Genomic DNA, 56,920 nt, shown 5'->3' with positions numbered 1-56,920 from the left:
CACCTCAAGTGGATCGCCAACGAGTTCCCGGTGACCCTGCTGATGGCCGGCGTTGGACTCGCCGACAAAGGTCTGTTCAGCGAGGGCGGCACCAAGGGCGACGCGGTCATGGCCCAGACAGGGCGCCGCACCACGCGGCTCGGTATGCGGCCGTTCACGATCGAGACCGAGAAGAACCGCCGGGAGTGGCGGCAGATGCTGCGAGCCCTCGAAAAGCGTGTGGTCCTGGCCGACAAGCATGACGGCATGCTCACGGACGACCTGTCCGACTATCTCTTCGCCCGCAGCACCGGACACATCGGCTCGCTGATGACGTTGATCAACCGCGGCTGCCAGCGGGCCGTCCGAAGCGGCGAGGAAACACTCAGCCAAGACTTGCTGGACGGCGTGAAGAACGACGAAGCGTCCGAGAAGGCCCGCCAGGAACTCGAAGCCGCCCTCGAGAAGAGGCGACTGACAAGCCGCCCGCAGACCACACGCAGGAAATCGGCATGACCGGTGCCCCAAGAACGCTGCCGATCCGGATCGACCCCCTGCCTGGCGAAGCCCTCGACTCCTGGCTCGAAGCCCTGGCCCATCGGCTGGACACCCCACTTGGCGACGTACGGTCGCATCTCGGCTTCCCGGTGAGAGACCGATCCGGGAACCACCTCAGGGACATCCCGCCGGACTGGACGATCGCGCTGCGTGAGCACGAGACATCGGCCGTCGCGCACGCGAGCGGACTCTCGCCGGCTCTGATCACGACCATGACGCTGGCCCACTACGACCAACGCGCCCTGCGTATCGACCTGGCCCGCCGGCACGTCGACCGCCGGGTGCTCTGGGGCCGCGGCCGGGGTTCGCGGTTCTGCCCGGACTGCCTGGCCGGCTCCGGCGGCCGCTGGCAGTTGGCCTGGCGCCTGGGATGGGCCTTCGCCTGCCCCCGCCACCGTCGCCTGCTCGCGGACTGCTGCCCGAACTGCGGGCGTGTCCAGCGGGAGCGACCCCGTTCCGGCCGGGTCGTTCCCCAGCTGGGCATCTGCGGCAATCCCCCCTCACAACCCGGCAGAGCGATATCCGGTGACTGCGGCTTCGACCTCACCAAGACCGGAACGCTTCGGCTGCCCGCAGGCCATCCAGCGCTGACCGCCCAGGACCGGCTGCTGGAGATCATCGAGTCCGGGGCAGCCGCCTTCGGTGCCTACACCGTCAGCCCGCAGCCAGCACTCGACGCCCTCGCGGACATCCGAGCCTTCGGCGGACGAGTGCTGGCGGACCTCCCCGCTGGTGTCATCAAGAAGCTGCTGCCCGCCGACCTCGCCGACGAGCACTTCACGCCTGACCCCAGCTCCCGACTCGCATCCCGGGCCGTGGAGCGGCCCGGCTTCATGGCCCCGCCACGGGCCGTGAGCGCTGGCGCCGCGATGACCATCGCACTGCGAGTCCTTGAACACCGGGATGTCCACCAGGCCGGGAAGGCGATGCGCGGACTGCTGGAGGCGATGCGCGAAGAGCTCTGGCAGATCAGTGCCACGAGCATCGACAGCTGGGGACGCGGCCTGAGCCCCGTGCTCAACGCGGTGCACTTGGTCGCGCTCGCCCCATCGTTCCGGCCCAGTGACCAGCTCCGCTTCCGTACGGTGACCAGCATGCCCAGCAGACCGAACCTCACGGACACTGAGCTGGCGCGCCGAGCCCGGAACATAGCCAGCACATTCTGGCCGGCCTGGGCAGTACGGCTCACCCCGTCGGAAGGGGTCTACCCTCGTGTTCTCGCGCCCGTCCTGGCCAGCGCTCTCCTGATAATCGGCAGTCGGACCAGCCTTGATGACGTGGCCCGGCACCTCGGCGCAGTCGCTGACGGCATCGACATCTCCCGGATCTTGCAACTGCTGAACGATCAGCCGAAATGGCCGGACATGATGACCGCCCTGGTCCGCCTGGCCGACTACCTCGACTCCAACGACATTCCCATCGACTACCAGCGGCGCCGCCGCCTCGACTACACCAACCTGCTGCCGCACGAGCGCTGGCTCGACATCTGCCGCAGCACCGGCACATCGCCCGGCCAACGCCGACGAGAGCAGATCATCCGCTGCCGGTTGTTCCAACGCATCAGTGGCCTGCCGACCGAAGCCGTCCCCGGCTACCGCCAGGTCGACGAAGCACCCTTCAGGGCCGAGGTCGCCCGAGCTGCAGCCCTCCAAACACCCGAGCTGGCCAAGGAACTGGACCGCGCAGCTATGGACTTCCTGGCAGCCCACGACATCCACGACGAGCCGGTGACCTGGCAGCCGCCCACCTCCCTGCTCGACGGACTGGACCTGCCCGGACCCGACCCCGCTCGCATCGAGGTCCCGCGCCTGCACCAGCTCATCCGCCAGCGCAAGAATCCGGTGCAGTACGCGGCCAGGGCACTCGACACCAGCGTCGAGGCGATCCGCTATGTACTGGACGAGCATCCCGCTCCCGCACCGCTGCCGACCAGGTCCGTTGCCAGAGCGACAGGCGCCACCCGTCACCGAGCCCGCCAAGAGGTGCCGAAGGAGACCTTCGTCCGCCTCTACCTGCACGAGCACCAATCCCTGAACCAGATCGCCGCCCTCACCGGCTTCTCTCGCAAGGTGCTCGCCCCGCTTGCGCACGAGTACGACATCCCGCTCCGCGACGGCCCACAGGACTACAAGCCCCGAGGAACCGTCGAACCGGACTGGCTGATTGAGCAGTACGTCAACCGCCGCCGGACCCTTGCAGACCTCGCCCACGAGAAGGGGATGAGCACCGCGAACATGGCGCGCTGGGCCAAGACCCACAACATCCCGCTGCGATCACGCGGAGGATCCAGCCACAGCCGGTCACTTCGCGCTGCCGACCAGGCCGATCGAGCGCCGACCATCCTGCGGCCGGCTCTCAGTGGCCAGGGGGCCAACGAACGCCTGAGCCGATTCGCGGCCGCATCCGCCTACCCCAGCCTCAGCGCGGCGGCGAGCGGCCTCGGTTTCAACACCTTCACCCTCGTCGCGCAGATCAACCGGATCGAACGAGAGCTTGGCGGACCGCTGCTGGTCAGAGCCGAACGCGGCCGACCCATGACGCTGACCCCCTTGGGGAAGAGGGTGCTCAGAGCTATTCGCACGTCTCAAGATGGTGCAGCGTCATGAATCCGAAGTTCACTCCAGGTCGGAAAGGCGATGGAAGGCTCCGTCGAAGTCTCCCGACGCAAGCAGTTTGGTGATCACGCCCACCATGCCCTGGATCCCAGGATCTTGAACGATCAGCCCGTCCAAGCACCAGAAGCACCGACCACCTGCCGCTTCTCCGGTCTCCTCCCGTTTCCTCATCAGCCGGTCCACCTCGGGGAGGGTGAAGATCGTCGCACTCCAGCGAGAGCCATCGGGGAGGTGAACCTCGACATCCACATTGCAGACCTCATCGAGCACCTCATCAGGGCTTGGGAGGAAGAGTGCCTCGAACCCGTCTCGGCGGGCACGGTAGTAGGGGCCATCCCATCCAGCGTCGGTCTGCGGCTTGCTCGTTGTAGTGGTCACAGCAGGAGCATCCCAGTAGTTCAGATGGCCATCCAACGGGAATTGGACACCGCGACGGCTGGAGAGCAGAGCACCGCCATCGTGGGCCCGTGAAGACTAGGAGCTGCAGGGTGCGATTAGATGTTGCTGGGGAAAAGACCGTGACGGTGTCGGCGTCTGCTCCTATCTTCAGACCATGACCGTCACCGCACGGCGGGAGCTGGTGAGCCCCGCAACCCGAAACGCTTTCCGCTCTCTGGCCACGGACCTGACCATCCGGATCGTGGCCGAGTTGTGGGAGGACCATGGCTTCGCGCCTATCCCGCCAGATGAGCTGAAGTACCAGGACTCAGGCCAGCGGCGCACCGAGTTCATGCTGTATGCGGAGGGCGTGGACTGGTCGGATCCGAACCACGTTCGGCGTGCCCTACTCGTCTTCGAGGACTTCATCCGCACCTATCGGAGCCCGGACGACCAAGGAACGCCAAAGTGGCTGGACGACATCAGAGTTCGCTTGGAGCGGGACGGCTTCGCCCTCGACAAGGAGGGGAAGATCTCCTGGTCAAGCCCGCCGGTGCTGGCCCGTGACCTCAGCACCCTGAGCGATGCATCAGGAATCACGATCGAGCTGGAGCGCATTCGACGGGACCTGACCACCGACCCCCATGGGGCCATTGGCGCGGCCAAGCAACTCATCGAAGCGACCGCGAAGACCGCTCTTCGGGAGCTGGGCATCGTGGTGGACAGGAACGCCGCGCTCCCTGCCCTGATCAGTACGGTCCAGAAGGCATTGAAGCTCGATGCTGCCTCGGCTCCGGATGGACCCGACGGCAGCAAGGCCGTGAAGAAGATTCTCTCGGGGTCGGTGAACATCGCGATCGGTGTCGCCGAACTGCGTAACCAGGGCTTCGGCAGCGGTCACGGTCAGGCGAGCGCACCGTCCGGGCTCGGAGTGCGTCATGCCCGCCTGACGGTCAACGCTGCTGTGACCTGGTGCGAGCTGATTCTCGACACGCTCTCGGACCCTGCCGCTCCGTGGCGCAACGCCAAGGTCTGATCCACTCGGGAAGAGCCGGGCCACCCCCGAGTTCTGTCGGACTGGGAAGGCACAATCGGCGCATGTCTGAGACCTTCGTCGACCTTGGATCCGTCAATGTGCCGTCTGGTGTGCTGGTGCTCGGCATGGCTGGGTGGATCGACTACTGGCGGGAAATGGGTCAGCTGCTGTCCGAGCGCGCCCGGACAGCAGCGTCGTCGGGAGGAAGCCATCTTCGTGAGTGGCTGTGCGAGGCGGTCGCGGTCCCGGCTGCCGATGACCGGCCCCTGAGGGTAAGGGCGACCGCCTCGCCGTCCCCCTTTGATGAGGAACCGACGATCGCGATCCTGGAGATCAGCCTCGGTGTCCAGTGGCCGGAGACCGCGGACCGGTCGGTGCCGATCCGGCTCGGGGACCTGCCCGTCGACCGTTGCGGCATGGTTATCGGCGACGCCGCAGGTCTGGACGCGTGGACGGGAATGGGCGGCGAGCCGGCCGATGGGCTCGCCGACGTCTTCTACTGGGGCCTGTACGCGGACGACGCGCACGCGGAGTTTGGCGGTGAGCGGATCGCGCAGCACGGCGTCGACGGACCGCACGGGTGGCTCGACCTCACGCTGGCCGAGGCGGCCGCCCGTGCAACCGAACTCACTGCCTGGTGCGACCGCCTCCACGGCAAGGGCCTTGTGGTCTCGGTCGACAAGCACACCGACGACCACCGTTTCCGTCGAGCCGGGTGGCACCATCCGCTCCGCGTCGGAGCGATCGAGGTCGGCGGCTGCCAGGTGCTCGGCATCGAATGGGACCAGGGCGACCATTCGATGAGGCACCGCGGTGAGCGGGACGCCGGCCAGGTCTATCCGGTCACGCTCGAAGCCGACGAGGCGGGCGAGATGGTGATGCGATGGACCATCCCGCCCTACGACTTCGACGACGAAGACGAGTAACGAGCTCAGCTCTGGGGATCCGCCACCGTGGTGAGACTGATCAACCTCGACACGCAGTGAGACAGATCGGGGAACCGCAGGTCACAGCAGTGGTCTCCGACACGAGCCGCGAGACCCTACACCGCTCCGGCCGTGCGAAGGGCCCGTACCCGGTGGGGTACGGGCCCTTCGCGTCGCCGGCTCGCGACGGCGCGCTGGGGTGGCGGGGCGTCAGAGCGTCACGGTGGCGCGGAAGACGGTGGCGTCGTCGCCGTCGAGGCGGGTGGCGGTGCCGGTCGCGGGGAGGAAGACCGACCCGCCGCGGGCGAGGTCCAGCACGCTGCCGTCGGCGGCGGTGAGCCGGGCCCGGCCGGCGGTGCAGAGCAGGATCTGCGGGGCGCGGCCGTCGAGTTCGCGCTCCCGGCCGGTCAGCACGAAGCGGGAGAGCCGGAACTCGTCGATCGGGACGGGGAAGAGCTCCTCCCCGGGGGTGGTGTCGACGGCGGTCGGCAGCAGCAGCTCCGGCGCTCCGGGGGTGAAGTCCACCACCTTCAGCAGCTCCGGCACATCGATGTGCTTGGGCGTCAGCCCGGCCCGCAGGACGTTGTCGGAGTTGGCCTGCAGCTCGACGCAGACGCCGTGCAGATAGGCGTGCGGCACGCCCGCGCCGAGGTAGAGCGCCTGGCCGGGCCGGAGCCGGACGGCGTTGAGCAGCAGGCCGCCGATCAGGCCGCGGTCGCCGGGGAACTCGCGGGTGATCCGGCCGTAGAGCGCGTAGGGGCCGTCGGGGTCGCCGGCGGCGGCCTTGTCCACCGCGTCGGCGGTCTCCCGGACGGTCGCGGCGGCCGTGGCCTCGTCCATGGTGAGGATGGCGGCCAGTGTGGCGCGCAGGGCCTCGGCCTCGTCCTCGGCGCCGAGCAGCGCGATCAGCGGGTCGAGTGCCGGCACCCGCAGCCCGGCCATCAGGGCGGCCGCCCCGGCCGGTGTCCGGAAGCCGCAGAGACCGTCGAACTCGTCGAGCGCGCAGATGAGTTCGGGCTTGTGGTTGGCGTCCCGGTAGCTGCGGTGCGGGGCGTCGAGCGGCACGCCCAGGGCGTTCTCGGCGGCGTACCCGGCGCGGGCCTGGTCCAGGGTGGGGTGCGCCTGGATGGAGAGCGGGATGCCGGCGGCCAGGACCTTGAACAGGAACGGCAGGGCGGGGCCGAACCGGGCCACGGTGGCGGCGCCCAGCTCGCCCTCGGGGTCGGCGGCGATGAGCTCGTCCAGCGGGCGGAGCCCGTCGCCCCGGTCGGCGCGGGAGGGCGCTCCGGGGTGAGCCCCCATCCACAGCTCGGCCTGCGGTTCCCCGGTCGGTTCCTGCCCGAGCAGCTCGGGGAGCGCGGTGTGCGACCCCCAGGCGTACGGGCGGACAGTGTTGACGAGCCTGTCCATGCGCGCGGTCCTGCTCCTCTGCTGCTGTGCCTGGTGTGCCGGATCGCCGGGAGACGGCCCGGCGGGCGTGTGGTCCGGGCAAAGGCTGGGCATCGACCCTAGCCGACCGGTGCCGTCGGAAGGGAAACGGCCGGGGTCGGCCGGGAGTGCCAGAGCCGTACCGGCTGTTCGAGGACGCGGTAGTAGGATGCCAGGACGCAGTAATTTCCACAGTGGTTTCCAGGTCGGCGGGATGCCGACGGGGACTGCGTCTCAGAGTGCGGGCAACGGTGACTGGCACTTCCCGCCACCGGCCGAGAGGTTTGTACGTGACCGTGAACCAGCAGAGTTTTGCTGATCTCGGCAGGGTGCTGGTGATCATCCCGACGTTCAACGAAGCGGAGAACGTCGAGCGGATCGTCGGACGGGTCCGTGCGGCCGTGCCCGAGGCCCATGTCCTGGTCGCCGATGACAACAGCCCTGACGGGACCGGCGAGCTGGCCGACAAGCTGGCCGCCGAGGACCCGAACGTGCAGGTCATGCACCGTCGGGGCAAGGAGGGGCTGGGCGCCGCCTACCTGGCGGGCTTCCGCTGGGGCATCGACAACGGCTACGACGTCCTGGTCGAGATGGACGCGGACGGCTCGCACCAGCCCGAGGAGCTGGACCGGCTGCTGGGCGCGCTGCGCGGCGCCGACCTGGTGCTCGGCTCGCGCTGGGTGCCGGGCGGCCGGGTGGTGAACTGGCCGAAGTCGCGCCTGCTGCTCTCGCGCGGCGGCTCGACGTACTCGCGGCTGATGCTGAACGTGCCGATCCGGGACGTCACCGGCGGCTACCGGGCCTTCCGCAAGGAGACCCTGCTCGGCCTGGGCATGGACGAGGTCGCCTCGGCCGGCTACTGCTTCCAGGTCGACCTGGCCTGGCGCACGGTGAAGGCGGGCTTCAAGGTGGCCGAGGTGCCGATCACCTTCGTGGAGCGCGAGCTGGGTGCCTCCAAGATGAGCCGCCACATCGTGCTGGAGGCGCTCTGGCGCGTCACCTCCTGGGGTGTCGCCGACCGGGTCGCCAAGCTGACCGCCCGCGCGAAGGGCTGACCGGCGGCCGAAGAGACCGACCGCGCCCGGGCCCGCCTGTGAGAACAGGCGGGCCCGGGCGCTTCGTGCTGTCCGGGGTGGGCCCGTCCGGCGGGGCGGGCGGGGTGCGGCGCGGGCGGGTCAGCAGGAGCCGGGCTGCTTGAGGGCGCTGTCCGGCAGGTAGCGGTCGGCCCAGACGGCCAGCTCGGTCAGGGCCGGGCGCAGCGCGGCGCCCGCCTCGGTGAGCCGGTAGCTGACGCGCAGCGGCGGGCCCTCGTCGACCTGGCGCAGTACGAGCCCGGCCTCGGCCAGTTCGGTGAGGCGGTCGGAGAGCATGCGTTCGCTGATGCCGGGGACGGCCCGGCGCAGTTCGGAGAAGTACCCGGGCCCGTTGTTGGTGAGCGTGGCCACGATCAGGCCGGTCCAGCGCTTACCGAGCAGGGTGAAGACCCGGGTCAGCGCGATCTCCGTGCCGGTGCAGGCGACCACCGCCGCCCCGTGTTCCCCGGGGGTGGCGTGGACCTGCTCGGTCACCTCTTGCTGGGCCATGGGTACAGCGTACCGGTCTGTCCACTAGTGACTGCAGAAAAGTAAGCTGCTACGGTACTGATAGCTGCGGCGGAAAGAGCAGCTGCTTACTTTGATGGAGGTTCGCCATGCCCACTCTGCTGCACATCGACTCGTCCGCGTTCACCGACGGCTCGGTCTCCCGCGAGGTCTCGGCCGCCTACCGGGCCGCCTGGCAGGCCCAGCACCCCGACGGCACGGTGATCCACCGCGACCTCGCCGCCCTGCCGGTGCCGCACCTGGACGCCCACGGCATCTCCGCGGCCTTCACCCCCGCGGAGGGACGCAGCGCCGAGCAGGCGGCGGCCTTCGCGCTGCGCGAGGAGCTGATGGCGGAGCTGGAGCGGGCCGACGCGATCGTGATCGGCACCCCGATGTACAACTTCACGATCCCGTCCAGCCTCAAGGCCTGGCTGGACCAGGTGATCCTGATGGGCCGCACGGCGGGGGACACCCCCTCGGCGGCCGGGACCCCGGTGACGGTGATCGCCGCCCGCGGCGGCTCCTACGCGCCCGGCGCCCCGCGCGAGCCCTACGAGTTCGTCACCACCTACCTGGAGAAGGTGCTGACCGGGATGCTCGGGCTGGAGGTCGAGTTCATCGTCCCCGAGTTCACCCTGGCGGCGACGGTGCCGGCGATGGCGGACTTCGTGCAGCACGCCGCCGACTCCAAGGCCCGGGCGCTGGAGGACGCGGCGCGCCTGGCGAAGGCCTCGGCCGCCTGACGGCGCCGTACCCCGCGCGGAAGGCGCGCCCCGCCGGGCGCGCCTTCCGCGCAATCGGCGGGCCGTGCTCCCATGCTGTAGGGCGCAGGGAGTCCGAGCGCCGACCGGAGGGAGCAGCCAGTGACGTCGTCCTCGCCCGAGGGGAGCGCCGCCGCGGAACGCGCGGGCGCCGCGGACGGCGACCGGGCCGGGGCGGACGGGGCGGACGCGGCCGGGACGGCCGGTGTCCGGCCGCTGGAGATCGCCGTGTTCACCGGTCCCGAGTCGGCCTTCTTCGCCACCTCGACCCTGATCCTCGGCGAACGGACCGCGATCCTGGTCGACGCCCAGCTCACCCGCAGCGCCGGCCGCGAGCTGGCCGAGTGGGTGGCCGGCAAGAACCGACGGCTGCTGGCCATCGTGATCACCCACCAGCACCCCGACCACTACTTCGGTGCCGAGGAGGTGCTGAAGCTCTTCCCGGAGGCGCAGCTGCTGGCCGCGCCGCCGGTGGTGGACGGCATCCTGCGCACCGCGGCCGCCAAGGTCGCCCAGTGGAAGCCGGTGTACGGCGACGACATCCCCGACCACCCGCTGGTGCCCGCGCCGCTGCTGCCCCAGCCGCTGATGGTCGACCGCCAGGTGATTCCGGTGCTGCTGTTCGGCCAGGGCGACTGCGAGGGGTCCACGGTGGTCCACGTGCCCAGCATCCGCACCGTGCTCGCCGGTGACTTCGTCTACAACGGCACCCACGTCTGGACGGCCGACACCACCCCGGAACAGCGCACCGCGTGGGTGCGCAACCTCGGCCGGATCGCCGAACTCGGCGCCGACCGCGTGATCGCCGGGCACCGGGCGCCCGAGCAGGACGACGACGCGGGCCGGGTGCTCGCCTTCACCGGTGAGTACCTCCAGGACTTCGACCGGCTGCTGGCCGCACACCCGGACGACGCGGAGGCGCTGGTCGCCGCGGTGGGCGAGCGGTACGGGGAGCTGACCCTGCCCGCCATCCTGGAACTGAGCGTCGCCGCCAACCTCGCCCGCCCCCGCCCCCGCCCCCGCCCCCTGCCGGACGAGGACGGGATCGTCGACGCCGAACTGGTCGACGAGGACCCCGAGGACTGAGCCGGGGCGGACCGGGCGCCGCGGCGCGGATACTGGCGGCATGACGCCGTACGACGTGATCGTGCCCGCCGGGGGCGCCGCCCGCCGGCTCGGGGGAGCGGACAAACCCGGGCTGACCGTCGGTGGGACGGCCCTGCTCGACCGGGTGCTCGCCGCCGCCGCCGGTGCCCGCACCACCGTGGTGGTCGGCCCCGCCCGGCCCACCGCCCGGACCGGGATCCGCTGGACCCGCGAGCGGCCGCCCGGCGGCGGACCGGTAGCGGCCGTCGCGGCCGGTCTGGCCGAGGTGACGGCCGAGGTGGTGCTGCTGCTCGCCGCCGACCTGCCGTTCCTGGACGCGCGGACCGTCGGGCGGCTGACCGGGGCCCTCGCCGGGGCGGGGCCGGAGACCGGGGCGGTCGTCCTGGTCGACGCCGCCGGCCGCGACCAGCCGCTCGCCGCCGCCTACCGCACCGCCGCCCTGCGCGCCGCGCTGGCCGCCGCCGGGGACCCGGCCGGGCTGCCGCTGCGCCGGCTGACCGGCGGCCTGCGCACCCTGCGGCTGGCCGACACCGACGACGTGAGCCACGACTGCGACACCTGGGAGGAGCTGGAGCTGGCCCGGGAACGGGACCGCTCCCGCTGACGCCCGCCGCCCCCTCTCGTGGGGCGCCGCCGGCCGGTTCACGGGGGCCGGCGGCCCCCGTGCGGGAGACGACGCGCGGCGCTCATCGGGGAAACATCCCGGGGAAACCGCCGATCAGGCAGCATGGGGCCCATGGAGCGCACGCTGGATGACTGGATGGCCGAGGTCCGGGCCGAGCTGGGGATCGACCTGGACGTCGACGTCCCCGGACTGCTCGACCTCGCCCGGGTGGTCGCGCACGGGGTGGCCCGGCCCGCCGCGCCGCTGACCGCCTTCCTGGTCGGCTACGCGGCCGCGCAGCGCGGCGGCGGCCCGGAGGCCGTCACCGAGGCGTCCCGGCGCATCGCCGAACTCGCCGAGCGCTGGACGGCGGCGGCCGGGCCGGAGCACCCGTGAGCACGGTCGAGGAGGCCGCGGTGCCCGGTGGACGCTCCGCCGCCGGCCCGCTGACCTGGCCGCAGGCCCGGGCGGCCGCCCGCCGGGCCGGTCTGCACCCGCTCCCGCCGCAGCGCCTGGACCTGGCCGAGGCGCTCGGCCGGACCCTGGCCGAGCCGCTCACCGCCCTCACCGACCTGCCGGCCTTCGACACCTCGGCGATGGACGGCTGGGCCGTCGCCGGGCCGGGCCCCTGGCGGGTCGCCGGGCGGATACTGGCCGGGCAGTCGGGCGTGCCGCCGCTGGAGGACGGCGCGGCCGCCGAGATCGCGACCGGCGCCCAGCTGCCGCCCGGTGCCACCGCGGTGCTCCGGCGCGAGCACGGCGAGCGGATCGGTGCCCTGCTGCACGACCGGAGCCCGGGCTCGCTGACCACCGGCCAGGACGTCCGCCCGCGCGGTCAGGAGTGCTGCCGGGGCGAGGCGCTGCTGGCCGCCGGCACCCCGGTCGGCCCGGCCGTGCTGGGCCTCGCGGCGGCCTGCGGCCACGACGGGCTGGCGGTCCGCCGCCGCCCGGTCGTCGAACTCCTCGTCCTCGGTGACGAACTGCTCTGCGCCGGGGTCCCGCGGCCCGGCCTGGTCCGGGACGCGCTCGGCCCGCTGCTGCCGCCCTGGCTCCGGGCGGCCGGTGCCGAGGTGGGTGAGCCGCGGGCCGTCCGCGACGACTTCGGCCTGCTCCGGGACGCCGTCCGGCACTCCACCGCCGACGTGGTGGTCACCACCGGCGGCACGGCCGCCGGTCCGGTCGACTTCCTGCACCGGGCCCTGACCGAGGCCAACGCCCGGCTGCTGGTGGACGGCGTCGCCGTCCGCCCCGGCCACCCCATGCTGCTCGCCGAACTCCCGGGCGGTCGCCACCTGGTGGGCCTGCCGGGCAACCCGCTGGCCGCGGTGGCCGGCGCCGTCACCCTCGCGCTGCCGCTGCTGCACGCCCGGGGCGGCCGGTCCGCCGGCGAGCCGGCGCTCGCGCTCGCCGCCGTGGACCTCGCCGGCCATCCCGCGGACACCCGGCTGCTGCCGGTGCGCCGCACCGCGCACGGCGTCGTCCCGCTGGCCTTCGACGGCCCGGCGATGCTGCGCGGCCTGGCCCGGGCCGAGGCGCTCGCCGTGGTGCCGCCCGGCGGCGCGGCGCAGGGCGCCACCGTCGAACTCCTGGAGGTCCCGTGAGTGCCCGCCGCCGTGAGTCGCCGCTGCGGCCGGTGACCCCCGGCACCGAGCCGTGGGCGGACGCCGGCATCGTGCTGCCCGCCCGGCGGACCGCGCCCGCCTTCCAGCAGGTCGGTTCACGGCTGCTGGTGGCCCTCGGCGTGCTGGTGGCCACCACCGTGATCGTCTGGCTGGACCGGGCAGGCTACAACGACAACGCCGGCGGCGGGGTGAGCTTCCTCGACGCGGCGTACTACGCCACCGTCACGCTCTCCACCACCGGGTACGGCGACATCACGCCGTTCAGCGACAGCGCCCGGCTCACCAACATCTTCGTGATCACCCCGCTGCGCGTGGTCTTCCTGATCATCCTGGTCGGCACCACGCTCGAAGTGCTCACCGAACGCACCCGTCAGCAGTGGCGGTTGAACCGCTGGAGGTCCACCGTGCGCGAGCACACCGTCGTGATCGGCTACGGCACCAAGGGGCGCAGCGCCGTCGACACCCTGCTCGGCCAGGGGGTGCGCAAGGAGGAGATCGTGGTGGTCGACCCGCAGCGCAAGGTGATCGACCAGGCCGCCCAGCACGGCCTGGTGGGAGTGGTCGGCGACGCCACCCGGACCGACACCCTGCTGCGCGCCGGACTGCCCGCGGCCGCGCGGGTGGTGGTGGCGCCGGAGCGGGACGACACCGCCGTCCTGATCACGCTGACCGCGCGTCAGCTGACCAAGGCGGCCACCGTGGTCGCGGCCGTGCGGGAGGACGAGAACGCCCCGCTGCTGCGGCAGAGCGGCGCCGACGTGGTGGTGACCAGCTCCAGTTCGGCGGGCCGGCTGCTCGGCATGTCGATGCTCAGTCCGCACGCCGGCGCGGTGATGGAGGACCTGCTCACCTACGGCAACGGCCTGGACGTGATCGAGCGCCCGGTGACCCGGGCCGAGGCCGGGCACGGCCCGCGCGAGTGCGAGGACCTCGTGGTGGCGGTGGTCCGCGGCCGCCGGGTGCTCAACTACACCGAGCCGGAGGCCCAGGTGCTCCAGCTCACCGACCGGGTGATCGTCATCAAGTGATCCGCCGGTGACTACAGTTCGTGTCATGAACGATCAACCGCAGCTCCCCTTCGGCACGTTCGAGACGGTCGCGCCGGCCCTCAACGTCCGCGACCTGCTGGCCGGGCCGGTGGCCGACGCCCTCGCGGCCTGGGCGGACCGGGAGGCCGCGCGGTCCGTGCTCTACGTGGACACCGACCCGGAGAAGGCGGACACCGCGGTGTTCTGCGAGACCTACGGGGTGCCGCTGGAGGCCTCGGCGAACTGCGTGGTGGTGGCCGCCAAGCGCGGCGGGGAGACCACGCGGGCCGCCTGCCTGGCGCTCGCCCACACCCGGGTGGACGTCAACCGGGCCGTCCGCAAGCGCCTGGAGGCGCGCAAGGCCTCGTTCGCGCCGATGGACGCGGCGGTCGAGCTGACCGGGATGGAGTACGGCGGCATCACGCCGGTCGGGCTGCCCGCCGACTGGCCGCTGCTGATCGACGAGGCGGTGGCCCGGGCGCCGTACGTCCTGGTGGGCAGCGGGCGGCGGCGGGGCAAGCTGATCCTGCCGGGCCGGGCGCTGGCGGCCCTGCCGGGCGCCGAGGTGCTGGCCGGGCTGGCCGGCTGAACAGGGGCGCTCCCGGCGGGCCGGCCGGGAGCGCGGACCGGGTTCGGTCGGCGCTCCCGCAGACTGCGCGGGGCGCCCCCGCCGCCCCGTCAGGACGCAGTAGCTTCGGGTCATGCATGCGATGACGATTCCCGAACCCGGCGGTCCCGACGCGCTGGTCTGGGCCGAGGTGCCGGACCCGGTGCCCGGTGACGGCGAGGTCCTGGTCGAGGTGGCGGCGACCGCCGTGAACCGGGCCGACCTGCTCCAGCGCCAGGGCTTCTACAACCCGCCGCCCGGCAGCCCGCCCTACCCCGGCCTGGAGTGCTCGGGCCGGATCGTCGCCCTGGGGGCCGGCGTGGCCGGCTGGGCGGTCGGCGACGAGGTCTGCGCGCTGCTGGCGGGCGGCGGCTACGCGCAGCGGGTCGCGGTGCCGGCGGGGCAGCTGCTGCCGGTGCCCAAGGGGCTCGACCTGGAGCAGGCCGCCGCGCTGCCGGAGGTCGCCTCGACGGTGTGGTCCAACGTCTTCCTGGTCGCGCACCTGCGCCCGGGGGAGACGGTGCTGCTGCACGGCGGGGCGAGCGGCATCGGCACGATGGCGATCCAGCTGGCCAAGGCGGTCGGCGCCCGGGTGGCGGTGACGGCGGGCAGCGCGGAGAAGCTGGCCCGGTGCGCCGAGCTCGGCGCCGACATCACGATCAACTACCGCGAGCAGGACTTCGTCGAGGTGCTCAGGGAGGCCACCGGCGGCGCCGGGGCGGACGTGATCCTGGACCTGATGGGCGCCGCGTACCTGCAGCGCAACGTCGACGCGCTGGCGGTCAACGGCCGACTGGTGATCATCGGGCTGCAGGGCGGCGTGCAGGGCGAGATCAACCTGAACACGCTGCTGCGCAAGCGCGGCGCGGTGATCGCGACCAATCTGCGCGGGCGGCCGCTGGCGGAGAAGGCCGCGATCGTGGCGGCGGTGCGCGAGCACGTCTGGCCGCTGGTCGAGCAGGGCCTGGTGCGGCCGGTGATCGACCGGGTGCTGCCGCTGACCGCGGCGGCCGACGGGCACCGGGCGCTGGAGGCCGGCGATCAGGTGGGCAAGGTGGTGCTGCGGGCCTGAGGCGGGGCGGGGCCGACGGGCCCGGGGAGTCGGTGGCCGGGCGGGGCGGTTGGTGCACGGCCGTTCGAAATGCCCGGAATGTCGGATTGTGTGACGCTGGTCCGGAGCTGTCCCGCCGCCGACCCCGCCCGTGCGCGGTCGGCCGTCGGAAGGACCTCGACCGTGGCCGCACCTTCGACCCCCTCGAACGCGCTCCTCGGGCCGCTGCCCGCCGCGCCGCCCCACGGCCGTACCCGCACCCGGGGCCGGGCCGGTACCGGCACCCCCCGTGATCGGGGCGACCACCGGGTGCGGCGGCTGCTGACGATGGCGGTGCTCGGCCTCGCCCTGCCGTTGACCGTCGTGCCCCCGGCGGCGGCCGCCGGTCCGCAGCGGCCGTCCGGCCCGTGGGAGGCGGTCGCCGGGCCCGCGGCGTCGGACCCGCCCACCGTGCCCGCCGAGCCGTCCGAGCCGTCAGAGCCGTCCACCGCCTCCGAGCCCGGCGCTCCGGCGGCGGACGGACCGCAGCCCGGTGGCCCCGGGTGGCCCGGTTCGCCCTCCGCCGACGCCGGTCCGGCGTCCCCCGAGGCCTCGCCCCCGCCCTCCGCCGCACCCTCGGCCCAGCCGTCGGCGGCCGCGCCCCCGAGCACGCCGCCGGCCCCGGCCGCCACCCCGCCGCCCCCGGCCGCCCTCTCGGCGGCCGCCGCGCCGCCGTCGCACCAGGGCGGGCACCCGCGGCCCGGCCCGGCGCCCGTCGGCCCCCGAGCCGGTCACCGGCACCGCCCGGCCTCGGCCCCCGAGCGTGCCGAGCGGGTGCCCGACCGGTCGGAGCGGGGGCCGGAGCAGTCCGTCGAGGCCACGCAGGCCGTCCCGGACGCGGACCCCGGCACGCCGGACGGCGCCGCACCGGCCGAGGACGCCGTGCCGGACGGCGCCACGGTGGCGGCCGGAGCGACCCAGCAGGCCGCCGGGGCCGTCCCGGCCGTGCTGCCCGCCCGCTGGCGCGACGCCTCCACGCTCCAGCTGCCGCTGGGCGCCGGCCTCGGCCTGATCGGCTGCGGCCTCGGGCTGATCGGACTGCGCCTGCGCAAGGGCTGAGCCGCCGCCGGCGGCGCCGGCGCCGCGCCCCCGCGCGACCTGAGTATCCGTACGGATGCCGGGCCGCCGTGCGGGGGCGTAGCGTCGTCAGCGGAAGCGGGTGCGGTGACCGGGGTGCCGCTGACCGGTGACCGTGGTGCGGGGCGGCGGTGCGGTCGGGGGTTCCACCCGGCCAACCCCAGTGAGGAAGAATGTTGTTCATGACGAATCCGATGAACGAGCGCTCGCCGCAGGACCTGTACCAGGCCATGGGCGGGCAGTCGCAGGACGGCCAGAAGGTGCTGATCGTCGGACCGGACGGGCTGCCCGTGGGCCAGGGGTTCGCCGGCTCGGCGCACGACGACGGTGAAGGGCCGCGCGAGCTCCCGGTGACCGAGATGGTGGAGCAGCCGGCCAAGGTCATGCGGATCGGCAGCATGATCAAGCAGCTGCTGGAGGAGGTCCGGGCGGCTCCTCTCGACGAGGCCAGCCGGGTCCGGCTGAAGGACATCCACGCCAGCTCCATCAAGGAGCTGGAGCTCGGCCTGGCGCCCGAGCTGGTCGCGGAGCTGGAGCGGCTCTCGCTGCCGTTCACCGACGACACCATCCCGACCGAGGCCGAACTGCGGATCGCGCAGGCGCAGCTGGTGGGCTGGCTGGAGGGGCTGTTCCACGGCATCCAGACCGCGCTCTTCGCCCAGCAGATGGCCGCCCGGGCGCAGTTGGAGCAGATGCGGCGGGCGCTGCCGCCGGGTCTGCACGGCGGCGAGCAGGAGGACGACGAGCCCGGCGAGGGCCGCGGCATCCGCTCCGGCCCGTACCTGTAGGCCCCCCACCGGCCCGGCGCAGCCGCCCCGGTCGGCGCCGCGGACCCCGTGGCGACCGCCCGGTATCGGACGTACCGCCACGATCCGGTGCCGAACGCACGACCGACCCACTACCGTCCGGTAGTGGGTCGCGGCTCGGACACAGTGTCGGCCCTGCGCCGATCACTGTCGCCGTGAGCCGATACCCTGAGCCCCTGTCGCAGGCCGGGCGAGCGCCGCGACAGGGGTCGGGTGGGCCACCAAACCGGGCCCGACCACGCACGGACGAGACCGAACGTCACGGTTGCGGCGGCACGACCGCGCCGAGGGGGAGCAGAGGACCATGAGCGAGCACGGCAACGCGGCGGTCGAGGGCCACTCCCTGGGCAACGGCAGGTACGTGCTGCAGCGGGTGCTGGGCGAGGGCGGCATGGCCTCCGTGCACCTCGCCTACGACAACGTGCTCGGCCGCTCGGTCGCGCTGAAGAGCATGCACGCCGAGCTCGGCCGGGACGAGTCCTTCAAGGAGCGGTTCCGGCGCGAGGCGCAGGCCGTGGCCCGGCTGGAACACGCCAACATCGTCACCGTCTACGACAGCGGCGAGGACGTCGCCGCCGACGGCTCCACCACCCCGTACATCGTGATGCAGCTGGTCGACGGCAAGGGCCTGCGCGAGGCGATCAACGACGCGGTCGCGCAGTACGGCGCGATGCCCACCGAGGAGGCGCTGCGGGTCACCGTCGGCGTGCTGAACGCGCTGGAGGCCTCGCACGACCAGGGGCTGGTCCACCGCGACATCAAGCCCGGCAACGTGATGTTCGACCGCAAGGGCAACATCAAGGTCATGGACTTCGGCATCGCCCGCGCGCTGGAGTCCGGGGTCACCTCGATGACCCAGACCGGCATGGTGGTCGGCACCCCGCAGTACCTCTCGCCCGAGCAGGCGCTCGGCAAGCCGGTGGACGCCCGCTCCGACCTCTACTCGGTCGGCGTGATGCTCTTCGAGATGCTCACCGGGCAGCTGGTCTTCGACGGCGACTCGGCGTTCTCGATCGCCTACAAGCACGTCCAGGAGGAGCCCTCGGCGCCGTCCACCGTCAACCGGGCGGTCAGCCCGGCGGTGGACGCCTTCGTCGCCCAGGCGCTGCGCAAGGACCCGGCGCACCGCTTCCCGAGCGCGGCGGCGATGCGCGACGAGGCGGAGCGGTTGATCGCGGCGGAGAAGGGCGGCGGCAACGGCAACCAGCTGGCCGCGAGCTCGCCGCTGGTGATCACCGACGGTCCGCGCTCGGTGCACGCCGGGCCGCAGGCCCCGCAGACCCCGCCGCCGTTCCAGCAGCAGTACCGGACGCCGCCGCCGGCCTTCCAGACCCCGCCGCCGCAGCACCCGCAGACGCCGCAGCCCTTCCCGCAGCAGTACCAGACCCCGCCGCCGGCCTTCCAGGCCCCGCAGCACTTCCCGCCGCAGGCGCACACCCCGCCGCCCCAGCCGATGCCGATGCCGACGCAGTTCCAGCCGGCCCCCGCGTCGAACAGCGGCGGCTGCTCCACCGCGCTCGTGATCGTCGGCATCATCATCGGCGTGATCGTCCTCGCGATCATCATCATCGCCATCGTGGTGACCAAGGCGGAGAAGACCAGCACCTCCCGGTCCGTCGAGCGGCCCGCGACCGTCCTGCACCTGGACGACCTGCCCGACCGGAATGGCCTGCTCTGACGCGGTGCGCCCGGATCGGGCGTGCTACGGGGGAAGTCCGGAGGCGGTAGCGTTCGGGGACACGAAGCGACAGGGCACCGCGATCCGAGCGAAGGCCCGGGGCGAGGAGCGATGGCACAGACGCAGCGGCCGGACGACGACGAGGGTGCCCGGGCGGCCGGTTCGACCGGCGGGGCCCGGAGGATGCCCGAGCCCGGCAGCGACAGCGCCGCCACCTCCGCACTCCCGCCGTACGGCGGCGGCCCGCAGACCCCCGGCCGCGGCACCGCGGCCCCGCTCGGCACGGTGGGTGACGGCCGCTACCGGCTGACCCACCGGCTCGGCCGCGGCGGCATGGCCGAGGTGTTCGCCGCCCAGGACGTCCGGCTCGGCCGGACCGTCGCCGTCAAGCTGCTGCGCCCCGAACTCGCCCAGGACGACATCGCCCGGCTGCGCTTCACCCGCGAGGCACACGCCGTCGCGGCGCTCAACCACCACTCGATCGTCGCGGTCTACGACACCGGCGAGGAGTACGTCGGCGACGAGTCGACGCCCTACATCGTGATGGAGCTGGTCGAGGGCCGGACCGTCCGCGAGCTGCTGGTGGACGAGGAGGAGCCGCCGGTCGACCAGGCGCTCATCATCATCGCCGGGGTGCTGGAGGCGCTCGCCTACAGCCACCGGCACGGCATCGTGCACCGGGACATCAAGCCCGCCAACGTCATCATCACCACCACCGGCGCGGTCAAGGTGATGGACTTCGGCATCGCCCGCGCGCTGACCGGCACCGCCAGCACCATGACCCAGACCGGCATGGTCATGGGCACCCCGCAGTACCTCTCGCCCGAGCAGGCCCTCGGCAAGCCGGTCGACCACCGCTCCGACCTGTACGCGGCCGGCTGCATGCTCTACGAGCTGCTCACGCTGCGCCCGCCGTTCACCGGCGACACCCCGCTCTCGGTGGTCTACCAGCACGTGCAGGACCCGCCGGTGCCGCCGGCGCAGGTCAACGCGAGGGTCCCGGCGGCGCTCGACCCGCTGGTGCTGCGCTCGCTCGCCAAGAACCCGGACGACCGCTTCCAGGACGCCGACGAGTTCCGCGCCCACCTCCAGCACGCCCTGCGCGAGATGCACGGCGGGGCCTGGGCGACGGGTGCCGCGGCGGCCGGGCTGGCGGCGGCCGGCCAGGGGCACAGCGGTGCCACCCCGATGCCCGGGGCGGACGGCGAGACGGCCGTCACCGCGCCGTTCGGCCTGGGCGGTCCGAGCGATTCGACGACGGTGCTGCCGTACCAGGTGCCCGGCGGCCCGCACACGCCGTCCTCGCCCTACCCCGGGGCCGGCGGCCCGTACGGCGGCGGCTCGTACGACGGTGGCTCGTACGACGGCGGTCACGGCGGCCCGGGCGGCGACGGCGGCGACGGGGACGACGACCGCCGCCGGCGGCGCGGGCCCTGGGCCTGGGTGGCCGGCGCCGCGGCGGTGTTCGTCGCGTCCGGTGTCGGGATCGCGCTCGCGCTCAGCGGTGGCGGTGGCGGCGGGACGAAGGACCCCGGCCAGACGCCCGCCCCGTCCGTCTCGGTGGTCTCCTCCTCCGACGCCGGTACGCCCACCGGTGGGGGGATCTCCCCGACCACGGTGGCGCCCAGCCAGACCAGCCGGAAGCCGAACCAGCCGACCGACACGAACAACAACAACAACAACCAGAGCCCGCCGGCCACCGTGCCCAAGCACTCGCCGAGCATGACCCCGACGCCCACCGGTACCAAGCCGTCGTCGACGACGACCCCGTCGTCCACCGGCACGCCGACCGGCGGGGGCACCGGGACGCCGACCGGCGGCGCGAGCGGGACGCCGACCAACGCCCCGACGGGCACCCAGCCGCCGCCGACCAAGCCGGCCACCCAGCCCCCGACCACCGCGCCCGGGGCCGGCGGCTGACCGGCGGCGCCGACCGGTGACGGTCAGTTGGCGAAGGCGTCCAGGACCTGCTCGTACTCCTGGCACCACCACGCCAGCTGGCCGGCCGAGGCGGGGTAGAGCGGGTCGGCCCGGTGGTCGGCCCGCTGGTAGCGCCACTGGAGCATCCAGAAGTCGTTGAGCCGCTCCCACCAGACCCGGTGGACGGCCGCCGCCAGGTGTTCCGCGGTGGCCGCCCCGGTGGCCCGGTACGCCTGCGAGTAGGTCCGGACCCGGACGAGGTCGAGCGCGCCCGACGTCCGGTCGTTGAAGACCAGGGTGGCCGACCGGACGGCCTCCTCGGCGCGCGGCTGCGGGCCGAGCTTGTCCCAGTCCAGGACGGCCGCGATCCGGTCGCCCGCGTGCAGCAGGTTGAGCCCGTGGAAGTCGCCGTGCGTCCAGCCGGTGGGCGGGGCGGCCTGCGGGACGGGCCGGCGGTGGGCGTACTCGGCGAGCAGGTCGAGCCGTTCGGTGAGGCGCCGCTCGACCAGCGCGTCCAGCGCGCCGTACGGGCGCTGCTCGCGGGCGCTGAGCCGGAGTTCGCGGGCCAGCCGGGCGCTGTCCAGCGGGTCGGCACTGTGGTAGCCGGCGGGTTGTGCGAGGGGGGCGCAGACGTCGTCGAGCGCGCCGTGCAGCCGGCCGAGCAGCGCTCCGAGCGCGCCGCACTGCGTCAGGGAGAGATCGCTGCCGTGCCGGTGCCGGCCATCGACCCAGGGGAAGAGCGCGAACAGCCGGCTGCCGAAGGACGCCACCGTGCCGGAGCGTTCGGCACACGCCAGCGGGGGAGCGACGGGCAGTCCGAGGGTCTCCAGCGCGGCCATCGCGCGGTGGTGCCCGGCGATCGATTCGCGGTGCGCGGTGGCGGCGTCGACGTAGCACTTCAGGAAGTACGTCCCGGCCTCGGTGGCGACCCGGTAGCCCCGGTTCAACAGGCCCTCGGCGACCGGCTCGGCGGTGAGCAGCCGCCCCACCCGGTAGCGGCGCAGGACCTCGGCCAGGACGAGGTGGGGAACGGGCGGGCTGAGGGTCCCTATCGGGGGTGCGGTGAGATCGGGGCGGGCCGGGGCACAGGCGAGGGTCTGGCTGAAAGTCACAGGCTGAGGTTAGGGCCCCCTGGCGGGGGTCCTTGACAAACCGTCAGAACTGTGATTCCCGGCGCTCTCAGTGCTGCTGGTCGGCCTGGTGCCGTGCCACGAAGGCGGCTGCCTGGGTGCGCCGCTCCATGCCCATCTTGGCGAGCAGACTGGAGACGTAGTTCTTGACCGTTTTCTCGGCCAGGTGCAGCTCGTTGCCGATCTGACGGTTGGTCATCCCCTCGCCGATCAGATCGAGGATCCGCCGCTCCTGCTTGGTGAGCTGGGACAGTCGCTCGTCCTCCTTCTCGCCGCCGTCGCGCAGCCGGGCCAGCACCCGGCTGGTGGCCACCGGGTCGAGCAGCGACTTGCCGGCCGCGACGTCCCGGACGGCGGTGATCAGGTCGGTGCCGCGGATCGCCTTCAGGACGTAGCCGGAGGCGCCCGCCATGATCGAGTCGAACAGCGCCTCGTCGTCCGAGAACGAGGTCAGCATCAGGCACTTGATCTCCGGCAGCCGGGAGCGGACCTCCCGGCAGACCTCGACGCCGTTCCCGTCCGGCAGCCGGACATCGAGGACCGCGACGTCGGGGTGCACGGCGGTGATCCGGGTGATCGCCTCGGCGGCCGTTCCGGCCTCGCCGACCACCTCGATGTCGTCCTCGACCGAGAGGAGATCGTGGACGCCCCGCCGGACCACCTCGTGATCGTCGAGCAGAAATACCCTGATCTGTCCGTTATCAGCCACGTGTAAAGCCTCCCATATCGCCGCAGGAGCGACCTATTGCCCGCACCGCCCCCGGAACGCTATCCGGCCAGATCAGTCGAAAGCGATGCCGGTAACCCCCTTACGAACGGGGCTCCGCCCGGATAACGTGCGCAGGTGTCCTGAAGGCGACCGAATTGAGAGCTGCGCCACACCCGCAGTTGTAGGCCCTGAACAAGTAGGACGTCCTAGCGCAAGCGCGCCAAGGGCTGCCGCTGGGTAACGTTCTCGTGAGGGACGCCGTCGGAACAGGATCACCACCTGCCTTGCAGCCGGTGCGCACACCCACGCGCGCCCCGCGAGGCGGTGACCGGACCGGTCACCGGCGACCCCGGGCGGCCGGACAGACCGAGGAGTGAACGTGACCGTCAAAAGCACGGCGAGGGCCCGCAAGAAGGCGGCCCCCGGCGTCCCTGACACCCTCCGCGCCACGGGTACGGACGCCCAGCCGGAGCTCGTACAGCTGCTCACCCCGGAAGGCGAGCGGATCGAGCACCCGGACTACCCGCTCACCACCACCCCGGACGAGCTGCGCGCCCTCTACCGCGACCTGGTGCTGGTGCGCCGGTTCGACGCCGAGGCCACCGCGCTGCAGCGCCAGGGCGAGCTGGGCCTGTGGGCCTCGCTGCTCGGCCAGGAGGCCGCCCAGGTCGGCTCCGGGCGGGCCATGCGCACCGGTGACTACGCCTTCCCCACCTACCGCGAGCACGGCGTGGCCTGGTGCCGCGACGTGGACCCGCTGAACCTGCTCGGCATGTTCCGCGGCGTGAACCACGGCGGCTGGGACCCGAACGAGAAGAACTTCCACCTGTACACCATCGTGATCGGCGCGCAGACCCTGCACGCCACCGGCTACGCGATGGGCATCACCAAGGACGGCGCGGACGACGCGGTGATCGCCTACTTCGGCGACGGCGCCTCCAGCCAGGGCGACGTCAACGAGGCCTTCACCTTCGCCTCGGTCTACAACGCCCCGGTGGTCTTCTTCTGCCAGAACAACCAGTGGGCGATCTCCGAGCCCACCACCACCCAGACCAAGATCCCGCTGTACCGCCGCGCCTCCGGCTTCGGCTTCCCCGGCGTCCGGGTCGACGGCAACGACGTGCTGGCCTGCCTGGCGGTCACCCGCTGGGCGCTCGACCACGCCCGCAGCGGCAACGGTCCGGTGCTGATCGAGGCGTTCACCTACCGGATGGGCGCGCACACCACCTCCGACGACCCCACCCGCTACCGCCCCTCCGAGGAGACCGAGGCCTGGAAGGCCAAGGACCCGATCACCCGGCTCCGGGCGCTCCTGGAGAAGGAGGGCCTGGCCGAGGAGGAGTTCTTCGCCTCGATCGAGGCCGAGAGCGAGCAGCTGGGGCTGCGGGTGCGCGAGGGCGTGCGCACCATGCCGGACCCGGACCCGACCCTGATCTTCGACCACGTCTACGCCGAGCCGCACACACTGGTCGATGAGGAACGGGCCGAGTACGTCGAGTACGCGGCCTCCTTCGAGGCGGGGGAGAACCTCTGATGGCCGCTCAGCTCAGCATCGCGAAGGCGCTCAACGAGGCGCTGCGCAAGTCGCTGGAGAACGACCCGAAGACGCTCCTGATGGGCGAGGACATCGGCAAGCTCGGTGGCGTCTTCCGGATCACCGACGGCCTGCAGAAGGACTTCGGCGACAGCCGGGTGATCGACTCCCCGCTCGCCGAGTCCGGCATCGTCGGCACCGCGATCGGCCTCGCGCTGCGCGGCTACCGCCCGGTGGTGGAGATCCAGTTCGACGGGTTCGTCTACCCGGCCTTCGACCAGATCGTCTCCCAGCTGGCCAAGATGCACGCCCGCGCGCTCGGGCACGTCAAGATGCCGGTCACCATCCGCATCCCGTACGCGGGCGGCATCGGCGCGGTCGAGCACCACAGCGAGTCGCACGAGGCGTACTTCGCGCACACCGCCGGTCTGCGGGTGGTCTCGCCGTCCAGCGCGCACGACGCGCACTGGATGCTGCGCCAGGCCATCGAGTCGGACGACCCGGTGATCTTCCTGGAGCCCAAGCGCCGCTACTGGGACAAGGGGGAGGTCGGCGACGCCGCCGACCTGGGCCTGTACGACGCCCGGATCGTGCGCCCCGGCACGGACGCGACGCTGATCGCCTACGGCCCGATGGTCAAGGTCTGCCTGGAGGCCGCCGCGGCCGCCGAGGAGGACGGCCGCCGGCTGGAGGTCGTCGACCTGCGCTCGCTCTCCCCGGTGGACTTCGCCGCTCTGGAGGAGTCGGTCAAGCGGACCGGCCGCGGCATCGTGGTGCACGAGGCGCCGGTCTTCCTGGGCATGGGCGCCGAGCTGGCCGCCCGGCTGACGGAGCGGTGCTTCTACCACCTGGAGGCGCCGATCCTGCGGGTCGGCGGCTACCACGCGCCGTACCCGCCGTCCCGGGTCGAGGAAGCCTTCCTGCCGGACCTGGACCGCGTGCTCGACGCCGTCGACCGCGCGCTCGCGTACTGAACCGGGGAGCGAAGATGACCACCGAAGTTCGCTCGCTCCGCGAGTTCAAGATGCCCGACGTGGGCGAGGGCCTCACCGAGGCCGAGATCCTCAGCTGGTCCGTGAAGCCCGGTGACACCGTGACGGACGGCCAGGTCGTCTGCGAGGTGGAGACCGCCAAGGCCGCCGTGGAGCTGCCGATCCCGTTCAACGGGGTGGTGGAGCGGCTGTTCTTCCCCGAGGGCGCGACGGTCGACGTCGGCACCGTGATCATCTCGGTCGCGGTGGCGGGGGAGGCGGGCGCCGCCGCTCCGGCCGCGGCCGCCCCGGTCGCCCCGGTGGCCGCTCCCGCCGAGGCCGAGCCGGCCCGGCGCGAGGTGCTGGTCGGCTACGGTCCGCGGACCGGCGGTACCCAGCGCCGGGCCCGCCGGACCACCACGACCACCGTGGTCGCCCCGGCTCCGGCTGCTCCCGCGCCGGCCCCGGTGGCCGCCGCGCCGGTGGTACCGGCCCAGCCCACCGGTGACCGGCCGTTGGCCAAGCCGCCGGTGCGCAAGCTCGCCAAGGACCTCGGCGTCGACCTGCGGGCCGTCACACCGACCGGCCCGGACGGCGTGGTCACCCGCGAGGACGTGCACGCGCACGCCGCCGCGGCGGCCGCCGTCGCGGCGCCCCCGGCCGAGCCGGCCGCGGTGGCACCGGTGGAGCCGGTGGTCGTGGCGACCGCCGGCACCGGGGACGTCCGGGTGCCGATCAAGGGCGTCCGCAAGGCGACCGCGCAGGCGATGGTGGCCTCGGCCTTCACCGCCCCGCACGTCACCGAGTTCGTCCAGGTCGACGTCACCCGCACGATGAAGTTCGTCCGCCGGCTCAAGGAGAGCGGCGAGCTGGGCCGGGACATCCGGGTCAGCCCGCTGCTGCTGGTCGCCAAGGCGCTGCTGACCGCGATCAAGCGGCACCCCGAGATCAACGCCCAGTGGGACGAGGCGGCCCAGGAGATCGTCATCAGGGGCCAGGTGAACCTCGGCATCGCCGCGGCCACCCCGCGCGGCCTGATCGTCCCCAACATCAAGGACGCGGGCGGCCGCACGCTGTCCGGTCTGGCGGCCGCGCTCGGCGAGCTGATCGACACCGCCCGGCTGGGCAAGACCTCGCCGAACGACATGCAGGGCGGCACCGTCACCATCACCAACGTCGGCGTCTTCGGCGTCGACACCGGCACCCCGATCCTCAACCCGGGCGAGGCCGCGATCCTCGCCTTCGGCGCGGTCCGGGAGCTGCCGTGGGTGCACAAGGGCAAGGTGGTGCCGCGCCAGGTCACCACGCTGGCCCTCTCCTTCGACCACCGCCTGGTGGACGGCGAGCTGGGCTCCAGGGTGCTGGCCGACGTCGCCGCGCTGCTGGAGTACCCCAAGCGCCTGATCACCTGGGGCTGATCGGCCGGACCGAGGAAGGACCCTGCTCCGCACGACAGTGCGGAGCAGGGTCCTTCGGCCTTTCCGGACTCCGGACTCCGGACGAGCCCTTAGCGCGTGGCGCGCAGCCGCCGCCCGGCGTACCGGACGCCCAGGCCGAGCACGAGCAGCACGGCGCCGAGAACGGCCGTCAGGATCCCGACGGCGGTGCCGGTCGGGGCCTGCTCCGGCATGCCGGTCGGCCCGCCGGCGGTGGGGCCGAAGGCGGGCGCGCCGACGGCGGCCCCCGGAGCGCCGAGGGTCGCCGTCGGGGCGGGCGGTCCGGACACCTGCCGGACGGCCGACGTGCCGGGGCCGGGCCCGTGGGCCGAGGCGGTGTCGGGGGCGACCAGGTGCACGGAGCCGGCCAGGACGACGGCGACGGCGACGGTCGCGAGCCGGCGGCGGGTGGAGCGCGGGCGGGCGTTCTTCGCAGAAGTGGAGAAAACAGGCATGCGCACGACGTGACTCCCCGCAGTCATGAAGCCGATGGTGGGTAAAGGTGGCCGGTCCTGCCCCCGTCGGCCGGTAGCGCCCCCCGGCGCTTCCCGGCTCGCTCTCCAGCCCTCCACTTCCAAGGACGCGCGGCCCCGCCGGAGGTTGCGGGTGGATCCGGAAGTCCTCCGGGATTCTTCGAAAGGCCCGCCGCCGGTGCCCGCTCCGCGATACTGCCGCCATGGCAGAGGAGCTGATAACCCGTTCGGCGGACAGTCGGACCGAGTCCGAGGAGCGCCGCTCGCTGCGGCGGGACGTCTCCCTCCCCGCCCTCCTGGCCGGGCTGGTGTGCATCGCGGTGTCGTTCTCCGGCCCGCTGGTGGTGGTGCTCGCGGCGGCGTCGGCCGGGCGGCTGGACGAGGCGCACACGGCCTCCTGGATCTGGGCGGTGGCCATCGGCAGCGGACTGCCCGGTCTGCTGCTCAGCTGGTGGACCAGGACGCCGGTGATCACCGCCTGGTCCACGCCGGGCGCCGCGCTGCTGGTCACCAGCCTCGGCGCGTACCCCTACCGGGAGGCGGTCGGCGCCTTCCTGGTGAGCGGGGTGCTGGTGACCCTGTTCGGTGTCACCGGGCTGTTCGGCCGACTGATCGCCGCGATCCCGGCCGGGATCGTCAACGCGATGCTGGCGGGCATCCTGTTCTCCTTCGGCGCCGGCATCTTCGGCGCCGTCCACGGCGCGCCCGCCCTGGTGCTCGGCAGCTTCGTGGCCTTCCTGCTGGCGAAGCGGCTGGCGCCGCGGTACGCCGTACCGGTCGCGCTGCTGGCCGGCGGGGTGCTGGCGGCGGTCACCGTCGGGCTGCCGGTGCACCTCGGGTCCGGCGGGCCGACCGTGCCGGTGTTCACCGTGCCGGCCTTCTCCGGGCCGGCCATGGTGGGGCTGGCGCTGCCGCTCACCATCGTGGCGCTGGCCTCGCAGAACGCCCCCGGGCTGGGCGTGATGCGGGCCTTCGGCTACCAGCCGGACGACCGGCTGCTGATCGGGGCCACCGGCGGGGTCTCCGTCCTGCTGGCGCCGTTCGGCTCGCCCGGGGTGAACCTGGCCGCGATCACCGCGGCGATCTGCGCCGGGCCGGAGAGCCACCCCGATCCGCGGCGCCGCTACGTCGCCGGGATGTCGGCGGGTCTGCTCTACGTGCTGGTGGGCAGTTTCGGTGGGCTGCTGGTGAGCCTGTTCACCGGTCTGCCGAAGGAGCTGATCGCGGTGATCGCCGGGGTCGCCCTGCTGGCCTCGCTCCAGGGGAGCCTGGCCGCGGCCGTCGCCGACGAGGGCGGTCGGGACGCGGCGGTGGTGACCTTCCTGGCCTCGGCCTCCGGGATGAGCCTGCTCGGCATCGGCTCGGCGTTCTGGGGGCTGCTGCTCGGGCTGGGCACCCATCTGGTGCTCCGGGCGGGGCCGAAGCGGCGCGGCTGAGGCGTTGCGCGGCCGGGGCGCCCCAGGCCGGTGGTGTGCTCGGCCGGTGGTGTACTCGGCCGGGGACCACGGGGTGGGCCGGCTCCGCCGGAGGCGGCGCTGGTGGGTCACGGGCCATCCGGATCATCCACCTGATCGGACTCATAGGTATGACCGGGGTGATCCGGGTCGTTCGGCCAGGGCGGTGACATTTTCGCCGGACGGTGAGGGTGACACGCCGGTCCGGGTACGTCTTCGCGTCCACCACCCGGGCGACGCCGGGTGACCGGATCCCCGAGGACGCACCCGTATGCCGCCTGGCAACCCTGGCCGGCTCGTCCGGAGTCTGGCCGCGCTCGTGCTGGTGTCCACCGCCGTACTGCCCGCCGCCCTGGAGCTGGCCGGTCCCTCGCCCTTCGGGGTGATCGGGCCGGGTGCCCCCGCCGACCGGGCGGTGCCGCCGCACACCGCCCAGCGGGCCGACCTCCGCGCGGCCGGCGCCGCCCCGACCGTCGACATAAGGCGGACCGGGGACCCGGCGAACCGGATCACGCTGGTGCTGCTCGGCGACGGCTACAGCGCGGACGAGCAGGAGCTCTTCCGCGCCCAGGCCGACCGGGCCTGGCGGGCGCTGATGGAGATCGAGCCGTTCCGCAGCTACCAGGGGTTCTTCAACATAAGGCGGGTCGAGGTCGTCTCGGCGGACTCCGGCATCGCCGAGACCGAGAGCCGGGGCCGAAACCCCGGGACCCCGCTCGGCATGCACTTCTGGTGCGAGGGCACCGCCCGGCTGCTCTGCGCCGACGAGGCCGCCACCGCGCGCTACGCCGGCGAGGGCGACGGCCCGCAGTACCTGATCGCGCTGGCCAACTCCAGCGAGTACGGGGGTGCCGGCGGCACCGGGGTGACCACCCTGGCCGGCGGCAGCCCGGACGCGGGGCGGATCATCCAGCACGAGATAGGGCACACCGTGGGCGACCTCGGTGACGAGTACGACAGCGCGCCGGACGACGCCGACTACCCCAACCTCGCCACCGAGAACGCCGACGACATGCGCCGCAAGCAGACCAAGTGGTGGCGCTGGCTGGGTGCGGAGTCCCCGGACGGCGGCGGCACGATCGGCGCCTACCGCAGCGCCAACGGGATCTACCGGCCCACCCAGGACTCGGTGATGCGCACCCTCGGCGGGGCCTACAACCTGCCCTCGCGGGAGGCGATCATCGAGGAGATCTACCGCCGGATCCGGCCGACCGACACACCCGTGCCCGCCCCGGGCGAGGTGACCGGCCGCCCCCGGCTGGAGGTCCGGCCGCTGCCGCTGGTCGGGACCCGCGCGCTGCAGGTGGACTGGAAGGTGGACGGCGCCGCGGTGGAGCCGCAGGCGCCGGACCGCAGCTGGCTGGACACCGCCGCGCTGAACCTGTCCCCGGGGCAGAGCGCCACCGTCACGGCCACCGTCCGGGACACCACCGACTGGGTCCGGGACGAGGCCTTCCGCGACCGCTACATGACCAGGACGGTCTCCTGGACGGTCACCGGCTGAGCCGGGCCCGCCCCGCCCCGGACCGAGGGTCGAATGATGGGATGACTAATCTGGGGACACTATGTCCGTGGAGCCCGCCAGTTCAGCCCGCCCCCTGTCCGTTCCCGCTCCCCCGGCCGCCGCCGGGCCGACGCCCTCGGCGGCCCCCGTGCCCCCGGCGGCCCCCGTGCCCCCGGCGGCCCTCGTGCCCCCGGCCACCGGGATCCCGGCGCCGCCCGGCGGCCGGGCCGCCTGGCTGGCCTGGTCCATCGGCGTCAGCGTGTACGTCCTCGCGGTGATCCACCGGACCAGTCTCGGGGTGGCCGGGCTGGACGCCGCCGACCGCTTCGCGATCGGCGCCTCCGCGCTCTCCACCTTCTCGATCCTCCAGGTGCTGGTCTACGCGGCGATGCAGATACCGGTCGGCCTGCTGGTCGACCGGTTCGGCCCGCGCCGGGTGCTGCTGCTCGGCGTCCTGCTGCTGAGCGCCGGGCAGCTCGCCTTCGCGTTCTCCTCCTCCTTCGGGCCGGCGCTGGCCTCCCGGGCGGTGCTCGGCTGCGGTGACGCGATGACCTTCATCAGCGTGCTGCGGATCGCCGCGCGCTGGTTCCCGGCCGCGAAGAACCCGTTCGTCGCCCAGCTGACCGGTCTCGCCGGGATGGGCGGGAACCTGGTCACCACCGTCGTCCTCGCCGACGCCCTGCACCGGGAGGGCTGGACCCCGACCTTCACCGCGATCGCGCTGCTCGGAGTGGCGGTGTTCGCGCTGGTCGCGCTCTTCCTGCGGGAGGCTCCGGCGGGCGCGCCGCAGCGGGCCGCGGCCGCCGGGCCGGGAGGCGTCGGGCCGGGGGGCGCGCCGCTCCGGCCGGGCGTGGGCCGGCAGGTCCGGCTGGCGTGGTCGGAGCCCGGCACCAGGCTCGGCCTCTGGGTGCACTTCACCACCCAGTTCCCCGGCAACGCCTTCGGCCTGCTCTGGGGGATGCCCTACCTGGTGGAGGCCCAGGGCATGTCGCGCACCGCGGCGGGCGGGCTGCTGACCCTGCTGGTGCTCGCCAACATGTCCTTCGGCCTCCTCTTCGGCCGGGTGCTCTCGCGCACCGCCCGGGCCCGGATGCCGATCGTGCTCACCGTGATCGCCGCCACCGCGCTCGGCTGGGCGCTGGTGCTGGCCTGGCCGGGCGGGCACCCGCCGCTCTGGCTGCTGGTCGGGATCATCCTGGTGATGGGCAGCAACGGCCCGGCCTCGCTGGTCGGTCTGGACTACGCCCGTGCGCGCAACCCCGTGGAGCGGCTCGGCACCGCCTCCGGGATCGTCAACATGGGCGGCTTCATCGGCACGATGATCACCCTGTTCGGCATCGGCGTCCTCCTGGACGCCCTCACCCCGACCGGCACCGGCGGCTACTCCGCCGACGCCTTCCGCTGGGCCTTCTGCTGGCTCTACGTGCCGCTCGCGGCGGGCACCCTGATGATCCTGCGGCTGCGGCGCAAGGTCGCCGAGCGGGAGCGGGGCGCGGCGGCGGGCGTCTGACGGCCCGCCTCCGACAGCCGGCCGGCCGTTCGGCACGGCCCGCGCGGCCGGAGCCGTGCGGGCCGCGCCGGGTCGTCAGACCGTGACGGCGAAATTGGCCAGCACCCGCGAGGCCAGCTCCTGGTCGCCCTCGACGGTGACCGGGCCCGGGCGGCCGCGGCCGCAGGCGAGCCGGGCGTACGTCTCCCAGTCCATCGTGAGCTGCACGTCGGGGGCGAGGCTGATCGACTCGTCGACCGTGCCGCGGCCGGCGGCGTCGACCCGGACGGTGCGCAGGAACTCGACCGGGCCGGTGACGTCCAGCACCAGGGCCGTCCCGGCCGGGGCGCCGGCCCGGTGGGCGACGGCCTTGGGCAGCGACTCCAGCAGCACGTCCCGGGCGAGCAGCGCGGCCGGGGAGGCCAGGTTGCCCGGCACCGCGAGGGCCCGGCGGAGGTCCTGCTCGTGCACCCAGACGTCGAAGGCCCGGTGGCGCAGCAGCTCGTGGTACGGCAGGTCGCGGCTGAGCGGGCCGCCCGGGAAGCGGACCGGCTCGGACGGGGTCTGCCGGGCGTTGCGCAGCGCCCGGGAGCGGCGGATGATCGTGTACTCCAGCTCGCCGGTCATCTCCAGCGCGGTGTGGCAGCGGCGCTTGTCGACCGGCAGCTCGATGTAGCGGGCGAACTCGGTGGTGACGTGGCGCAGGTCGCGGGGGAGCGAGTGGATCGGGCGCGGGTCGCCGAGCAGCTCGGACTCGACGGCGATGACGTGCGAGACGATGTCCCGGACCGACCAGCCGGGGCACTCGGTGGCCCGGTTCCAGGAGCCCTCCGGGAGAGGGGCCACCAGCTCCGATATCGATTCGATGGACTGCGTCCACGCCTCGGTGTAAGCCTGCACGGTCTGGTTGTCCGTCACGGGAATCTCCGGCCCTCCGTCAGCTGCCTTGCCACGCGCGCCCTGTTTTCGGGTCGGACGGGAAAGTCCGGCTTCCGGGCGCACACGCTAACCGCACGTTACGCTGCCGGGTGAGAACAGGGCAGCGCTTTCGAGTGACGATCGTAGGACTCTTGCCGTGGACGGTGGTACTGTGCGCGCTTCATTGATCCAACTCGCGGTCTCCGACGCCGAGCCGCCCGCCGAGCGGCGGGCCCGCGCGGCGGCCCTGGTCCGTGCCCAGCAGGGGGCCGACCTGGTGGTCCTGCCGGAGCTGTGGGCGCTGGGCGGTTTCGCGTACGACCTCTGGTCGGACGGCGCCGAGGCGCTGGACGGGCCCACCTCGGACGCGATGGCCGCCGCCGCGAAGGCGGCCGGGGTCTGGCTGCACGCCGGGTCGATCGTCGAGCGCGACCCGGACGGGCCGATCTACAACACCTCGCTGCTGTTCGCCCCGGACGGCGAGCTGGTGCACACCTACCGCAAGATCCACCGCTTCGGCTTCGACAGCGGCGAGGCGGTGGTGATGGGCGCCGGGCAGGAGATCGTCACCGCCGCCACCGACTTCGCCACGCTCGGCCTGGCGACCTGCTACGACCTGCGGTTCCCCGAGCTGTTCCGGGCGCTGCTGGACGCGGGCGCCCAGCTGATGGTGGTGCCGGCGGCCTGGCCGGCGCGGCGGCGCGAGCACTGGACACTGCTGAGCCGGGCCCGCGCGGTCGAGGAGCAGGCCTACGTCCTGGCCTGCAACACCGCCGGGACGCACGGCGGGGTCGAGCAGGCCGGCCACAGCATCGTGGTGGACCCGTGGGGCCGGGTGCTGGCCGAGGCGGGCGCCGGTGAGGAGGTGCTGACCGTGGACTTCGACCCCGCGGAGGTGGGCAAGGCCCGCGCCGAGTTCCCGGTCCACCGGGACCGGCTGCTGGGCATCCCGGCCCCCGTCCAGCGGTGACGTCCCCGGCCGGGTGAGCGGGGCTTTCCGGGGCATACGGGAGGCTTGTACGGGGCGGCGGCATTTTTGAGAAGATGAGCCTTCGTCGTGTTACCCGCCGTTCTTCAGCCGGCCTGTCCCGAGGCAGACCGTCGAGCCTGCCCGAGGAGGTCGCGCGCATGTACGGCACCGGCGCAGGCGACACCAGCACCGTGATCCAGCGCAACAGCCTGCGCGAGCAGATCGCCGGCGCGCTGCGCGAGGAGATGATGGCCGGCCGGCTGGCGGCCGGCCGCAACTTCACCGTCAAGGAGATCGCCGAGCTGTACGGCGTCTCCGCGACCCCGGCCCGCGAGGCGCTGGTGGACCTCGGTGCGCAGGGGCTGCTCCGGGCCGAGCACCACCGCGGCTTCACGGTGCCCGAGTTCGGCTGGGCCGACTTCCTGGAGATCTTCGAGTCCCGGGTGCTGCTCACCGACAGCTGCTTCCGCCAGCTCGCGGTCCGCCCGGCGACGCCGGACGCCGCCCGGCTGCCCTCGCTGCGCCGCCGGGCGGACGCGGCGGTCGGTGCGGTCCGGGCGGGCAACCTGGACGTCATGGTGGGCTGCGACCGCCGGTTCTGGCAGGAGGTCGCCGGACTGCTCGGCAACCGCCGGATCGGGGACTACCTGGACTGGCTCCGGGTGCAGTCCTGGATGTTCGCCGCGCCGTACCTGCGGGCGATGCCGACGCTGGGCGGGTTCTGCTGGGACCGCCACGTCGAGCTGGTCGAGGCGATCGAGCGGGAGGACCTCGCGGGCGCGCACCGGATCGTCTGCGAGTACAACCTGTTCACCGTGCGGGCGCTGGCCGGTTTGACCGGGGAGTCGGAGGAGTCGGTGGGGGTGCTGCCGCTGCTGACCGCCGGGCTCGACGCGGCGCCGGTGGCCGCGCCGCCGGCCGCCCGGTCGGGTGGGCCGGGGCCGTCCGGACCGGCTCCCTCACCGGTGCCGGCCGGCAGGTCTTCCGTTCCTTCCGTCCCTTCGGTCCCTTCGCCGGTGTCGGCGGGTCCGGAGGCGGGCCGCAGGCCGGAGCCGCAGCGGGCGGCGGAGGGCGGCCGCGGCCGCGAACGGGAGCTGGGCCGGGAGCTCGGCCGCGAGCTGGGGCTGGGCCTCGGTCTGGTGCCGCAGCCGCGTTCGGTGCCGTACGGGCGCTTCGGCCGCCGGCCGGCCGACCCGTCGGCCGGCCAACTGTCCGAGGGGCGGCCCGGCCCGCACCGCGCGCCGGGCCGGTAGGGTGGGCGGTCGTCGCCCCGGGCGGTCCCCGTACCGACCGTCCGGACCCCGACCCGCCCATCCGTCACCCGCTCGCGCGGGCGACTCCGCCGCCCGGAGAGGAAGAGCCGGCCCATGGCCTGCGACCTCTGGCTCGTCCCGCTCGTGGACGTGCTGAGCCACAGCCCCGACAACCCCTTCCGGGACGATCTCGCGCTGTACAACGCCGTGTTGACCGCGCACGGGCTGCCCGAGGTGCCGGTCTACCAGTTCGTCCCGGGGATAAGCGGGGCGGTCGAGCCGATAGCCGCCTTCGACTACGACTCGCTGCACTTCCTGCGCCGCGCCTACCTGCTGGGCCTGACCGGCCTGGACATCACGCCGGTGGACGCGCTCGGCGGCGACTACGAGCAGCTGCTGGAGATGTTCGAGAGCAGCGCGGAACACTCGCACCTGGTCTGGCACTTCGACCACGCCGGGGCCTACGTGCCGATCGAGTTCGCGGCTCCGCTGGTGGACGACGCGCTGCTCGCCTCCGGCGGTCCGCTGGGCTCCAGCCACGGGCTGCTGCGCGAACTCCAGGCCATCGCCCCGGCGCTGGACATCGACCCGGCCGACCCGCCGGACCCGACCCGGCCGCTCGGCCCGACCGGCCTGGAGCAGCCGTTCGGCCCGCCGCTGGACGACCTGCACCCCTTCGCCCGGGAGCGGCACGCCTGGGCGGGCCTGTACGCGGCGGCCACCCGGAGCCTCACCCAGGGCTCGATGATCGTCTTCGCCTGAGCCGACGGGCCCGCGAGCCACCCGGCTCCGCGGGCCCGTCGGTCTGCGGGCCCGCCGACGTCCGGGCCCGCGAAGAACGTCCGAGTCCGCGAGCGTCCGGGCTCGAAGGCCTCCGTGCGCCGTCCCCGCTACCGCAGCGGGCCCTCCGGCGGCCGCTGGCGCGGCATGGTGGGCCGGGTGCCCGGCGGGGGCAGGATCCGCACCTGGGCGCCGATCCCCGACTCGCTGCGGCCGCCCCAGCTGCCGGAGGCCTGGGTGGGCAGCTGGGTCATGCCCGCGCGGAACTCCAGCATCCACTCCGAGGTCTCGGTGCGGACCATGTCCGAGACGTCCTCGCAGAACCGCCGCAGCACCCCGAGGCAGCGTTCGGCCGCCTCGCCCGCGGTGCCCTCGGTGGGGCCGAGCACCTCCCGCACGCACTCCGACGCCCAGTCGAACTGGAAGGCCTCCAGGCGGCGTTGCAGCGCCTGCGCGGTGGAGACGTCCCGCATCCAGCCGGAGGTCAGCCCGAACGCCCGGTCGGCGCCGTAGCAGGCCGCGGCGAGCGCCAGGCCGACGTAGCCCCAGCTGGTGGCGTTCGCGACGGTGCCGGTGAGGTCCACCAGCGGCGCGGTGACGCCGCCCACCACGAAGCCGGCCGTGCCGAACCTCAGCAGACGTGCCCAGCGGCGCTTCCAGACCCGGTCCCGGCGGTACCAGTCGATCGCCTCGACCGCCCGCTCCTCGGACCAGCGGTAGAGCTCCTCCAGCCGCTCGGCGGGCTCGCCCCAGTCCCCGAGGGGGAACTGGCGGGCGCTCAGATCGGCCCGGCGACGCGTGTCGGCCCGGGGCGCGACTGCGGCGGGGGGCGGGTCCTCCTCGCCGATCTCCTTGCCCCAGGCACTCTCCTCGGGCTGCATTTCCGGCTGGCTCACCTGTGGGGCTCCCTGTGGCGGGCGGACTGCTGGGTCTGACATCGCGTCCTCCAACGCGTCCTCCTGACGAGCCATCGACCTGATGGGCCGTGAAACGCCGGACGACGGATCGGAACACACGGCGCCCCCGGGCGAGTGTGGGTGCCCCGGGACGGCGTACCGGCCGGTGGCCGGCGGTTGTCCATCAGCACTTCTTACCGCCAAATGGCTGACCGTGGGGGCGCTTCACCAATGATCGTTACCGGATTCGGGGCCCGGATGCCGAGGTGAGGGGGTTGCGGCGGTCGGCGAGATTTCACCCGTCCGAGCGAGCCCCCGGTGACCCGCTGTCCTGACCCGGGCACCCCGGGTGCACCGGCCCCGTCCCGGCTTGGATGATCCTCCGAGACCGGCGGCGTACGGACGGCTCCGCCTGGAGGTTCCGACGGGACCGGAGGGCGGCGCGAACCGGCCACCGACTACCCTTGCCAACCGTGAAGGTCCTCGTCATCGGCGGCGGCGCCCGCGAACACGCCCTGTGCCGCTCCCTGTCCCAAGATTCCGCCGTCACCGAGCTGCACTGTGCCCCGGGTAACGCCGGGATCGCGCAGGTGGCGACGGTCCACCCCGTCGACCAGCTGGACGGTGCGCAGGTCGCTGCGCTCGCCCGGCGGCTCGACGCCGACCTGGTCGTGGTCGGCCCGGAGGCCCCGCTCGTCGCGGGCGTCGCCGACGCCGTGCGCGCGGCCGGCATCCCGGTCTTCGGCCCGTCCGGCGAGGCCGCCCGGCTGGAGGGCTCCAAGGCGTTCGCCAAGGACGTCATGGCCGCCGCCGGGGTGCCCACCGCCCGCTCCTACCTCTGCACCACCCCCGCCGAGGCCGCCGAGGCACTGGACGCCTTCGGCGCGCCGTACGTGGTCAAGGACGACGGCCTGGCCGCCGGCAAGGGCGTCGTGGTCACCTCCGACCGCGAGGCCGCGCTGGCCCACGCCGCCTCCTGCGAGCGCGTGGTCATCGAGGAGTACCTGGACGGCCCCGAGGTCTCGCTGTTCGCGATCACCGACGGCACCACCGTCCTCCCGCTCCAGCCCGCGCAGGACTTCAAGCGTGCGCTGGACGGCGACGAGGGCCCGAACACCGGCGGCATGGGCGCCTACTCGCCGCTGCCGTGGGCGCCCGAGGGCCTGGTCGAGGAGGTCCTGGAGACCGTCCTGCAGCCCACCGTGGACGAGCTGCGCCGCCGGGGCACCGAGTTCTCCGGCCTGCTCTACGCCGGCCTGGCGCTGACCTCGCGCGGCACCCGGGTGATCGAGTTCAACGCCCGCTTCGGCGACCCGGAGACCCAGGTCGTGCTGGCCCGCCTGCGCACGCCGCTGGCGGCCGTCCTGCACGGCGCGGCCACCGGCGCGCTGGACCAGCTGGAGCCGCTGCGCTGGGACGACGGCGCCGCCGTCACCGTGGTGATCGCCTCCGAGGGCTACCCGGCGGCGCCGCGCACCGGCGACGTGATCGAGGGCCTGGCGGAGGCCGAGGCCGCCGACGGCACCGCGTTCGTCCTGCACGCCGGCACCGCGGCGGACGAGGACGGCCGGGTGCTCAGCGCCGGTGGCCGGGTCCTCTCCGTCACCGCCACCGGCGTCGACCTCGCCGAGGCGCGCGGCCGGGCGTACGCGGCGGTCGACCGGATCAGCCTCAAGGGTGGTCAGCACCGCACCGACATCGCGCTCAAGGCCGCCCAGTAGCAGGGCTTTTCGCCGCGTTCCGGGGCGCTGCGTCCGAGGGGAAACAACCCCCATGGACGCAGCGCCCCGCGGCGTTTCCGGGCCGGGTGGCACGGGAGCGGTTCCGGGGCCGCCGCACCGTTCGGCGGCCGGAATCCAGCCCATCGAGTGACAGCGGCCGCATCCGGCTGACGCAACCGGCCGCCCGGCCTTATGGTGCGCTGGTCCGCGGTCCCGGGGGCCGCGTCGTGCGCGGCCGCACCGGGTAGCGGCGGTCGCGCGGGGGGATGCTGGACGGCGTCCGGCCGGACCGGCGCGCCCGGGCCGCATTGCACGGCGCGCGGCGCGGTCGTCCGGAATCCGGGCACCGTCACCGGGACGAGTGGAAACCGGGGCGATCCGGAACACCCACCCGGACAAGGGCGTCAAGAATGTCAGAAGCGCCACGCAGCATGTACTACCGGGATCGGACGCCGCCGATTCCCGGTCGGAACTGATCGTTTCGAGTCGGCTCAGGGCCCCGTCGCCGGGTGCCCGAGGGCTCCGAAGGGGGTGCCGCACCGTATGGCCGCTGTCGACACCGCGCGCGCTCACGCCCAAGCGGTCCTGCGGGTCCGGGGGATCGCCCTGGCCACCGCCGTACTGCCCGCCGCCGCGGCGGTGGTCCTGCTCGCGGGCCGGTTCACCGGCCGGCTCGGTGCGCCAGGCTCCGCCGACGCCGCCGCCTGGGACGCCGTCCGCTGGGTGGTCTGCGCGGTGGCCGCCGCCACCCTGCTGGTCGCGGGCCTGGCCGCCCGCGCCCACCGCAGGGCCGTCCCGCCGCAGACCCCGGTCGTCCCGCTCGACCGGGCCCAGGCCCCCGAGCTGTACCGGCTGATCGACGAGCTGGCCGACCGGCTGGCGGTCCCCGCGCCCTCGGCGATCGCCCTCACCCCGGACTGCGACAGCTGGCTGGAGGACGTCCCGCCGGGCCGTCCGGCCGGCACCGGCCGCTCGTCGCGCCACTCGTCGCGCCACTCGTCGCGCCACGAGCAGGACCCGCCCGCGCCGGTGCTGGTGATCGGCTCGCCGTTCCTCTGGTGGATGCGGGCCGGCGAGCTGCGGGCCCTGCTCGCCCCGGTGGTGGCCGGTACCGGGGCCGCCGCCGACCCGGACATCGCCGCCGCCCGCCGCTTCCTGCGCGGTCTGGACGCCAGCCTGGACGCCGCCCCCGGGCCCGGCGTGGTCGGCGCCCCCGCGCCCGCCGCCCCGCGCGGGCGCCGCGGCCCGGCCGCGCTGACCGACCGGATCACCCGCCGGCTGCTCCGCGCCTGCCGGGCGCACTCCGCCGAGCTGGAGCGGGCCGTCGCCGGCTGGGCCTCCGAGCAGGCCCGGGCGGTCGACTACGGCCTGCGGATCGCCGCCCAGGAGCAGGTCGGCCTGGCGTACGCCGGCTGGGACCGGCTGCTCACCCGGGTCGCGCTGCCCGCCTGGCGGCTCGGCCGGCACCCCGCGCACCTCAACGCCGGGGTGGTCGCCGCGCTCACCGAGCTGTCCCGGCGCGACCGGCTGGCCGACGGGTACGGCAGCCGCCTCGGCGACCGCCCCGCCTGCGACCTGCTGGAGGAGCCGGGCACGGTGGACGAGGCGGTCTCGCTGCTCGCCGCCGAGCTGTTCTTCGGCCGCCCCGCCTCCGGCGCCTGGCGCGAGGTCGAGTGGACCGACTACCCGGCCGAGGTGGTGGACGCCGGCTGGCGGGCCCGCGCCACCGCGCTGCAGTCCGCGCTGGACCGGCTGGCCCCGCAGGCCCGCCCCGGCGCCCCGACGGTGACCAGGCTGCTCGGCCGGCTCGCCGAGGGCGGCGGCGAGCAGCTGGCGGCCGCGCTCACCGCCGAGCTGGCCCGGACCACGGCGCCCGCCCCGCTGCTCGAACCCGTCCGCACCGGGCGGGACCTGCTGGTCGACCACGTCACCGCGATGGTCTGCTGCGCCGCCGTCGACACCGCCGGGGCCACCCCGGGCCTGGACTGGCTGGACGGGCCGGTGCTGCTGATCGGCGGGGTGCGCCGCACCGATCTGGCCGGGCCGATCGCCCAGGCCGTCGAGCAGGGCCAGGACGGCCCGCTGCGGGCCTGGCTGGACGCCGCCGACGTCCGGCTGGAGAAGCCGGTCCGACTCTGAGCCCGGAGGGCGCTCGGTACCGGGGCTCGCGCCCCCGGGCCGGTCCCCGGTGGCAGGTCTTCGCAGGCCGGAGCCCCTCCACCGGCGGACCGGAAGATTCCCGGACACCAGTTGCTACCGATGGGTGACGCAGCGCCAGCACTCTGTGGTGTATTTGACCGCACGCACATCCGGGAGGCACATGCCGACCGGCGGAGGGTGCACCTTGTGGGAGGGGCGCGTGGGGACGGAACTCAACCGCCGCTGGGAGTCCGGAACGCACGCGTACAGCGTCTCCGACCCCTTCGGCCAGGGCCCGCTGCCCTGGCTCCGCAGCCCGGACCAGTACCTGGCCGGGGCCGAGGGCGCCGTCCCCTGGTACGTCTCGGTGGACGCACCGGGCCAGCAGCCGCTGGCCGGCGGTGCCAGACCGAAGCCGCCGGTCGGCACCCCGCAGGGGGCCAACGACGTGGTGCAGCAGATCAAGGGGTTCGCCTCGGCGGGCGTGGTCCGCCCCGGCGGCTCGGTGGACTTCCGGGTCACCGTCAACCCGCCCCGCGAGTTCACCGTCGACGTCTACCGGATCGGCCACTACAGCGGCGACGGTGCCCACCACATGACGTCCAGCCCGCTGATCGCCGGACTGGCCCAGCCGGCCCCGCTGGTGGCCGGGCGGACGGTCTCCTGCCACCACTGGTGGCACTCCTGGCGGCTGCAGATCCCGACCCACTGGCGCCCCGGCGCCTACGTCGCCGTCCTGACCACCGCGGACATGCTGCACCGCAGCCACATCCCGTTCACCGTGCGGGACTTCGAGGACCAGGCGCACGCCGCCGAGCTGCTCCTGGTGATCCCGGACGTGACCTGGCAGGCCTACAACCTCTTCCCCGAGGACGGCCGCAGCGGCGCCAGCCTGTACCACGCCTGGGACGACCGGGGCCGGCTGGTCGGCGAGCGGGACGCGGCCGTCACCGTCTCCTTCGACCGCCCGCACGCCACCGCGGGCCTGCCGCTGCACGTCGGCCACGCCTACGACTTCATCCGCTGGGCCGAGCGCTACGGCTACGACCTCTCCTACGCCACCGCCACCGACCTGCACGCCGGCCTGGTCGACCCGGCCCGGCACCGGGCGCTGGTCTTCCCCGGCCACGACGAGTACTGGTCGGAGCCGATGCGCCGGACGGTCGAGCGGGCCCGCGACGGCGGCACCTCGCTGGTCTTCCTCTCCGCCAACACCATGTACTGGCGGGTCGAGCTGAGCCCCGCGCCGTCCGGCGAGCCCAACCGGCTGCTCAACTGCCGCAAGCGGCAGAAGGTCGAGCCCGGCAGCCCGGCCACCGGGGTGGGCGGCGCCGCCAGCGCGCTCTGGCGGGACGCCGGCGAACCGGAGCAGCACCTGCTCGGTCTGCAGTACTCCGGCCGGGTCGCCTCCCCCGTCCCGCTGGTCGCCCGGCACACCGCGCACTGGCTCTGGGACGGCACCGGCGTCCAGGAGGGCGACGAGCTGCCCGGGCTGGTCGCCGGCGAGGCCGACCGGTACTACCCCAAGGTGGCGCTGCCCCGGCACACCGAGCGGGTGCTGCTCGCGCACTCCCCGTACCGGGACCTCGCCGGCCGCACCCGGTACCAGGAGACCTCGCTGTACCGGGCGCCGAGCGGCGCGTACGTCTTCGCCGCCGGGACGTTCGCGTGGTCGCCCGCGCTGGACCGGCCCGGCCTCACCGACGAGCGGATCCAGCGGGCCACCGCCAACCTGCTGGACCGCCTCTGCAAGAACGCCTGAGGGCGCCCGGCCGGGGCCCCGACGGGCGTTCGTGACAGACTCGGGTCCACTGACCTCCCCTTTCGCGCCGCACGCCCGCGAACGACCCCTGAGGACTGAGACAACCTTGAGCGGATTTGTCACCAAGCCCGAGCCGGTCCAGGTGCCCGGCCTGGTCCACCTGCACACCGGCAAGGTGCGCGACCTCTACCGCGCCGAGTCGGGCGACCTCGTGATGGTCGCCAGCGACCGCATGTCGGCGCACGACTGGGTCCTGCCCAACGAGATCCCCGACAAGGGCCGCATCCTCACCCAGCTCTCGCTGTGGTGGTTCGAGCGGATCGCCGACATCGTGCCCAACCACGTGATCTCCACCGAGGTCCCGGCGGGCGCCCCCGCCGACTGGAAGGGCCGCACGCTGGTCTGCCGCAGCCTGGAGATGATCCCGGTCGAGTGCGTGGCCCGCGGCTACCTGGCCGGCTCCGGCCTGACGGAGTACGAGGCGGACCGCACGGTCTGCGGCATCGCGCTGCCCGAGGGCCTGGTGAACAGCTCCGAGCTGCCCGCCCCGATCTACACCCCCGCCCTCAAGGCCGACGTCGGCGAGCACGACGAGAACGTCTCCTACGAGGAGACCGCCCGCCGGATCGGCGCGGAACTCGCCTCCCAGCTGCGCCGCACCACCCTGGACGTCTACGCCCGGGCCCGGGACATCGCCCGGTCGCGCGGCATCATCCTGGCGGACACCAAGTTCGAGTTCGGCCTGGCCGACGGCGAGCTGGTGATCGGCGACGAGGTGCTCACCCCGGACTCCTCCCGCTTCTGGCCCGCCGACGACTGGCAGCCCGGCCGCTCGCAGCCGTCCTTCGACAAGCAGCTCATCCGCGACTGGCTGGTCTCGCCGGCCTCCGGCTGGGACCGCGCCAGCGAGCTGCCGCCGCCGGAGCTCCCGGCCGAGGTCGTCGAGCAGACCAGGGCCAAGTACATCGAGGTCTACGAGCGGCTGACCAGTACCTCCTGGGCCTAGGGGTACCTGTCTGTCCGCGCGGGCACGGCCGGGTCCTCAGATCCAGCCGTGCTCGCGCGCGATCCGCACCGCCGCGTGGCGGTTCTCGGCACCCAGCTTGCCGGCGGCCGAGGAGAGGTAGTTGCGGACGGTGCCCTGGGAGAGCGCCGCGCGCTCGGCGATCCCGGCGATCGAGGTGCCGTCGGCGGCCAGTTCGAGGACGTCCGTCTCGCGCGGGGTCAGCGGGGTCTCGCCCGCGCTGATCGCGTCCGCCGCCAGCTCCGGGTCCACGTAGCGGCCGCCCGCGCGCACCGTGCGGATGATTCCGGCGAGGTCCGCCGCCGAGACGGTCTTCGGCAGGAAGCCGCGCACGCCGACCTCCAGCGCCCGCTTCAGGTAGCCGGGTCGGCCGTGCCCGGTGACGATCATGGAGCGGCAGTCCGGCAGCAGCCGGCGCAGTTCGGTGGCCACCTCGATACCGTCCAGCCCGGGCATCTGGAGGTCCAGCACCGCGATGTCCGGGCGGTGCGCCTGCGCCATCGCCACCGCCTCCGGGCCGGAGGCGGCCTGGGCGACCACGGTGATGTCGTCCTCCAGGGAGAGCAGCGCGGCCAGCGCCCCCCGGATCAGGTGCTCGTCGTCCGCGAGCAGCACGCGCACGGGGTCGGTCTCGGTCATCGGGGCCTTCTTCCGGACGGGAGCGGTGCGGTGGCGGACGGGGGCCGGAGCGGGACGCTGGCGAGCACCCGGAACCGGCCCGGCCCGGCCTCCGGGAGGGTCAGCTCGCCGTCGTGGGCGGCGAGGCGCTCGCGCAGCCCGTGCAGGCCCGTCCCGCTGCCCTGGGACGGGATCGGCACGGCCGGCACCCCGTCATTCTCCAGCTCCAGCACCACCCGGCCGTCCTCGCGGCGCAGCCGGATCGAGCAGTGCGCGGCCTCGCTGTGGCGCAGCGTGTTGGTGGTGGCCTCGCGGATCACCCAGCCGAGCACCGACTGCACCGGCAGCGGCAGTTCGTGCGGCTCCTCGCCCAGGTCGATCTCGCAGGCCACGTCGGCGGCGCGCAGCACGGCGCGGGCGCCGATCGCCTCGGCGTGCAGGTCCGCCGTGCGGTAGCCGCGGACGACGTCGCGGACCTCGCGCTGGGACTCCTGGGCGATCCGCTGCACCTCGGCCATCTGGTCGGCGGCCTCCGGCCGGCCGCGGCGGGCCAGTTGGGCGGCGAGTTCGCTCTTCAGCGCGATGGTGGTGAGGTTGCGGCCCATCACGTCGTGCAGGTCCCGGGAGAACCGCAGCCGCTCCTCGGCCACCGCCAGCCTGGACTGGGCCTCGCGGGCGGCGTCCAGCTCCCAGACCACGGACTGCAGCCAGGCGAAGCTGCGGCAGCTGGACCCGATGAAGGTGAGCGCGATCAGGTTGCCGACCAGCAGACCGGCCGTGGTCGCGCCGTCGAGCCCGGCGAGCAGGGCCGCGGGGGCGACCAGGAGCTGGGCCGTCACCCCGGTGAGGCAGGCCCGGCGCACCGGCAGGCCGACGCTCACCGGGCAGAAGGCGGCGGCCAGCAGGAGGGAGACGACCACGACGGTGAACGGCGGTGCGCCCGGGCTGTCCGGTCCGCCGTCGGCCGGGCCGAGCAGCAGGACCGCCCAGGAGCCGGCGATCGTCACGACGCCGAGGGTGAGGAGCCGGCGCAGGTGGTCGGTCGGCCGGTTCAGGTAGTGGTCGAGCGAGGCGCGCAGGGCCCGCAGGGTCAGCAGGGTGGTGGCCAGGCCGACGACCACGCAGACCTGGGCGCTGCCGCGGGTGTCCTCCCGGCCGGTGGGGGCGGCGATGGCCAGCACGATCATCGGGAGCAGGATCAGCGGGATGAAGTAGAGCGACCAGCGGAGGTACAGCTCGGTGCGCTGGGGTTTGCTGGACCCCTTCCAGCGCCGTCTCGGCGTCAGGACGCTCATCTCTCCCGCTCCCCCTTCGATCATGATCGTGCTGTGCCCTTCCTATCAGGTGGGGAGCGGGTGCCGGGGCGGGCCGGCTCCGGTCAGCGGCGGGGCTCCCAGCGGAACCAGCGGACGGCGCCCCAGGCGGCCAGGGCGAGCCAGACCACGCCGGTGACCAGGTGCGGGGCGGCGGGGGCCCAGGTGCCGGCGAAGCCGGTGGCGGCGGCGGAGCCGTCGGTGCCGAACCAGCCGAGGCGGACCAGCTGGAAGGCCGGGGTGGTCGGCAGCAGCCGGCAGACGTCGGCCATCCGGTCGGGCATGACCTCCAGCGGGATGAACAGGCCGGAACCGAACTGGGAGACCAGCAGGACCGGCATGGTGGTGATGCCGGCGCTCTCGACCGTCCTGGTGAAGGCGCTGGAGACGGCGGCCAGCGCCATCAGGGTCCCGATCACCAGGACCAGCCCGGCGGCCATCAGCAGCGGGTTGACCGGCGCGCTGAGGTCCAGGGCGACGCCGCCGCCGACGGCGACCACGAGGCACATCAGCAGGGCCAGGGCGACCGAGGGCACCGCGGTGCCGGCCAGGATCTCGACGTCCCGCGCCTCGCCGGTGCGCAGCCGCTTGAGCACCAGCTCGCCGCGGCGGGCCACGTAGGCGCCGGTCAGGTTGTAGTAGACGACGAAGGCGAGCACCATCCCGATCGCCCCGTTGACCAGCAGCGAGTCGACGTCGAGGCCGGGGTGGGTCTCGGCCTGCTGTTCGAGCACGCCCCGCAGGGCGCCGATGAGCATCAGCGGCAGCAGCAGGGCCGTGAACATCGCGGTCCGGTTGCGCAGCAGCAGGGTGGCCTCGGCCCGGCCGAGGGCGAGCAGCCGGCGGACGGCGGTGGTCCGCGGGCCGGTGGCGGGACGGGCGGTGGCGGTGGTCATCGGGAGAGTCCCATCAGGCGGCGGAGGGTGGTGGGGGCGGCCGGGGCGTCGGCCGGGGGCTGGTGCGCGGCCTCGGAGGCGATGGCGAGGAAGGCCTCCTCCAGCGAGGCGCTGCGGGCGTCGAGGGCGCCGAGCGCGATGCCGTGCCGGGCGGCCCAGCCGAGCAGGTCGGTGAGGGTGGCCTGGAGCTGCCCGGTCTGCACGGTGATCCGGCGGCCGTCCGCGACCAGGGTGGCCCCGGTCAGCGGCGGGAGCGAGGCTCCGGTGAACTCCGGGAGCTCGAAGGAGATCCGGGCGGGCCGGCCGGCGATGACCTCGGCGACGGTGCCGGTGGTGACGATCCGGCCGCGGTGCATGATCGCCAGGCGGTCGGCCAGCTCCTCGGCCTCCTCCAGGTAGTGCGTGGTGAGCAGCACGGTGGTGCCCTGGGCGCGCAGGTCGCGGACCAGCCGCCAGACGGCGGCCCGGGCCTCGGGATCGAGGCCGGTGCTCGGCTCGTCCAGGAAGAGCACCTCGGGCCGGCCGAGCAGGGCCATCGCGAGGTCGAGCCGGCGCCGCTCGCCGCCGGAGAGCTGCTTGACCCGCACGCCCCGGCGGTCGGCGAGGCCGACCAGCTCCAGCGCCTCCTCCAGCGGGCGGGCGCCGCTGGTCATCCCGGCCCAGCTGCGGCCGGTCTCGGCGACGGTGAGGTCGCCGGGGAAGCCGCCCTCCTGGAGCATGATGCCGATCCGGGGGCGGAGCGCGGCGCGCTCGCGGTAGGGGTCGTGGCCGAGCACCCGGACCGCACCGGCGGTGGGGGCGGCCAGGCCCTCGATCAGCTCCATGGCGGAGGTCTTGCCGGCCCCGTTGGTACCGAGCAGCGCGAAGAGCTCACCGCGGCCGACGGTCAGGTCGACCCCGCGCACCGCGTGGAAGCCGGTGGCGCCGGAGCCGTAGTGGCGGTGGAGGTCGGTGACCTCGATCACAGGGTCGCTCGCGGTGTGCGGCTGGCTCGTTTCCATGGCTCAAGCCTTCCGCCGCCGGGGCGCCCCGGGCAGTGCGGGCTCTCATGAGAAGGCGGTGCGGATCCACGGGTCGGCGGTGACAAATGTCATCGGCGCTCCGGCGGCGGGGCGGGCCGGGAATGCGGGGACGGCTGTTCGGGCGGGGCCCGGCACAACTGCGGGGAATGCCGAAGGGCCCCCTCGATCGAGGGGGCCCTTCGTACTGGAGCGGACGACGAGATTCGAACTCGCGACCCTCACCTTGGCAAGGTGATGCTCTACCAACTGAGCCACGTCCGCAGGTCAAGATATTGAGTTGTGCTGTGCTCGCGCACTGCGAGCGGACGACGAGATTCGAACTCGCGACCCTCACCTTGGCAAGGTGATGCTCTACCAACTGAGCCACGTCCGCACGGTGCCTGGTGGGGCACCGGCCGCCTCTTCGGATCTCTCCGTTGCGGCGACGAGGAATACTCTACCCCATCGGTCGGGGTGGTCGCCCCACCCTTTCGGGGCAGGTGGGACGACCGGGTCCGGCGGGGTCAGTTCGCCTCGGCGAACGCCTCGTACACGTGCTTGGGGATGCGCCCCCGGGCGGGCAGCTCCATGCCGCGCGACTGGGCCCAGGCGCGCACGGCGGCCGGGTCCGGGGTGAGCGCGGTGCGGCGGAAGGACTTACCGGTACGGCTCTGGCGGCGGCCGGCCGCGACGAACGGAGCGAGGGCCTCCCGCAGCTTTTCCGCGTTGTCCAGGGACAGGTCGATCTCGTACGACTTCCCGTCGACGCCGAAGTGGACGGTTTCCGCGGCTGCGCCGCCGTCCAGGTCGTCGGAGAGCGTGACGACTACACGCTGAGCCATGGGTGTCAATCCTCTCGGGCAATTCGGCCGAAGGGCGCGGGGTGCGCTCCCGTGGCCTGATGTGCACCACTCGCGCAAGCGCATACGGGCAGGCCCGATGGCGTGCCGGATACGCAGCACTTGCCGCGACAGGTGGCCCTATTCTGCACCCGAAGCGGGTCGAAATCGAAGAGTCCGGCTTTCTTTTCCGTATATTCACGTGTCTTCGGCGGGTGCCGGATACCCGCTGCACTCGGCTGGCCGATCTGTCCGGAGTGCCGGTATTCGGGTGCTCTTCGGCCGTTCTCGCTCGGGCCGTCGAATCCGGTGAAAAGGGGTGCCCGCCGGGGGCTGTCGGGGAGTCGGAGCCCTTGTGGCGTAAGGGGCGTGGGTCTACGCGCGTCACCCTCCCCGGCCAGCAAAGTCGCCCGAAACCCCCGGTAGTCTGGAGTTCCCCCGCCTTCACGAAGACACCACCGGGAGTGCCAGTGGCACGCGTCGTAGTCGACGTCATGCTCAAGCCGGAGATCCTCGACCCCCAGGGACAGGCGGTGCAACGCGCACTGCCCCGTCTCGGATTCGCCGGGATCGCCGACGTCCGCCAGGGCAAGCGCTTCGAGCTGGAGCTGGAGGGCCCGGTCGACGACGCCGCGCTCGCCCGTATCCGCGAAGCAGCCGAGACCTTTCTCGCCAACACCGTGATCGAGGACTTCACCGTCCGCGTCGAGGAGGAGGGCAAGTGACCACCCGAGTCGGCGTCGTCACTTTCCCTGGTTCCCTCGACGACCGCGACGCCCAGCGCGCGGTCCGCCTGGCCGGCGCGGAGCCGGTCGCCCTCTGGCACCGTGACAAGGATCTCCACCAGGTCGACGCCGTCGTCCTGCCCGGCGGATTCAGTTACGGCGACTATCTGCGCTGCGGCGCCATCTCCCGCTTCTCGCCGGTGATGGACACCATCATCGAGCAGGCGAAGCTGGGAATGCCGGTTCTCGGTATCTGCAACGGCTTCCAGGTGCTGTGCGAATCGCACCTGCTGCCCGGCGCGCTCACCCGCAACGACTCGCTGCACTTCGTCTGCCGCGACCAGAAGCTGCGGATCGAGAACGCCGGCACCGCCTGGACCCGGGATTACTCGGCCGGCCAGGAAATCGTCGTCCCGCTGAAGAACGGCGAGGGCCGGTTCGTCGCCGACGAGCACGTCCTGGACGCGCTGGAGGCCGAGGGCCGGGTGGTCGCCCGCTACGTCGACGTCAACCCGAACGGTTCGTACCGCGACATCGCCGGCATCACCAACGCCGCCGGCAATGTCGTCGGTCTGATGCCGCACCCGGAGCACGCCGTGGAGCCGCTCACCGGTCCGAGCACCGAGGGCCTGGGCTTCTTCACTTCCGTCCTGAAGCAGCTGGTGAACGCCTGATGAGCCTCGACACCGTCAAGAACGCCGAGCAGACCCCGGACTCCGCCCAGCCGTGGTCCGAACTCGGCCTCAAGGAGGACGAGTACGCCCGCATCCGCGAGATCCTCGGCCGCCGCCCGACCGGCGCCGAGCTCGCGATGTACTCGGTCATGTGGTCGGAGCACTGCTCCTACAAGAGCTCCAAGGTGCACCTGAAGCAGTTCGGCGAGAAGGTTCCGCCGAACGACGCGATGCTCGTCGGCATCGGCGAGAACGCCGGTGTGGTCGACGTCGGCCAGGGCTACGCGGTCACCTTCAAGGTCGAGTCGCACAACCACCCCTCGTACATCGAGCCGTACCAGGGCGCGGCCACCGGCATCGGCGGCATCGTGCGCGACATCCTCGCGATGGGCGCCCGCCCGGTCGCCGTGATGGACCCGCTGCGGTTCGGCGCCGCCGACCACCCGGACACCCGGCGCGTGCTGCCCGGGATCGTCGCGGGCATCGGCGGCTACGGCAACTGCCTGGGCCTGCCCAACATCGGCGGCGAGGTCGTCTTCGACTCCTGCTACCAGGGCAACCCGCTGGTCAACGCGCTCTGCGTGGGCGTGATGAAGCACGAGGACATCCACCTCGCGCAGGCCTCCGGCGCCGGCAACAAGGTCATCCTGTACGGAGCCCGCACCGGTGGCGACGGCATCGGCGGTGTCTCGGTGCTCGCCTCGGAGACCTTCGACGCGACCGGGCCCGCCAAGCGCCCGGCCGTCCAGGTCGGCGACCCGTTCCAGGAGAAGCTCCTCATCGAGTGCACCCTGGAGATCTTCTCCGAGAAGCTCGTCAAGGGCATCCAGGACCTCGGCGGCGCCGGTCTCTCCTGCGCCACCTCCGAGCTGGCCTCGGCCGGTTCGGGCGGCATGCGGATCGAGCTCGACACCGTGCCGCTGCGCGACAAGACGCTCTCGCCGGAGGAGATCCTCATGAGCGAGTCGCAGGAGCGCATGTGCGCCATCGTCGAGCCCGGCAAGGTCGACCGCTTCCTGGAGATCTGCGAGAAGTGGGACGTCATCGCCACCGTCATCGGTGAGGTGACGGAGGGCGAGCGGCTGGAGATCTTCTGGCACGGCGAGTTGGTGGTCGACGTGCCGCCGCGCACCGTCGCCCACGAGGGCCCGACCTACCAGCGCCCGTACGCCCGCCCGAGCTGGCAGGACGCGCTGCAGGCCGACGCCCCGAGTGCCGAGCGGCTCGCCCGCCCGACCACCGGCGAGGGCCTGAAGGCCGACCTGCTCAAGGTCGCCGGCAGCCCGAACCAGGCCTCCAAGTCCTGGATCACCGACCAGTACGACCGCTACGTGCTCGGCAACACCGTCCTCTCGGTGCCCGAGGACTCCGGCATGATCCGGATCGACGAGGAGACCAACCTCGGCGTCTCGGTCGCCACCGACGGCAACGGCCGCTACACCAAGCTGGACCCGTACACCGGCGCCCAGCTGGCCCTCGCCGAGGCGTACCGCAACGTCGCCGCCGGCGGTGCCAAGCCGCTCGCGATCTCCGACTGCCTCAACTTCGGCTCCCCCGAGGACCCGGACGTGATGTGGCAGTTCGCCGAGGCCACCCGCGGCCTGGCCGACGCCTGCCTGGCGCTCGGCACCCCGGTCACCGGCGGCAACGTCTCGCTGTACAACCAGACCGGCGAGACCGCCATCCACCCGACCCCCGTGGTCGCGGTGCTCGGCGTGATCGACGACGTCACCCGCCGCACCCCGATCGGCTTCGCCGAGGAGGGCCAGCTGCTCTACCTGCTCGGTGACACCGAGGACGAGCTGGGTGGCTCGGCCTGGACGCAGGTGGTCCACGACCACCTCGGCGGCCTGCCGCCCAAGGTCGACCTGGACCGCGAGAAGCTGCTCGGCGACATCCTGATCGCCGCCTCGCGCGACGGCATGATCGACGCCGCGCACGACCTCTCCGACGGCGGCCTGGGCCAGGCCCTCGTGGAGAGCTGCCTCAAGGGCGGCCACGGCGCCCGGATCATCGTGCCCGAGGGCCAGGACCCGTTCGTGTTCCTGTTCTCCGAGTCGGCCGGCCGCGCGGTCGTCGCGGTGCCGCGCAGCGAGGAGCTCCGGTTCAACGACATGTGCACCGCGCGTGGCCTGCCGGCCACCCGGATCGGTGTGGTCGACGGTGATGTCCTGGACGTCCAGGGCCAGTTCACCGTCTCGCTGGCCGAGCTGAAGGACGCCCACACCGGCGTCATCGAGGCCCTGCTCGCCTGATCCGCGTGCTTCGAGGGGCGGACGGTTCCACGGAACCGTCCGCCCCTCGGCGTATGTTGGGGCGCATGCCCGCCAAGTCCCGTACGTACCAGCCCGCCAAGGTCCAGGCCGCGCTGGTGGAGCAGACCACAGCGCTGCGCGACACCGTCCGGGCGCTCTGCGCCCGCCCGGACGCCGCCGACCTGCTCGCCCGGCCCACCCGGCTGGGCACGTGGACGGTGCGCGAGCTGATCGCCCACCTCGGCGTCCAGGTCGACTGGGTGCCCGCGCACCTGGACGACCCGCTGGAGGGCCGGCCGCCGCTGGACCTGCCGCGGTGGGTGCGGCGGGTCGGCACGCTCGCCCCGCTGCTGGACGAGCAGGCCAGGACGCGGGCGGCGGGGGAGTACGGCGGCGACCCGGCCTCGGTGGCGGAGGCCTTCGGGCGGGCGGCCGACGGGCTGATCGCCGTCCTGGCGGACGCCGGCACGGCCGACCCGGGCCGGCGGTTCGAGATCCGGCTGGGCTCGATGACACTCACCGACATGCTGGTGACCAGGCTGGTGGAGACGGTGGTGCACGCCGACGACCTGGCCGACGCGGTGGGCACGGCGGCCTTCCCGCACGCCCGGCAGGCGCTGGCCGCCGTCACCCGGCTGCTGGCCGACGCCCTCGCCGACCAGGCGCCCGGCGGCGCGGTCGAGCTGCGGATCCCGCCGTACGCCGTGGTGCAGGCCGTCGAGGGCCCCCGGCACACCCGGGGCACCCCGCCGAACGTGGTCGAGACCGACCCGCTGACCTGGATCCGGCTCGCCACCGGCCGGACGGACTGGGACGCCGCGGTGGAGGCCGGCGCGCTCTCGGCCAGCGGTGAGCGCAGCGACCTGCGGGCCCAGCTGCCGGTCCTCGGGTAGGACGCCAAGGACCGGTCGGGCGGGCCCTACGGGCGCAGCTGGGCGGCGAGCCGCTCGGTGGCCTTGCGGAGCGCCTCCCCGGTCAGGGCCTGCTCCGGCCCGGCGTCCGAGGAGCTCTGGGAGAGGGTGAGCGCGATGTCGCCCTTGCCGTTGGCCGCGACCCGGGCGACGCCCACCGACTCCGCGCCCGGAGTCAGCTTGGTCTGGCCGGCCGTCGGCTGCGCTTCGGCGAACCGGGTCAGCTGGTCGACGCCGATGCCCCCGGCCTTCTGGATGTACGGCAGCATCATGTTGATCGCGACCCCGTTCTCCGGGACGGCCAGCAGGTCGATCTGGACCGGGGCCGAGCCGACCGTGTAGGCGCAGGTCACCCAGGCGGTCGGGGGAGTGGCCGGGACCGAGGCCATCGAGGGCGGCGCGGAGAAGCCGGAGGGCCAGGGCTCGGCCGGCCTGCCGTTGCCGAGGTCGGCGGTGACCGCCGGCTCGCCCTTGGACCCGGGGGCCACCGGGCGGTCGATCCCGGCCTCCTTCAGCGCCGCCGGGAGGTCCAGACCGAACGGGCACGGGCCGGTCCCGGCGAGCCCCTGGGCGGTCGACCGGACGTGGTCGTAGGAGAGGCTGCCGGTGCCGGTGACGCCTCCGGAGGAGGAACAGGCGGCCGTGCCGAGGAGGATCCCGGCGGTGCCGGCCACGGTGAGGAGGCGGCGGCGCCCTGCTGCGGTGCGGTCTGCGGTCATGCGATCAGCCTAGAACGGCCTTGTACCGGTGGGTCGGTGAACGGGTATCGGATCCGTTCCGATGCGGTCGGGCTCCGGTCGGGCTCCGTCGCGCGCGCTCTCCGGGCGCTCGGCCTGCCGCTCAGGACCTGCGGTTCAGAGCACCGACGGGCCGCTGAGGTAGCTGCCGTCGGCCGAGTACGGCCAGGCGTTGGGTTCGCAGCCCTTGAGGCCGTAGATCTGCTGCATCATCGCGGGCGCCGGCTTGCCCTTGCCCGGGCAGGTCTCGTGCCCGTGGCCGATCCGGTGGCCGACCTCGTGGTTGACGATCAGTGCCCGGTACTCGTCGATCGGTCCGCTGAACTGGGGTGAACCGGTGTTCCAGCGCTTGACGTTGACCAGCACCTGGTTGCCGACGTTGCAGTTCACCTCGCCGTGGGTGTCCAGTCCGGCAGCCCCGCAGATCCGGTCCACGGCGGCCGGCGACGCGATCTTCACGGTGAAGTCGTAGGCACCGCTCGACACCAGCTGGAAGCCGTTCCTGCGGTCGTTGGTCCAGCCCCGGGGGTCGGCGAGGATGCTCTGGACCTGGGCGGCGGCCGCGGCCGGGTCGATCCCGATGCCGTCCTCGACCTCGACCCGGTAGCGGCGGACGGTGCCCTTGCCGACCGCCGCGGCCGCGCCCGGGGCGACGGTGAAGGTGCCCGCGCCCTGGGCCGGGCCCGGGTCCGGGGTGCCCGGCGAGGCCGGTCCGGGCGTCGGACCGGGAGCCGGTGGCGGGGTCGGGGTCAGTGTCGGGGTGGGCGCCGGGGCAGCGGGCGCGGCGGCGGGCGGGGCGCTCGCCTCGGGCGGGGCGATCCGGCCCTGCGCGGTCGGCCCGGTGGTCGGTCGCGGGTCGGGGCGGTCGAGCATGAGCAGTGCCCCGCCGAGGACGGCCAGCGCCGCCACCAGCGCGGTGATCATGCCGGGGCGGATCCGGCGGCGCCTGCGCCGGGCACCGGTGGCGCGGGGGCGGGGGCGGCCGGTGCGGGAGCCGCCGGTGCGTTCGCCGGCCGCGCCGGAGCTGCGCGCGCGGGAGCGGCGTCGGTCGGGTCTGGCTGCGGGCACGTCTGGGCTTCCTGTCGGACCTGTGGGGTCGCCAAAGCCGTTCGAACCTCTGTGCGCCCCCCTCGCACGGACCACCCTGACACGGAGACCCGACGGCTGTCCACGCACCGGATACGCGTCCCGGCATGCGGCCGCCCCCGTACGGGCCGGAGGGCGCGTACGGGGGCGGGCGGTCCGGGCGGGTCGGCCCGGGGCGCTACCTGCGGACGGGCGGGTCAGCCCAGCGTGGCGGCGGCGGTCGGCGAGCTGTCCCGGAGGAACTGGGCGCAGCGCTCGGCCTCCTCCTTCTCGTCGATGGCGGCGGCGGCCCGGCCGAGGCCGTGCAGCGCCCGCAGGAAGCCGCGGTTCGGCTCGTGCTCCCACGGCACCGGGCCGTGGCCCTTCCAGCCCGCCCGGCGCAGCGAGTCCAGCCCGCGGTGGTAGCCGGTGCGGGCGTACGCGTAGGACTCGACGGTGCGGCCGGCGGCGAAGGCGTCGTCGGCGAGCTGAGCCCAGGCCAGCGAGGAGGTCGGGTACTTCGCCGCGACCTCGGCCGGGGAGGCGCCGCCGGCCAGCAGCTCCAGTGGAGCGGGCTCGGCGGGGAGGTGCGTCGGGGGCGGACCCCCGAGGAGGTTCTGGTGAATGCTCATGGCCCCCAGTGAACCACTGGGGGCCATGAGCCGGGGACCGGCCCGGGGAAAGCGCCGGGACTCCGGTGGTGCCTCGCGTCGGGCGGGTGCCCTGCTTCGGGCGGGTGCCTTACTTCAGGCGGGTGCCGGCCGAGCGCAGCTGCTGGGCGGCCTCCAGCACGCGGGCGGCCATGCCGGCCTCGGCCAGCTTGCCCCAGGTGCGCGGGTCGTAGGTGTTCTTCTTGCCGACCTCGCCGTCGACCTTCAGCACACCGTCGTAGTTGCGGAACATGTGGTCCACGACCGGGCGGGTGAAGGCGTACTGGGTGTCGGTGTCCAGGTTCATCTTCACGACGCCGTTCTCCAGCGCGGTGGCGATCTCCTCGGCGGTGGAGCCCGAGCCGCCGTGGAAGACGAAGTCGAACGGGTCGGTCTTGCCGTACTGCTTGCCGATCGCGTCCTGCAGCTCGCGCAGCAGCTCCGGCTTCAGGACGACGTTGCCCGGCTTGTAGACGCCGTGCACGTTGCCGAACGAGGCGGCCAGCAGGTAGCGGCCCTTCTCGCCCAGGCCCAGCGCCTCGGCGGTGCGGACCGCGTCGTTGACGGTGGTGTACAGCTCGTCGTTGATCTCGTGCGTGACACCGTCCTCCTCGCCGCCGGTCGGGGTGATCTCGACCTCAAGGATGATCTTGGCGGCGACGGCCTGGGCCAGCAACTCCTCGGCGATGGACAGGTTGTCGTTCAGGGTCTCGGCGGAGCCGTCCCACATGTGCGACTGGAACAGCGGGTTGAGGCCCTTGGCCACGCGCTCGGCGGAGATCGCCAGCAGCGGGCGGACGTAGCCGTCCAGCTTGTCCTTGGGGCAGTGGTCGGTGTGCAGCGCGACGGTGATGTCGTACTTGGCGGCGACCACGTGCGCGAACTCGGCGAGCGCGACGGCGCCGGTCACCATGTCCTTGTTGTGCTGACCCCCCAGGAACTCCGCACCACCGGTCGAGATCTGGATGATGCCGTCGCTCTCGGCCTCGGCGAAGCCGCGCAGCGCGGCGTGCAGGGTCTGGGACGAGGTGACGTTGATGGCCGGGTAGGCGAACTTGCCCGCCTTGGCCCGGTCGAGCATCTCGTTGTAGACCTCGGGAGTTGCGATGGGCATGCGAATCCGCTCCTGTCGGGTTGCGGCGTACGGACGGTGCTGTCCGACGCTGTGTACGCCTGTTACGACTCCGGGGTACCGGGGCCGACGCGCGGCTCTGCGGGGCGGCCACCAGTACCAAGGTTCGAGGCGGCCACCGCGGTACGACAATGAGGGTGTTGCGACCGCGGTCCGGACGCCGGAGCCATCTTCCCATCCCGGGCCCCGGCGCCACCATGTGGCCCGCCTGTCGGGACGGCCGCGCACGTGCGACGAAGGGATGACCACCGTCTCGCCCCCCGGGCGGAAGCCCGCGTCAAGACGGGCCCGCTATCCTGCGCCCGTGGACTACAACCAGCTGGCCGTCAACTTGCTCGACGCCAAATCACTGATCTCGTCCCTCGGTGCCATCGGGCTGATCGCGATCATCTTCGCCGAGACCGGCCTGCTGGTCGGGTTCTTCTTCCCGGGCGACTCACTGCTGATCATCGCCGGGGTCGCCTCCTCGAACGCCGCGTCGTCGGTGCTCGGGGAGGGCACGAAGCTGCCGATCGCGGCCCTGCTGATCGGGGCCCCACTGGCCGCCGTCGCGGGTGCCCAGCTCGGGCACCTGATCGGGGTGAAGGTCGGACCTAAGATGTTCGACAAGCCGGAGTCGAAGATCTTCCGGCGCGAGTACGTGCTGAAGGCGGAGGAGTACTTCAACAAGTTCGGGCCCGGCAAGGCCGTGGTGCTGGCCCGCTTCATGCCGATCGTCCGGACCTTCCTGAACCCGGTCGCGGGCACCCTGGAGATGCCGGCCCGGACGTTCTTCCTCTGGAACGTGATCGGCGGCGTGCTGTGGACCGAGTCCATGCTGCTGATCGGCTACTTCTTCGGTGACGCGCTCGCCCCGGTGATCGACAAGTACCTGATCCCCGCGGTGCTGCTGATCGTGCTGCTCTCGGTGTCGCCGATCCTCGTCGAGGTGGTGCGCGAGCGCCGGAAGAAGAAGGCCGGCGGTGCCGAGGCCGCCGACGCCGAGACCGCCCAGGCGGGTGCCGGGCGCCACCGCCGCGGCTGAGCGTCCCACGACGAACGGCCGGGGCCGGGTCCTGTTTCACGTGAAACAGGACCTGCCAGGCGCGCAGCAGGGTCTCCTGCACGATGTCCTCGGCCTTGCCCCGGTCGCCGCTGG

At 73.5% G+C, this 56,920-nt stretch carries 50 protein-coding genes, 2 tRNA genes and 2 pseudogenes (1 of these 54 cut by a window edge); 35 read left to right on the top strand and 19 right to left on the bottom strand.

The window, feature by feature from the left end:
- Positions 1–495: the 3' end of an AAA family ATPase gene (locus ABZ497_RS27390; protein WP_359808999.1), read on the top strand. Its footprint begins 513 nt before the window's first position; 495 of the gene's 1,008 nt are visible here — the last part of the coding sequence; its start codon lies beyond the left edge, outside the window; it ends in the stop codon at positions 493–495.
- Positions 492–3,143 (top strand): TniQ family protein, encoded by a 2,652-nt coding sequence (locus tag ABZ497_RS27385; RefSeq protein ID WP_359808993.1) that lies wholly within the window; start codon positions 492–494, stop codon positions 3,141–3,143. Before ABZ497_RS27390 ends, ABZ497_RS27385 begins: the two co-directional genes overlap by 4 nt.
- A gap of 9 nt (positions 3,144–3,152) precedes the next feature.
- Here ABZ497_RS27385 and ABZ497_RS27380 read toward each other — a convergent pair whose 3' ends face one another.
- On the bottom strand, positions 3,153–3,530 hold the full coding sequence (locus ABZ497_RS27380; RefSeq protein WP_359808991.1) for a hypothetical protein: 378 nt from the start codon (positions 3,528–3,530) through the stop codon (positions 3,153–3,155).
- Between the two features lie 175 nt (positions 3,531–3,705).
- Here ABZ497_RS27380 and ABZ497_RS27375 point away from each other — a divergent pair, with 175 nt between their 5' ends.
- Entirely contained in the window at positions 3,706–4,566 is an 861-nt protein-coding gene (locus ABZ497_RS27375; RefSeq protein ID WP_359808989.1) for an abortive infection family protein, read from the top strand.
- Positions 4,567–4,628: 62 nt separating this feature from the next.
- Complete coding sequence (locus ABZ497_RS27370) at positions 4,629–5,492, top strand: hypothetical protein (protein WP_359808988.1); 864 nt, start codon at positions 4,629–4,631, stop codon at positions 5,490–5,492.
- A gap of 210 nt (positions 5,493–5,702) precedes the next feature.
- Here the strand turns inward: ABZ497_RS27370 and manA are convergent, their stop codons facing one another.
- Positions 5,703–6,902, bottom strand: a complete 1,200-nt coding sequence (manA, locus tag ABZ497_RS27365; RefSeq protein WP_359808986.1) for a mannose-6-phosphate isomerase, class I — start codon at positions 6,900–6,902, stop codon at positions 5,703–5,705.
- A gap of 308 nt (positions 6,903–7,210) precedes the next feature.
- Between manA and ABZ497_RS27360 the strand changes: the two genes are divergently transcribed.
- Positions 7,211–7,975: a polyprenol monophosphomannose synthase gene (locus ABZ497_RS27360; RefSeq protein WP_329488769.1), complete on the top strand. Its 765-nt coding sequence runs from the start codon at positions 7,211–7,213 to the stop codon at positions 7,973–7,975.
- A gap of 120 nt (positions 7,976–8,095) precedes the next feature.
- Here the strand turns inward: ABZ497_RS27360 and ABZ497_RS27355 are convergent, their stop codons facing one another.
- Positions 8,096–8,503 (bottom strand): helix-turn-helix domain-containing protein, encoded by a 408-nt coding sequence (locus ABZ497_RS27355; protein ID WP_329488768.1) that lies wholly within the window; start codon positions 8,501–8,503, stop codon positions 8,096–8,098.
- Between the two features lie 107 nt (positions 8,504–8,610).
- Here ABZ497_RS27355 and ABZ497_RS27350 point away from each other — a divergent pair, with 107 nt between their 5' ends.
- The 12 genes and pseudogenes from ABZ497_RS27350 (at position 8,611) to ABZ497_RS27295 (ending at position 20,803) form a co-directional block, all read left to right on the top strand.
- A complete protein-coding gene (locus tag ABZ497_RS27350; RefSeq protein WP_359808984.1) occupies positions 8,611–9,246 on the top strand; it encodes an NAD(P)H-dependent oxidoreductase in 636 nt (211 codons plus the stop codon).
- A 120-nt stretch (positions 9,247–9,366) separates the two neighbouring features.
- Complete coding sequence (locus ABZ497_RS27345; RefSeq protein ID WP_359808983.1) at positions 9,367–10,350, top strand: MBL fold metallo-hydrolase; 984 nt, start codon at positions 9,367–9,369, stop codon at positions 10,348–10,350.
- Between the two features lie 40 nt (positions 10,351–10,390).
- Positions 10,391–10,966: pseudogene (locus tag ABZ497_RS27340) on the top strand (NTP transferase domain-containing protein); the annotation flags it as partial.
- A gap of 153 nt (positions 10,967–11,119) precedes the next feature.
- Positions 11,120–11,371 (top strand): annotated as a pseudogene (locus ABZ497_RS27335) (DUF6457 domain-containing protein); the annotation flags it as partial.
- On the top strand, positions 11,368–12,576 hold the full coding sequence (locus tag ABZ497_RS27330) for a molybdopterin molybdotransferase MoeA (RefSeq protein ID WP_359808981.1): 1,209 nt from the start codon (positions 11,368–11,370) through the stop codon (positions 12,574–12,576). The pseudogene ABZ497_RS27335 and the gene ABZ497_RS27330, both read left to right, overlap by 4 nt.
- 68 nt (positions 12,577–12,644) lie before the next feature.
- A complete protein-coding gene (locus tag ABZ497_RS27325; protein ID WP_352288628.1) occupies positions 12,645–13,625 on the top strand; it encodes an NAD-binding protein in 981 nt (326 codons plus the stop codon).
- A 25-nt stretch (positions 13,626–13,650) separates the two neighbouring features.
- A complete protein-coding gene (locus tag ABZ497_RS27320) occupies positions 13,651–14,214 on the top strand; it encodes a YbaK/EbsC family protein (protein ID WP_359808979.1) in 564 nt (187 codons plus the stop codon).
- 112 nt (positions 14,215–14,326) lie between these two features.
- A complete protein-coding gene (locus ABZ497_RS27315; protein ID WP_329488761.1) occupies positions 14,327–15,304 on the top strand; it encodes an NAD(P)H-quinone oxidoreductase in 978 nt (325 codons plus the stop codon).
- Between the two features lie 162 nt (positions 15,305–15,466).
- On the top strand, positions 15,467–16,381 hold the full coding sequence (locus tag ABZ497_RS27310) for a hypothetical protein (RefSeq protein ID WP_359808977.1): 915 nt from the start codon (positions 15,467–15,469) through the stop codon (positions 16,379–16,381).
- 248 nt (positions 16,382–16,629) lie between these two features.
- Positions 16,630–17,187: a bacterial proteasome activator family protein gene (locus ABZ497_RS27305; protein WP_359808997.1), complete on the top strand. Its 558-nt coding sequence runs from the start codon at positions 16,630–16,632 to the stop codon at positions 17,185–17,187.
- Positions 17,188–17,509: 322 nt separating this feature from the next.
- Positions 17,510–18,883: a protein kinase gene (locus ABZ497_RS27300; protein WP_359808976.1), complete on the top strand. Its 1,374-nt coding sequence runs from the start codon at positions 17,510–17,512 to the stop codon at positions 18,881–18,883.
- Between the two features lie 111 nt (positions 18,884–18,994).
- Positions 18,995–20,803 (top strand): protein kinase, encoded by a 1,809-nt coding sequence (locus ABZ497_RS27295; protein WP_359808974.1) that lies wholly within the window; start codon positions 18,995–18,997, stop codon positions 20,801–20,803.
- A 23-nt stretch (positions 20,804–20,826) separates the two neighbouring features.
- Here the strand turns inward: ABZ497_RS27295 and ABZ497_RS27290 are convergent, their stop codons facing one another.
- Both ABZ497_RS27290 and ABZ497_RS27285 read right to left on the bottom strand, forming a co-directional pair.
- A complete protein-coding gene (locus tag ABZ497_RS27290; protein ID WP_359808972.1) occupies positions 20,827–21,915 on the bottom strand; it encodes a phosphotransferase in 1,089 nt (362 codons plus the stop codon).
- A 67-nt stretch (positions 21,916–21,982) separates the two neighbouring features.
- Positions 21,983–22,642 carry a response regulator transcription factor gene (locus ABZ497_RS27285; protein ID WP_359808971.1) on the bottom strand — a complete coding sequence of 220 codons (660 nt, stop codon included), beginning with the start codon at positions 22,640–22,642 and terminating at the stop codon, positions 21,983–21,985.
- 373 nt (positions 22,643–23,015) lie between these two features.
- Between ABZ497_RS27285 and pdhA the strand changes: the two genes are divergently transcribed.
- Genes pdhA through ABZ497_RS27270 form a run of 3 tightly spaced genes read left to right on the top strand, consistent with a single transcriptional unit; the run spans position 23,016 to position 26,565 of the window.
- Positions 23,016–24,176, top strand: coding sequence for a pyruvate dehydrogenase (acetyl-transferring) E1 component subunit alpha (gene pdhA, locus ABZ497_RS27280; protein ID WP_352288502.1), 1,161 nt, complete (start codon positions 23,016–23,018; stop codon positions 24,174–24,176).
- Positions 24,176–25,150, top strand: a complete 975-nt coding sequence (locus tag ABZ497_RS27275) for an alpha-ketoacid dehydrogenase subunit beta (protein WP_329488754.1) — start codon at positions 24,176–24,178, stop codon at positions 25,148–25,150. The genes pdhA and ABZ497_RS27275 overlap by 1 nt, the downstream gene beginning before the upstream one ends.
- A 14-nt stretch (positions 25,151–25,164) precedes the next feature.
- On the top strand, positions 25,165–26,565 hold the full coding sequence (locus ABZ497_RS27270; RefSeq protein ID WP_359808968.1) for a dihydrolipoamide acetyltransferase family protein: 1,401 nt from the start codon (positions 25,165–25,167) through the stop codon (positions 26,563–26,565).
- Positions 26,566–26,654: 89 nt separating this feature from the next.
- Here ABZ497_RS27270 and ABZ497_RS27265 read toward each other — a convergent pair whose 3' ends face one another.
- A complete protein-coding gene (locus ABZ497_RS27265) occupies positions 26,655–27,044 on the bottom strand; it encodes a hypothetical protein (protein WP_359808967.1) in 390 nt (129 codons plus the stop codon).
- 215 nt (positions 27,045–27,259) lie between these two features.
- Here ABZ497_RS27265 and ABZ497_RS27260 point away from each other — a divergent pair, with 215 nt between their 5' ends.
- From ABZ497_RS27260 to ABZ497_RS27250, 3 genes are all read left to right on the top strand, one after another.
- Positions 27,260–28,492, top strand: coding sequence for a benzoate/H(+) symporter BenE family transporter (locus tag ABZ497_RS27260; RefSeq protein ID WP_359808965.1), 1,233 nt, complete (start codon positions 27,260–27,262; stop codon positions 28,490–28,492).
- Positions 28,493–28,781: 289 nt separating this feature from the next.
- Complete coding sequence (locus ABZ497_RS27255; RefSeq protein ID WP_359808963.1) at positions 28,782–30,014, top strand: M64 family metallopeptidase; 1,233 nt, start codon at positions 28,782–28,784, stop codon at positions 30,012–30,014.
- Between the two features lie 202 nt (positions 30,015–30,216).
- A complete protein-coding gene (locus ABZ497_RS27250; RefSeq protein ID WP_359808995.1) occupies positions 30,217–31,524 on the top strand; it encodes an MFS transporter in 1,308 nt (435 codons plus the stop codon).
- A 75-nt stretch (positions 31,525–31,599) separates the two neighbouring features.
- Here ABZ497_RS27250 and ABZ497_RS27245 read toward each other — a convergent pair whose 3' ends face one another.
- Positions 31,600–32,421, bottom strand: a complete 822-nt coding sequence (locus ABZ497_RS27245) for a maleylpyruvate isomerase family mycothiol-dependent enzyme (protein ID WP_359808961.1) — start codon at positions 32,419–32,421, stop codon at positions 31,600–31,602.
- A gap of 172 nt (positions 32,422–32,593) precedes the next feature.
- On the opposite strand from ABZ497_RS27245, the gene ABZ497_RS27240 reads away from it, so the two are divergent.
- The 3 genes from ABZ497_RS27240 to ABZ497_RS27230 all read left to right on the top strand — a co-directional run bounded on the left by ABZ497_RS27240 (position 32,594) and on the right by ABZ497_RS27230 (position 35,406).
- Positions 32,594–33,391, top strand: coding sequence for a carbon-nitrogen family hydrolase (locus ABZ497_RS27240; protein ID WP_329488748.1), 798 nt, complete (start codon positions 32,594–32,596; stop codon positions 33,389–33,391).
- Between the two features lie 158 nt (positions 33,392–33,549).
- Complete coding sequence (locus ABZ497_RS27235; protein WP_359808959.1) at positions 33,550–34,644, top strand: GntR family transcriptional regulator; 1,095 nt, start codon at positions 33,550–33,552, stop codon at positions 34,642–34,644.
- Positions 34,645–34,758: 114 nt separating this feature from the next.
- Complete coding sequence (locus ABZ497_RS27230; RefSeq protein WP_329488746.1) at positions 34,759–35,406, top strand: hypothetical protein; 648 nt, start codon at positions 34,759–34,761, stop codon at positions 35,404–35,406.
- Between the two features lie 128 nt (positions 35,407–35,534).
- Here the strand turns inward: ABZ497_RS27230 and ABZ497_RS27225 are convergent, their stop codons facing one another.
- The gene (locus ABZ497_RS27225) at positions 35,535–36,305 is read right to left on the bottom strand and encodes an SLATT domain-containing protein (RefSeq protein ID WP_329492170.1); all 771 of its coding nucleotides are present in this window, start codon (positions 36,303–36,305) and stop codon (positions 35,535–35,537) included.
- A 488-nt stretch (positions 36,306–36,793) separates the two neighbouring features.
- Between ABZ497_RS27225 and purD the strand changes: the two genes are divergently transcribed.
- The 4 genes from purD to ABZ497_RS27205 all read left to right on the top strand — a co-directional run bounded on the left by purD (position 36,794) and on the right by ABZ497_RS27205 (position 42,948).
- Positions 36,794–38,041 carry a phosphoribosylamine--glycine ligase gene (purD, locus tag ABZ497_RS27220; RefSeq protein ID WP_329488745.1) on the top strand — a complete coding sequence of 416 codons (1,248 nt, stop codon included), beginning with the start codon at positions 36,794–36,796 and terminating at the stop codon, positions 38,039–38,041.
- A gap of 543 nt (positions 38,042–38,584) precedes the next feature.
- Positions 38,585–40,180: a hypothetical protein gene (locus tag ABZ497_RS27215; protein ID WP_359808958.1), complete on the top strand. Its 1,596-nt coding sequence runs from the start codon at positions 38,585–38,587 to the stop codon at positions 40,178–40,180.
- A gap of 220 nt (positions 40,181–40,400) precedes the next feature.
- On the top strand, positions 40,401–41,942 hold the full coding sequence (locus tag ABZ497_RS27210; RefSeq protein WP_329488743.1) for a N,N-dimethylformamidase beta subunit family domain-containing protein: 1,542 nt from the start codon (positions 40,401–40,403) through the stop codon (positions 41,940–41,942).
- A gap of 106 nt (positions 41,943–42,048) precedes the next feature.
- A complete protein-coding gene (locus ABZ497_RS27205; protein WP_329488742.1) occupies positions 42,049–42,948 on the top strand; it encodes a phosphoribosylaminoimidazolesuccinocarboxamide synthase in 900 nt (299 codons plus the stop codon).
- A gap of 36 nt (positions 42,949–42,984) precedes the next feature.
- Here ABZ497_RS27205 and ABZ497_RS27200 read toward each other — a convergent pair whose 3' ends face one another.
- The 7 genes from ABZ497_RS27200 to ABZ497_RS27170 form a co-directional block, all read right to left on the bottom strand.
- The gene (locus ABZ497_RS27200; protein ID WP_329488741.1) at positions 42,985–43,605 is read right to left on the bottom strand and encodes a response regulator transcription factor; all 621 of its coding nucleotides are present in this window, start codon (positions 43,603–43,605) and stop codon (positions 42,985–42,987) included.
- The gene (locus ABZ497_RS27195; protein ID WP_359808955.1) at positions 43,602–44,879 is read right to left on the bottom strand and encodes a sensor histidine kinase; all 1,278 of its coding nucleotides are present in this window, start codon (positions 44,877–44,879) and stop codon (positions 43,602–43,604) included. Before ABZ497_RS27195 ends, ABZ497_RS27200 begins: the two co-directional genes overlap by 4 nt.
- A gap of 83 nt (positions 44,880–44,962) precedes the next feature.
- Positions 44,963–45,793, bottom strand: a complete 831-nt coding sequence (locus tag ABZ497_RS27190; RefSeq protein ID WP_359808954.1) for an ABC transporter permease — start codon at positions 45,791–45,793, stop codon at positions 44,963–44,965.
- A complete protein-coding gene (locus tag ABZ497_RS27185; protein WP_359808953.1) occupies positions 45,790–46,794 on the bottom strand; it encodes an ABC transporter ATP-binding protein in 1,005 nt (334 codons plus the stop codon). The genes ABZ497_RS27190 and ABZ497_RS27185 overlap by 4 nt, the downstream gene beginning before the upstream one ends.
- Positions 46,795–47,000: 206 nt before the next feature.
- Positions 47,001–47,076: transfer RNA gene (locus ABZ497_RS27180), tRNA-Gly, on the bottom strand.
- 39 nt (positions 47,077–47,115) lie between these two features.
- Positions 47,116–47,188: transfer RNA gene (locus ABZ497_RS27175), tRNA-Gly, on the bottom strand.
- 130 nt (positions 47,189–47,318) lie between these two features.
- Positions 47,319–47,636 carry an Lsr2 family protein gene (locus ABZ497_RS27170; protein WP_238860361.1) on the bottom strand — a complete coding sequence of 106 codons (318 nt, stop codon included), beginning with the start codon at positions 47,634–47,636 and terminating at the stop codon, positions 47,319–47,321.
- A 467-nt stretch (positions 47,637–48,103) separates the two neighbouring features.
- Here ABZ497_RS27170 and purS point away from each other — a divergent pair, with 467 nt between their 5' ends.
- The 4 genes from purS (at position 48,104) to ABZ497_RS27150 (ending at position 52,180) form a co-directional block, all read left to right on the top strand.
- Positions 48,104–48,358 (top strand): phosphoribosylformylglycinamidine synthase subunit PurS, encoded by a 255-nt coding sequence (gene purS / locus ABZ497_RS27165; protein ID WP_033250393.1) that lies wholly within the window; start codon positions 48,104–48,106, stop codon positions 48,356–48,358.
- Positions 48,355–49,032, top strand: coding sequence for a phosphoribosylformylglycinamidine synthase subunit PurQ (gene purQ, locus ABZ497_RS27160; RefSeq protein WP_329488736.1), 678 nt, complete (start codon positions 48,355–48,357; stop codon positions 49,030–49,032). Before purS ends, purQ begins: the two co-directional genes overlap by 4 nt.
- Complete coding sequence (gene purL / locus ABZ497_RS27155; protein WP_329488735.1) at positions 49,032–51,287, top strand: phosphoribosylformylglycinamidine synthase subunit PurL; 2,256 nt, start codon at positions 49,032–49,034, stop codon at positions 51,285–51,287. Before purQ ends, purL begins: the two co-directional genes overlap by 1 nt.
- A gap of 65 nt (positions 51,288–51,352) precedes the next feature.
- Complete coding sequence (locus ABZ497_RS27150; RefSeq protein WP_359808950.1) at positions 51,353–52,180, top strand: sterol carrier family protein; 828 nt, start codon at positions 51,353–51,355, stop codon at positions 52,178–52,180.
- A gap of 26 nt (positions 52,181–52,206) precedes the next feature.
- Here ABZ497_RS27150 and ABZ497_RS27145 read toward each other — a convergent pair whose 3' ends face one another.
- From ABZ497_RS27145 to fbaA, 4 genes are all read right to left on the bottom strand, one after another.
- Positions 52,207–52,917: a hypothetical protein gene (locus ABZ497_RS27145; protein ID WP_359808948.1), complete on the bottom strand. Its 711-nt coding sequence runs from the start codon at positions 52,915–52,917 to the stop codon at positions 52,207–52,209.
- Positions 52,918–53,052: 135 nt separating this feature from the next.
- Positions 53,053–54,003 carry a DUF3152 domain-containing protein gene (locus ABZ497_RS27140; RefSeq protein ID WP_359808947.1) on the bottom strand — a complete coding sequence of 317 codons (951 nt, stop codon included), beginning with the start codon at positions 54,001–54,003 and terminating at the stop codon, positions 53,053–53,055.
- A gap of 215 nt (positions 54,004–54,218) precedes the next feature.
- Complete coding sequence (locus ABZ497_RS27135) at positions 54,219–54,632, bottom strand: DUF3151 domain-containing protein (RefSeq protein ID WP_352288463.1); 414 nt, start codon at positions 54,630–54,632, stop codon at positions 54,219–54,221.
- Between the two features lie 109 nt (positions 54,633–54,741).
- Positions 54,742–55,764, bottom strand: a complete 1,023-nt coding sequence (fbaA, locus tag ABZ497_RS27130) for a class II fructose-bisphosphate aldolase (protein WP_329488730.1) — start codon at positions 55,762–55,764, stop codon at positions 54,742–54,744.
- Between the two features lie 322 nt (positions 55,765–56,086).
- Here fbaA and ABZ497_RS27125 point away from each other — a divergent pair, with 322 nt between their 5' ends.
- Positions 56,087–56,806 carry a VTT domain-containing protein gene (locus ABZ497_RS27125; RefSeq protein ID WP_329488729.1) on the top strand — a complete coding sequence of 240 codons (720 nt, stop codon included), beginning with the start codon at positions 56,087–56,089 and terminating at the stop codon, positions 56,804–56,806.
- Positions 56,807–56,920 lie beyond the last annotated feature (114 nt).

The sequence above is a fragment of the Kitasatospora sp. NPDC005751 genome (assembly GCF_040630835.1).
Lineage (GTDB): Bacteria > Actinomycetota > Actinomycetes > Streptomycetales > Streptomycetaceae > Kitasatospora.
Note: the sequence above shows the minus strand (reverse complement) of the source record. Positions and strands in the feature narration are given on the sequence as shown.

Bases quoted from the DNA above. Each gene is read 5' to 3' on its own strand.
- ABZ497_RS27385 (WP_359808993.1), top strand. From the start codon at position 492: ATGACCGGTGCCCCAAGAACGCTGCCGATCCGGATCGACCCCCTGCCT.
- ABZ497_RS27375 (WP_359808989.1), top strand. From the start codon at position 3,706: ATGACCGTCACCGCACGGCGGGAGCTGGTGAGCCCCGCAACCCGAAAC.
- ABZ497_RS27370 (WP_359808988.1), top strand. From the start codon at position 4,629: ATGTCTGAGACCTTCGTCGACCTTGGATCCGTCAATGTGCCGTCTGGT.
- manA (WP_359808986.1), bottom strand. From the start codon at position 6,902: ATGGACAGGCTCGTCAACACTGTCCGCCCGTACGCCTGGGGGTCGCAC.
- ABZ497_RS27355 (WP_329488768.1), bottom strand. From the start codon at position 8,503: ATGGCCCAGCAAGAGGTGACCGAGCAGGTCCACGCCACCCCCGGGGAA.
- ABZ497_RS27350 (WP_359808984.1), top strand. From the start codon at position 8,611: ATGCCCACTCTGCTGCACATCGACTCGTCCGCGTTCACCGACGGCTCG.
- ABZ497_RS27320 (WP_359808979.1), top strand. From the start codon at position 13,651: ATGAACGATCAACCGCAGCTCCCCTTCGGCACGTTCGAGACGGTCGCG.
- ABZ497_RS27315 (WP_329488761.1), top strand. From the start codon at position 14,327: ATGCATGCGATGACGATTCCCGAACCCGGCGGTCCCGACGCGCTGGTC.
- ABZ497_RS27305 (WP_359808997.1), top strand. From the start codon at position 16,630: ATGGGCGGGCAGTCGCAGGACGGCCAGAAGGTGCTGATCGTCGGACCG.
- ABZ497_RS27300 (WP_359808976.1), top strand. From the start codon at position 17,510: ATGAGCGAGCACGGCAACGCGGCGGTCGAGGGCCACTCCCTGGGCAAC.
- ABZ497_RS27295 (WP_359808974.1), top strand. From the start codon at position 18,995: ATGGCACAGACGCAGCGGCCGGACGACGACGAGGGTGCCCGGGCGGCC.
- ABZ497_RS27275 (WP_329488754.1), top strand. From the start codon at position 24,176: ATGGCCGCTCAGCTCAGCATCGCGAAGGCGCTCAACGAGGCGCTGCGC.
- ABZ497_RS27270 (WP_359808968.1), top strand. From the start codon at position 25,165: ATGACCACCGAAGTTCGCTCGCTCCGCGAGTTCAAGATGCCCGACGTG.
- ABZ497_RS27260 (WP_359808965.1), top strand. From the start codon at position 27,260: ATGGCAGAGGAGCTGATAACCCGTTCGGCGGACAGTCGGACCGAGTCC.
- ABZ497_RS27255 (WP_359808963.1), top strand. From the start codon at position 28,782: ATGCCGCCTGGCAACCCTGGCCGGCTCGTCCGGAGTCTGGCCGCGCTC.
- ABZ497_RS27235 (WP_359808959.1), top strand. From the start codon at position 33,550: ATGTACGGCACCGGCGCAGGCGACACCAGCACCGTGATCCAGCGCAAC.
- ABZ497_RS27230 (WP_329488746.1), top strand. From the start codon at position 34,759: ATGGCCTGCGACCTCTGGCTCGTCCCGCTCGTGGACGTGCTGAGCCAC.
- ABZ497_RS27225 (WP_329492170.1), bottom strand. From the start codon at position 36,305: ATGCAGCCCGAGGAGAGTGCCTGGGGCAAGGAGATCGGCGAGGAGGAC.
- ABZ497_RS27215 (WP_359808958.1), top strand. From the start codon at position 38,585: ATGGCCGCTGTCGACACCGCGCGCGCTCACGCCCAAGCGGTCCTGCGG.
- ABZ497_RS27200 (WP_329488741.1), bottom strand. From the start codon at position 43,605: ATGACCGAGACCGACCCCGTGCGCGTGCTGCTCGCGGACGACGAGCAC.
- ABZ497_RS27195 (WP_359808955.1), bottom strand. From the start codon at position 44,879: ATGAGCGTCCTGACGCCGAGACGGCGCTGGAAGGGGTCCAGCAAACCC.
- ABZ497_RS27190 (WP_359808954.1), bottom strand. From the start codon at position 45,793: ATGACCACCGCCACCGCCCGTCCCGCCACCGGCCCGCGGACCACCGCC.
- ABZ497_RS27185 (WP_359808953.1), bottom strand. From the start codon at position 46,794: ATGGAAACGAGCCAGCCGCACACCGCGAGCGACCCTGTGATCGAGGTC.
- ABZ497_RS27170 (WP_238860361.1), bottom strand. From the start codon at position 47,636: ATGGCTCAGCGTGTAGTCGTCACGCTCTCCGACGACCTGGACGGCGGC.
- purL (WP_329488735.1), top strand. From the start codon at position 49,032: ATGAGCCTCGACACCGTCAAGAACGCCGAGCAGACCCCGGACTCCGCC.
- ABZ497_RS27150 (WP_359808950.1), top strand. From the start codon at position 51,353: ATGCCCGCCAAGTCCCGTACGTACCAGCCCGCCAAGGTCCAGGCCGCG.
- ABZ497_RS27145 (WP_359808948.1), bottom strand. From the start codon at position 52,917: ATGACCGCAGACCGCACCGCAGCAGGGCGCCGCCGCCTCCTCACCGTG.
- ABZ497_RS27135 (WP_352288463.1), bottom strand. From the start codon at position 54,632: ATGAGCATTCACCAGAACCTCCTCGGGGGTCCGCCCCCGACGCACCTC.
- fbaA (WP_329488730.1), bottom strand. From the start codon at position 55,764: ATGCCCATCGCAACTCCCGAGGTCTACAACGAGATGCTCGACCGGGCC.